At 59.4% G+C, this 57,671-nt stretch carries 48 protein-coding genes, 1 pseudogene and 1 riboswitch (1 of these 50 running past the window's edge); of the genes and pseudogenes, 20 read left to right on the top strand and 29 right to left on the bottom strand.

The window, feature by feature from the left end; genetic code table 11:
• Positions 1–811: the 3' portion of an acetylglutamate kinase gene (argB, locus tag AC22G6_RS07740; protein WP_108950741.1), read on the top strand. 92 nt of this gene lie to the left of the window's left edge; 811 of the gene's 903 nt are visible here — the last part of the coding sequence; the start codon falls outside the window, past its left edge; the stop codon is at positions 809–811.
• A gap of 61 nt (positions 812–872) precedes the next feature.
• Positions 873–2,024: a right-handed parallel beta-helix repeat-containing protein gene (locus tag AC22G6_RS07735; RefSeq protein WP_487366309.1), complete on the top strand. Its 1,152-nt coding sequence runs from the start codon at positions 873–875 to the stop codon at positions 2,022–2,024.
• A gap of 95 nt (positions 2,025–2,119) precedes the next feature.
• On the opposite strand, the gene AC22G6_RS07730 is transcribed toward AC22G6_RS07735, so the two are convergent.
• A complete protein-coding gene (locus tag AC22G6_RS07730) occupies positions 2,120–2,872 on the bottom strand; it encodes a tetratricopeptide repeat protein (RefSeq protein ID WP_487366308.1) in 753 nt (250 codons plus the stop codon).
• A 67-nt stretch (positions 2,873–2,939) separates the two neighbouring features.
• Here AC22G6_RS07730 and AC22G6_RS07725 point away from each other — a divergent pair, with 67 nt between their 5' ends.
• The 3 genes from AC22G6_RS07725 to AC22G6_RS07715 are packed head-to-tail and all read left to right on the top strand — an operon-like array spanning position 2,940 to position 7,068.
• A complete protein-coding gene (locus AC22G6_RS07725) occupies positions 2,940–4,334 on the top strand; it encodes a phenylacetate--CoA ligase family protein (RefSeq protein ID WP_487366307.1) in 1,395 nt (464 codons plus the stop codon).
• Positions 4,331–5,317, top strand: a complete 987-nt coding sequence (locus tag AC22G6_RS07720) for a polysaccharide deacetylase family protein (protein WP_487366306.1) — start codon at positions 4,331–4,333, stop codon at positions 5,315–5,317. Before AC22G6_RS07725 ends, AC22G6_RS07720 begins: the two co-directional genes overlap by 4 nt.
• A gap of 8 nt (positions 5,318–5,325) precedes the next feature.
• Complete coding sequence (locus AC22G6_RS07715; protein WP_487366305.1) at positions 5,326–7,068, top strand: hypothetical protein; 1,743 nt, start codon at positions 5,326–5,328, stop codon at positions 7,066–7,068.
• Positions 7,069–7,097: 29 nt separating this feature from the next.
• On the opposite strand, the gene AC22G6_RS07710 is transcribed toward AC22G6_RS07715, so the two are convergent.
• From AC22G6_RS07710 to AC22G6_RS07685, 6 genes are all read right to left on the bottom strand, one after another.
• Positions 7,098–8,060 carry a glycosyltransferase family A protein gene (locus AC22G6_RS07710; RefSeq protein WP_487366304.1) on the bottom strand — a complete coding sequence of 321 codons (963 nt, stop codon included), beginning with the start codon at positions 8,058–8,060 and terminating at the stop codon, positions 7,098–7,100.
• Positions 8,061–8,093: 33 nt separating this feature from the next.
• Positions 8,094–9,140, bottom strand: coding sequence for a hypothetical protein (locus AC22G6_RS07705; RefSeq protein ID WP_487366303.1), 1,047 nt, complete (start codon positions 9,138–9,140; stop codon positions 8,094–8,096).
• A gap of 84 nt (positions 9,141–9,224) precedes the next feature.
• Entirely contained in the window at positions 9,225–10,169 is a 945-nt protein-coding gene (locus tag AC22G6_RS07700; protein WP_487366302.1) for a glycosyltransferase family 2 protein, read from the bottom strand.
• Positions 10,166–11,089 (bottom strand): hydrolase 1, exosortase A system-associated, encoded by a 924-nt coding sequence (locus AC22G6_RS07695; protein WP_487366301.1) that lies wholly within the window; start codon positions 11,087–11,089, stop codon positions 10,166–10,168. The genes AC22G6_RS07700 and AC22G6_RS07695 overlap by 4 nt, the downstream gene beginning before the upstream one ends.
• Positions 11,089–11,922 (bottom strand): hydrolase 2, exosortase A system-associated, encoded by an 834-nt coding sequence (locus AC22G6_RS07690; protein ID WP_487366300.1) that lies wholly within the window; start codon positions 11,920–11,922, stop codon positions 11,089–11,091. Before AC22G6_RS07690 ends, AC22G6_RS07695 begins: the two co-directional genes overlap by 1 nt.
• A gap of 7 nt (positions 11,923–11,929) precedes the next feature.
• A complete protein-coding gene (locus tag AC22G6_RS07685; RefSeq protein WP_487366299.1) occupies positions 11,930–12,109 on the bottom strand; it encodes an acyl carrier protein in 180 nt (59 codons plus the stop codon).
• A gap of 181 nt (positions 12,110–12,290) precedes the next feature.
• Here AC22G6_RS07685 and AC22G6_RS07680 point away from each other — a divergent pair, with 181 nt between their 5' ends.
• The 7 genes from AC22G6_RS07680 to AC22G6_RS07650 all read left to right on the top strand — a co-directional run bounded on the left by AC22G6_RS07680 (position 12,291) and on the right by AC22G6_RS07650 (position 21,673).
• A complete protein-coding gene (locus tag AC22G6_RS07680; RefSeq protein WP_487366298.1) occupies positions 12,291–13,460 on the top strand; it encodes a carboxylate--amine ligase in 1,170 nt (389 codons plus the stop codon).
• 104 nt (positions 13,461–13,564) lie between these two features.
• Complete coding sequence (locus AC22G6_RS07675) at positions 13,565–15,148, top strand: acyl-CoA ligase (AMP-forming), exosortase A system-associated (RefSeq protein WP_487366297.1); 1,584 nt, start codon at positions 13,565–13,567, stop codon at positions 15,146–15,148.
• An 11-nt stretch (positions 15,149–15,159) separates the two neighbouring features.
• Positions 15,160–16,404 (top strand): pyridoxal-dependent decarboxylase, exosortase A system-associated, encoded by a 1,245-nt coding sequence (locus AC22G6_RS07670; protein WP_487366296.1) that lies wholly within the window; start codon positions 15,160–15,162, stop codon positions 16,402–16,404.
• Between the two features lie 32 nt (positions 16,405–16,436).
• Positions 16,437–17,894, top strand: a complete 1,458-nt coding sequence (locus tag AC22G6_RS07665; protein ID WP_487366295.1) for an oligosaccharide flippase family protein — start codon at positions 16,437–16,439, stop codon at positions 17,892–17,894.
• Between the two features lie 16 nt (positions 17,895–17,910).
• Complete coding sequence (locus tag AC22G6_RS07660; RefSeq protein WP_487366294.1) at positions 17,911–19,500, top strand: glycosyltransferase; 1,590 nt, start codon at positions 17,911–17,913, stop codon at positions 19,498–19,500.
• 27 nt (positions 19,501–19,527) lie between these two features.
• Complete coding sequence (locus tag AC22G6_RS07655) at positions 19,528–20,298, top strand: class I SAM-dependent methyltransferase (RefSeq protein WP_487366293.1); 771 nt, start codon at positions 19,528–19,530, stop codon at positions 20,296–20,298.
• An 85-nt stretch (positions 20,299–20,383) separates the two neighbouring features.
• Positions 20,384–21,673: a glycosyltransferase gene (locus AC22G6_RS07650; protein WP_487366292.1), complete on the top strand. Its 1,290-nt coding sequence runs from the start codon at positions 20,384–20,386 to the stop codon at positions 21,671–21,673.
• Here AC22G6_RS07650 and AC22G6_RS07645 read toward each other — a convergent pair.
• Both AC22G6_RS07645 and AC22G6_RS07640 read right to left on the bottom strand, forming a co-directional pair.
• Positions 21,643–22,938 (bottom strand): hypothetical protein, encoded by a 1,296-nt coding sequence (locus AC22G6_RS07645; protein WP_487366291.1) that lies wholly within the window; start codon positions 22,936–22,938, stop codon positions 21,643–21,645. The genes AC22G6_RS07650 and AC22G6_RS07645 overlap by 31 nt on opposite strands.
• The gene (locus AC22G6_RS07640) at positions 22,935–24,482 is read right to left on the bottom strand and encodes a polysaccharide lyase (RefSeq protein WP_487366290.1); all 1,548 of its coding nucleotides are present in this window, start codon (positions 24,480–24,482) and stop codon (positions 22,935–22,937) included. Before AC22G6_RS07640 ends, AC22G6_RS07645 begins: the two co-directional genes overlap by 4 nt.
• Positions 24,483–24,761: 279 nt before the next feature.
• On the opposite strand from AC22G6_RS07640, the gene AC22G6_RS07635 reads away from it, so the two are divergent.
• From AC22G6_RS07635 to AC22G6_RS07620, 4 genes are read left to right on the top strand one after another with little or no spacing between them, the layout of a single operon-like run.
• The gene (locus tag AC22G6_RS07635) at positions 24,762–26,522 is read left to right on the top strand and encodes an asparagine synthetase B family protein (RefSeq protein WP_487366289.1); all 1,761 of its coding nucleotides are present in this window, start codon (positions 24,762–24,764) and stop codon (positions 26,520–26,522) included.
• Complete coding sequence (locus AC22G6_RS07630) at positions 26,519–27,112, top strand: arsenate reductase/protein-tyrosine-phosphatase family protein (protein ID WP_487366288.1); 594 nt, start codon at positions 26,519–26,521, stop codon at positions 27,110–27,112. The genes AC22G6_RS07635 and AC22G6_RS07630 overlap by 4 nt, the downstream gene beginning before the upstream one ends.
• Positions 27,109–28,071, top strand: a complete 963-nt coding sequence (locus tag AC22G6_RS07625) for a polysaccharide deacetylase family protein (RefSeq protein ID WP_487366287.1) — start codon at positions 27,109–27,111, stop codon at positions 28,069–28,071. The genes AC22G6_RS07630 and AC22G6_RS07625 overlap by 4 nt, the downstream gene beginning before the upstream one ends.
• Positions 28,068–29,321 carry a carboxylate--amine ligase gene (locus tag AC22G6_RS07620; protein WP_487366286.1) on the top strand — a complete coding sequence of 418 codons (1,254 nt, stop codon included), beginning with the start codon at positions 28,068–28,070 and terminating at the stop codon, positions 29,319–29,321. Before AC22G6_RS07625 ends, AC22G6_RS07620 begins: the two co-directional genes overlap by 4 nt.
• Here the strand turns inward: AC22G6_RS07620 and AC22G6_RS07615 are convergent.
• From AC22G6_RS07615 to AC22G6_RS07530, 18 genes are all read right to left on the bottom strand, one after another.
• Positions 29,301–30,635 carry a putative O-glycosylation ligase, exosortase A system-associated gene (locus tag AC22G6_RS07615; protein ID WP_487366285.1) on the bottom strand — a complete coding sequence of 445 codons (1,335 nt, stop codon included), beginning with the start codon at positions 30,633–30,635 and terminating at the stop codon, positions 29,301–29,303. The genes AC22G6_RS07620 and AC22G6_RS07615 overlap by 21 nt on opposite strands.
• On the bottom strand, positions 30,628–31,788 hold the full coding sequence (locus tag AC22G6_RS07610; protein WP_487366284.1) for a glycosyltransferase family 4 protein: 1,161 nt from the start codon (positions 31,786–31,788) through the stop codon (positions 30,628–30,630). Before AC22G6_RS07610 ends, AC22G6_RS07615 begins: the two co-directional genes overlap by 8 nt.
• Complete coding sequence (locus tag AC22G6_RS07605; RefSeq protein WP_487366283.1) at positions 31,785–32,804, bottom strand: transglutaminase domain-containing protein; 1,020 nt, start codon at positions 32,802–32,804, stop codon at positions 31,785–31,787. Before AC22G6_RS07605 ends, AC22G6_RS07610 begins: the two co-directional genes overlap by 4 nt.
• Positions 32,801–34,117, bottom strand: a complete 1,317-nt coding sequence (locus AC22G6_RS07600; protein ID WP_487366282.1) for a nucleotide sugar dehydrogenase — start codon at positions 34,115–34,117, stop codon at positions 32,801–32,803. The genes AC22G6_RS07605 and AC22G6_RS07600 overlap by 4 nt, the downstream gene beginning before the upstream one ends.
• Positions 34,114–35,325, bottom strand: a complete 1,212-nt coding sequence (locus AC22G6_RS07595) for a TIGR03087 family PEP-CTERM/XrtA system glycosyltransferase (protein ID WP_487366281.1) — start codon at positions 35,323–35,325, stop codon at positions 34,114–34,116. Before AC22G6_RS07595 ends, AC22G6_RS07600 begins: the two co-directional genes overlap by 4 nt.
• The gene (gene asnB / locus AC22G6_RS07590) at positions 35,322–37,250 is read right to left on the bottom strand and encodes an asparagine synthase (glutamine-hydrolyzing) (protein WP_487366280.1); all 1,929 of its coding nucleotides are present in this window, start codon (positions 37,248–37,250) and stop codon (positions 35,322–35,324) included. The genes AC22G6_RS07595 and asnB overlap by 4 nt, the downstream gene beginning before the upstream one ends.
• 3 nt (positions 37,251–37,253) lie before the next feature.
• Positions 37,254–38,471 (bottom strand): TIGR04063 family PEP-CTERM/XrtA system glycosyltransferase, encoded by a 1,218-nt coding sequence (locus AC22G6_RS07585; protein ID WP_487366279.1) that lies wholly within the window; start codon positions 38,469–38,471, stop codon positions 37,254–37,256.
• Between the two features lie 3 nt (positions 38,472–38,474).
• Entirely contained in the window at positions 38,475–40,403 is a 1,929-nt protein-coding gene (locus AC22G6_RS07580) for an XrtA/PEP-CTERM system amidotransferase (RefSeq protein WP_487366278.1), read from the bottom strand.
• 15 nt (positions 40,404–40,418) lie between these two features.
• A complete protein-coding gene (locus tag AC22G6_RS07575; protein WP_487366277.1) occupies positions 40,419–41,588 on the bottom strand; it encodes a TIGR03088 family PEP-CTERM/XrtA system glycosyltransferase in 1,170 nt (389 codons plus the stop codon).
• On the bottom strand, positions 41,585–43,138 hold the full coding sequence (gene xrtA, locus AC22G6_RS07570; protein WP_487366276.1) for an exosortase A: 1,554 nt from the start codon (positions 43,136–43,138) through the stop codon (positions 41,585–41,587). Before xrtA ends, AC22G6_RS07575 begins: the two co-directional genes overlap by 4 nt.
• Before the next feature lie 16 nt (positions 43,139–43,154).
• The gene (locus AC22G6_RS07565; protein ID WP_487366275.1) at positions 43,155–44,204 is read right to left on the bottom strand and encodes a FemAB family XrtA/PEP-CTERM system-associated protein; all 1,050 of its coding nucleotides are present in this window, start codon (positions 44,202–44,204) and stop codon (positions 43,155–43,157) included.
• Positions 44,205–44,223: 19 nt separating this feature from the next.
• A complete protein-coding gene (locus tag AC22G6_RS07560; protein WP_487366274.1) occupies positions 44,224–45,087 on the bottom strand; it encodes an XrtA system polysaccharide deacetylase in 864 nt (287 codons plus the stop codon).
• Between the two features lie 12 nt (positions 45,088–45,099).
• Positions 45,100–46,269, bottom strand: coding sequence for a non-hydrolyzing UDP-N-acetylglucosamine 2-epimerase (gene wecB / locus AC22G6_RS07555; RefSeq protein WP_487366273.1), 1,170 nt, complete (start codon positions 46,267–46,269; stop codon positions 45,100–45,102).
• The gene (locus AC22G6_RS07550; RefSeq protein ID WP_487366272.1) at positions 46,262–47,338 is read right to left on the bottom strand and encodes an XrtA/PEP-CTERM system-associated ATPase; all 1,077 of its coding nucleotides are present in this window, start codon (positions 47,336–47,338) and stop codon (positions 46,262–46,264) included. The genes wecB and AC22G6_RS07550 overlap by 8 nt, the downstream gene beginning before the upstream one ends.
• A gap of 11 nt (positions 47,339–47,349) precedes the next feature.
• Entirely contained in the window at positions 47,350–48,903 is a 1,554-nt protein-coding gene (locus tag AC22G6_RS07545) for a TIGR03016 family PEP-CTERM system-associated outer membrane protein (RefSeq protein ID WP_487366271.1), read from the bottom strand.
• Complete coding sequence (locus AC22G6_RS07540) at positions 48,866–49,807, bottom strand: XrtA-associated tyrosine autokinase (RefSeq protein WP_487366270.1); 942 nt, start codon at positions 49,805–49,807, stop codon at positions 48,866–48,868. The genes AC22G6_RS07545 and AC22G6_RS07540 overlap by 38 nt, the downstream gene beginning before the upstream one ends.
• 12 nt (positions 49,808–49,819) lie before the next feature.
• Complete coding sequence (locus tag AC22G6_RS07535) at positions 49,820–51,364, bottom strand: XrtA system polysaccharide chain length determinant (RefSeq protein WP_487366269.1); 1,545 nt, start codon at positions 51,362–51,364, stop codon at positions 49,820–49,822.
• A 76-nt stretch (positions 51,365–51,440) separates the two neighbouring features.
• On the bottom strand, positions 51,441–52,070 hold the full coding sequence (locus tag AC22G6_RS07530) for an XrtA/PEP-CTERM system exopolysaccharide export protein (RefSeq protein ID WP_487366268.1): 630 nt from the start codon (positions 52,068–52,070) through the stop codon (positions 51,441–51,443).
• 333 nt (positions 52,071–52,403) lie between these two features.
• Between AC22G6_RS07530 and AC22G6_RS07525 the strand changes: the two genes are divergently transcribed.
• The gene (locus AC22G6_RS07525) at positions 52,404–53,051 is read left to right on the top strand and encodes an N-acyl amino acid synthase FeeM domain-containing protein (protein ID WP_108950711.1); all 648 of its coding nucleotides are present in this window, start codon (positions 52,404–52,406) and stop codon (positions 53,049–53,051) included.
• Between the two features lie 31 nt (positions 53,052–53,082).
• On the opposite strand, the gene AC22G6_RS07520 is transcribed toward AC22G6_RS07525, so the two are convergent.
• Both AC22G6_RS07520 and AC22G6_RS07515 read right to left on the bottom strand, forming a co-directional pair.
• Positions 53,083–54,396, bottom strand: coding sequence for a DUF1302 family protein (locus AC22G6_RS07520; RefSeq protein WP_487366267.1), 1,314 nt, complete (start codon positions 54,394–54,396; stop codon positions 53,083–53,085).
• Positions 54,397–54,405: 9 nt separating this feature from the next.
• On the bottom strand, positions 54,406–55,155 hold the full coding sequence (locus AC22G6_RS07515) for an ABC transporter ATP-binding protein (RefSeq protein WP_108950709.1): 750 nt from the start codon (positions 55,153–55,155) through the stop codon (positions 54,406–54,408).
• 43 nt (positions 55,156–55,198) lie between these two features.
• On the opposite strand from AC22G6_RS07515, the gene AC22G6_RS07510 reads away from it, so the two are divergent.
• The 3 genes and pseudogenes from AC22G6_RS07510 to AC22G6_RS07500 form a co-directional block, all read left to right on the top strand.
• Positions 55,199–55,990 carry an outer membrane lipoprotein-sorting protein gene (locus tag AC22G6_RS07510; protein WP_487366266.1) on the top strand — a complete coding sequence of 264 codons (792 nt, stop codon included), beginning with the start codon at positions 55,199–55,201 and terminating at the stop codon, positions 55,988–55,990.
• 172 nt (positions 55,991–56,162) lie between these two features.
• Positions 56,163–56,262, top strand: a riboswitch (TPP riboswitch).
• Complete coding sequence (gene thiD, locus AC22G6_RS07505; RefSeq protein ID WP_487366265.1) at positions 56,255–57,118, top strand: bifunctional hydroxymethylpyrimidine kinase/phosphomethylpyrimidine kinase; 864 nt, start codon at positions 56,255–56,257, stop codon at positions 57,116–57,118. It overlaps the preceding riboswitch by 8 nt.
• Positions 57,119–57,224: 106 nt before the next feature.
• Positions 57,225–57,671: pseudogene (locus tag AC22G6_RS07500) on the top strand (phosphomethylpyrimidine synthase ThiC); the annotation flags it as partial.

Raw genomic sequence — 57,671 nt, 5'->3', positions numbered from 1 at the left:
CAAGACGATCGTCATCAAATACGGCGGCAACGCCATGACCGACCCCAAGCTGAAGGACTGCTTCGCGCGCGATGTCGTCCTGCTCAAGCTCGTCGGCCTGAACCCGGTTGTGGTGCACGGCGGCGGCCCGCAGATCGAGAACCTGCTGGCCCGCGTCGGCAAGAAAGGCGAGTTCATCCAGGGCATGCGCGTCACCGATGCCGAAACCATGGAAGTGGTCGAGATGGTGCTCGGCGGTCAGGTCAACAAGGAAATCGTCAACCTGATCAACAAGCACGGCGGCAAGGCCGTCGGCCTCACGGGCAAGGACGCCAGCTTCATCCGCGCCAAGAAGCTGATGATGCAAAAGCTCGACGCCCCGCTCGGCGACCTCGTTGACGTCGGTCAGGTCGGCGAGATCACCAGCATCGACCCCAGCCTGATCTCCTTCCTCGACAAGGGCGACTTCATCCCGGTGATCGCCCCCATCGGCGTCGGCGAAGAAGGCGAAACCTACAACATCAACGCCGACGTCGTCGCCGGCAAGCTCGCCGAGATCCTGAAGGCCGAGAAACTGATGCTGCTCACCAACACCCCGGGTGTCCTCGACAAGGCCGGCAACCTGCTTACCGGCCTCACCCCGCGCCAGATCGACGACCTCGTCGCCGACGGCACCCTGTCAGGCGGCATGCTGCCCAAGATCGGATCGGCGCTGGACGCAGCCCGCAACGGCGTGAAGTCGGTGCACATCATCGACGGCCGGGTGGAACACTGCCTGCTGCTGGAAATTCTCACCGATCACGGGGTGGGGACGATGATAAAGAGCAAGTAATCACGATGACGGGGGCTACGGCCTCCGTTTTTTTGTCTGGAACAGCCTCACCACGCCCCTCATGCCCCTGCGCCGCGCGGCCCTCCTCCTCGCCCTGACGACAACTGGCGCAAGCGCGGCCGTCATTACGGTCGGCCCCGGTGAGTCGGTTGATACGATTGCTGCTGCGGCACGTCTTGCCCAGGACGGCGACACCGTCCTGATCAAGGGAGGCACCTACCGCGGCGATGTGGCCGTGTGGACGCAAAAGCAACTCGAAATCCGCGGCATTGACGGACGCCCCGTGCTGATCGCCGACGGCAAGAGCGCCGAAGGCAAGGCCATCTGGGTGTTCCGGAATGGCGACTACACGGTGGATAACATCGAGTTCCGCGGTACCCGGGTGGCCGACGGAAATGGGGCTGGGATTCGGTTTGAGCGCGGAAAACTGAAAGTCATCAACAGCGCATTCATCGACAACCAGACGGGCATTCTCACCGCGAACTTCGAGGACGCTGAACTCCGCATCGCGGACAGCCTTTTTGCGCAAGCCCCCAGGCAAGACCATTCGCTGCCGCATCTGCTCTACGCAGGAAGGATTGCTCGATTCGAAGTCAGCGGCAGCCGTTTCCATCAGGGCTACCGCGGACACCTCATCAAGACACGTGCCCGCCACAATGAAATTCGGTACAACCTGATCTACGACGGCCCTGCCGGTGAGGCCTCATACGAAATCGACATGCCCAACGGTGGCGTTTCTTTTGTCATCGGAAACGTCATTGGCCAAAGTGACAACACTCAAAACCCAGTGCTGGTTGCATACGGCGCGGAGGGTGACGCCTGGCCTGACAGCGCGCTCTACCTTTCGCACAACACTTTGCTCAGCGACAGGTTTTTCGGTGCGTGGTTCTTGCGTGTCTGGAAAGACAGACTTCCGGCGAACACGGAGATACGAGCGATCAACAACCTGACCGTCGGGTTCGGTGCATTCACGCTTGCTGCAAGCGGGGATTTCCACGGAAACGTGCCGGCGGTATCGCCCCTGCTTGGAGGGACGGACATACTGGACTTTACCCTCCCGGACGACTCCATCCTCCGCTACTTCGGCGCGCCGCCCGGCGAGGCCCGAAATGGCAGCCTCGCCCCAGAAGCCGAATTCAAGCTGCCCATCGGCAGTCAGAAACTTGCGCCGCCCGCAAACTGGGCGCCCGGTGCGTTTCAGAGTCCCCGCTAGACCAGGACTCATGTGAGCCCCAGTCTCTCGGGACCGTCTCTCGAGGTCTCAAGGCAGGCAGGGAAGTCAGCGCTGGCCTTTCAGAGGGCGCTTGTTCATTTCGGGTCGGGTGGTGCCACCGGGGTCGATGACGGCTCGCGCCAAGCCCCCGCCCTTTTGAGCATATTCCTGAGCCCCGGCAGCGGAAAACCCAAACGATAAGCCGTATGCGCGCTATCGAGAGCCTTGTCATACTCCTTCAGGCTGACGTAAGCCAATCCGAGGTTGTAGTACACATTTGCATTCGCACCAGCCTGTTTCAGCGCCGCCTCCAACTGCTCGACCGCCTCTTGAGACTGGCCGCGTTTCAGCAGATAGGTGCCAAACACGACTTTCACCATCGCATCATCGGGCGCGAAGACCATTGCGCGCTCAAACCAGCACTCAACGGTGTATTGCCCATCCGGAGGTGGATTGCTCTTGGTCTTCAAGGACCAGTTGCCCATGGTCATTAGCGCCTGGTGATGATTGGGCAAAACCCGCAGCGTGTATGCAATGTCTCCCGCCAGATTCTTGGTCGTATTGCCGCGGCGCATCATGCGCACGTTTGCGGTGAAGTGTCGGTTCTCGACGATCTTTCGCTGTTCAACTGACGCAGTCCGGTAATCCCAGGGGCCGGTGCTTGCATCGTACGGACTCCCACATATGCTTCCCTGCGCAAACGCAGCGGGAAGTGAGGTCACCAGAAACGCCAGCGTGAAGCAGTAACGCAAGGTTCGAACAGAATTCATCTGTGACAGGACTCGTTCGTTGAAAACATCAGGCGTACCGGGCACTTGTGCATACCCGCCGAAACCGAGGTCCATCATACAATAGTCCGATCTCAACGACTGTGCCGTCCGCCACCACAGGCATCCGGTTACGTGCAACCCGCTCATGAGCATCTACACGCAAATTGGCAGCAAGCTTCTGTTCCCACTGCATGAGCGCCTCAAGGGGCATGACACCGTAGAAATCCTCCGTAGGATCGAGCAAACACAGTGGTTCGATGCTCAACGCCTTGAAGAATTGCAGCTATCGGAGTTACGGCAGATGTTGGTGCAAGTCTCTGCATCCGTTCCGTTTTACCGAACGCTCCTCAACGACCTTCAACTCAGCCCTCAGGATTTTCGAACACTTGACACACTGGGCGCCCTGCCGATAACCGACAAAGCCGTGATTCGAGCGCATCAGGATGAGTGGACCGCTACTGATTCAGGCTCTCTCGTTCGGGCAAGCACCAGTGGCTCCTCAGGAGAACCGCTCGTTTTCAAGTTAGGGAGGCACCGCATCAGCTTCGACATTGCCGCAAAATGGCGGGCAACGCGCTGGTGGGGCGTGGACATCGGCGACCGCGAGATGGTCTTGTGGGGCTCGACCCTCGAAACGAGCACCCAGGATCGCGTTCGAGATATTCGCGACAGGCTATTGCGTTCGAGGCTGCTTCCTGCGCGCGACCTGAATCCGGAGCGCATCGATCGCATATTGTCGGAGATGCGTGCGTTCCGTCCGCGCATGCTGTTTGGTTACCCTTCAGCGTTGGCTCGAATTGCCTTCAGGGCCAGGGAGCGTCGCATCATCATGAGCGACATTGGCATTCAGGTTGCATTCTGCACCTCTGAAGTCCTGAGGCCCGAATGGCGGAAGATCATCGCAGACGTGTTCGGTTGTGGTGTTGCAAACGAGTATGGCGCACGCGACGCGGGCTTTCTCGCCCGGGAGTGCCCCAACGGAGGACTTCACGTAACCGCGGAAGAGGTCATCGTCGAAATCGTTGATGAATCGGGAAAGCGTTTGCCGGCGGGCACCGAAGGCGACATCGTCGTCACCAACCTCGCCGGCCCTGAGTTCCCGTTCATCCGCTACCGGACGGGAGACCGCGGGACCTTGTCCGACAAGCCATGCCCCTGCGGCAGAGGGTTGCCGTTAATTCAGGCAATAGGTGGGCGCGCCAACGACGGTCTGATCGCCACCGACGGCAGCTGGGTCCATGGCAGCGCCATAAACCACGCACTCCGGGAGATTGACGGACTCCGGGCATATCGCATCATTCAGGAATCGCAGACACTGGTCGTCGTTCTTTTGGCCGTCACCGAGCCGATTCCTGACGCTACAGTGGCAAAGCTGGTTGCCCATGTCCGGGCCTTGCTGGGCTCATCGGTACATGTGGAGTTGCGCCGTGTTGATGAGATTCCACCCGAAGCCAACGGTAAATTCCGCCATATCATCTGCAGAATCAGTGCCGCTGCCTCAGATGCATTGATCAACACCCATTCTCAGGAGCGTGCATGACGTCATTCGCCTACAAGCTCCCAGGACTCCGGACCGCGCTGTCGCTGGCCTCACCTGCTGGCCCGCGTGCAAAGCTGTCCATACTCATCTATCACCGAGTACTGGCAGAGCCTGACCCCTTGCGCACTGGCGACCCGGATGCGAACACCTTCGGCTGGCATATGGATCTTCTGGCACGCCACTTCAACGTGCTGCCGTTACGCGAGGCAGCACTGCGCCTGAAGGCGGGAACACTGCCTGCCCGCGCCGCATGCATTACCTTCGATGACGGCTACGCCGACAATTACACGACCGCATTGCCCATTCTGAAGAAGGCAGGCATTCCGGCAACGTTCTTCATCGCGACCCGTTACCTGGATGGGGGAAGAATGTTCAACGACACGCTCATCGAGTTGGCCAAGGGACTCCCCACCGGGTCAATCGATCTATCCTCTGCCGGCCTTGGGCTCCTCTCCATCAATACGACAAGCGACCGTCAGGCTCTGGTTGGAAAGCTGCTCGGCCATTTCAAGTACCAGCCTCCCGAGCAGCGACTCATGGCGGCAGAAAGCCTCGCCTCGCGCTTCGACATTCAGCTGCCTGACAATCTGATGATGAGCCGTACGCAGCTAAAGGCTCTACATGCAGGTGGTATGGAAATCGGCGCTCACACCCATACCCATCCGATCCTGGCAAGGCAGTCGCCACGCGATGCAAACCAGGACATCCGCGTGGGCAAGGAGGAGCTTGAGAGTCTGCTAGATACGCCGATTCGCGTATTTGCCTATCCTAACGGCAGGCCGGTAAAGGATTATGGCGATGAGCATGTTGCCATGATCCGCGAAAGTGGTTTCGACACTGCCGTATCGACTCGCCCCGCCGCAGCGGATCGGTTCAGCGACATCTACCAGTTGCCGCGATTCACTCCGTGGGACAAGACGCCAACGCGCTTCGCGCTGCGCCTGCTGCGTGCACTCGTTCAATCGCACAGCGCTGGCGGATAGATCTGGCGATGACAACAGAACTGGAAGCGCTGCTGAGAGGGCTTAACTGTGCCCTCCACGACAATATTCGTGCAGATACCGGGCTCTTTGACACAGAGGAGCAAGGGCCCAGCCCCTCCGATCACTATGGCCACACCGCTGCCACGCTCGCGCTAGCAACGGGCTCGCATGAGCAGTGGGTTAGGGGAAGGCAATCACTCCGCGCCTGGCTCGATACCGATGCGCACAGGATAGGTCACCTTCCGTTCAACAGATTGATGCTATTGCTCACCCGGTCAGTGCTGTCGAGCAACGACGCCGATGCTGCCGGCAAACTCATGCTTGAAGAAGGGCTTCGTCGATGCACACTGCGTCGAACCTACCCGTCGAACAACTGGAGCCTCCTTGCGCAAACCTGCCGTCTGATCGAGGCAGAGCCGGCAAGGCGCGAGGCGGAGGCGGACCGACTGTGTGCACTCTTCGAACGCTGGACAACGGCCAAAGGCGCTTTCATCGACTTTCCGTCCAGGCCGCGCGAGAGTTTCTCGACCCCCCTGGCCTATCATCACAAAGCGCTCTTTCTCGCCGCGCTCTCCTGCTGGTTCCACGATGACACCAGACTCGCCGGCCACGCGCGTCGGCTGCTGAACTGGCTGGTCCATTGCTGGGACTCGGCCGGCTACGCGGGAGGCTTTGGGCGCAGCACCCATTCGCTGTTCGGCGATGGCTGCCTGATCGCCGCGCTTGTATTGATGGGCGTTGAACACGGCGACGGTGATGAACCTGTCCGTGCGCTTTGCAACCGACTGGATGCTCAGCGCCGTAGCGACGGATTCCTGTGGCTCAACCCTGCCGGACACGAATCGGGCACTGCCAGTTGGGACAGTTACATGCACCTGTCCGTCTATAACGCTTGGGCGGCCGCGGTCGCAGGCACCGCAATTCATCTTCGCAAGACTCGTCCGATTCCTGCGTCACTCGAAAATACGCGCTGGACGGCGTCACAACACGGCCTCTTTCATGATGAGGAGGCCGGGCTGGCCTGTCTGCGCACCGCAGAGGGGCACAACGTGCTGATCTCGACCAGAGGACAGCCACCGCAGTCATTCAGCCGCACCGAGGCGGACTTCCGGTATGCAGGCGGAACAATCGTTCATTTGCGGATCTCCGACGGCCCCCCGTTGATCCCACCGCCCGTGAGGGTGGCACGAAGCGAGCTTATGGAACACCCCTCAGTTGCCGGATGGACGCCGGTGTTTCGCACCAGTGGTGAGACACTGGTGCTCGATCAATTTTCATCGGTTTCGATCGGGCAAGAGGGCAGTTCGCTGGAGGTCAAGCTGAAGGGGACAGCAAGGGCGCTATTTCGCCGGACACCGAATACGCTCCTGGAGCGCTTGGTCGCCACAGTCGATTGGAGGTTGCTCGGAGGGCTTCTCGGGCGGCGTGCCGCACTGACACGCTCACCTTCCGTTCGTGTGAGCGGTGCGCTGACGCTGACACTCACTCCGGAAATTGACGGCGCATCCATCACCCGACTCACCGTACTCGACCCCCAGATCCCGACTGAACGCCTGAACCCATCCGGCCACAGCCGGATGCTCGCGGGGGAACAACTGGACACGCCCCCATTCGAGGATGGCAACACCTGCATTCGCCTTCGCTCCAGCCTTCCTGGCGGGGTCGGCTGCACGCTACAAGGGCATGACGCGCGGCCAGGCGCCGCTCCGCAGCGCCTTGATGAATGCCTGAGGGTCTCAATCCCCCGATAAATTCACACCGAGGATGAGCCCGTCGCGATTCACACCGCCGGGCGACGCTTCGCGCCAACCATCGTTTTGAGGGCTTGTGGCAGCCCCCGCACCAACATGGGATCGGCGGCACACACGCTGAAGAAATCGGTGAGCGGAAAATCACCGCGCCTCGCATTCGCCAGGACGCTGCGCCAAAGCTCGACCCTCGCCTTGACGATAGACCGTTCCAGCGTTTCCTTGGCAACCGGAAACGCTCGCACCAATTGCCGCATCAGCAGGCGGGATCGCAAGAAATAGATGGATCGCATCGTTGCCGACCGCCCTCCCCATCCACCCTCGGTAAAGATATTCACTCCGTCGCCCAGAACAACATCAACCCTGCTCGATACGAAAGTGCGAGGCGATTTCGCGGCGAGCATCGTTCTGAACAATCCATCCTCGCCCGCCGTGCGAAGCTTCGGGTCAAAGCGTGTCTCACCAATCAGATCATTCGCGACCACGAACGTACTTGAGGTGGAGATCGGGCCCGCCACCGTAAAATCGATCAATGGCTCGGTCAGCTCGTGAGCCCAGGGAGCAAGCTCGAGTTTCCTCAACGGCAACCCGTCTCCAAAAAAATGGGCGAGATACCTGAAGCCAGACCCTTCCACCTCCGTTTCGGCGGTGTAATAGTCATAGCCGTTCTCAAGTGCGAGCAACGCGGAGCTCAGATGATACGGCTCCCACCGGTCATCCGAATCCAGAAAAGCCACGTGTTTTACATGCGCCAACGCGTCGATGCCGCGGTTTCGCGCAACCCCCGGCCCGGCGTTGTTCTGCCTAATGACCTCGACACGGAAATTCGAAGGAAAGCTGACCTCTGCCAACTCGTGTTCGGCAGAGACGGGCGATGCGTCATCCACAATCACAACATGGACCGGAACACCGACATCCTGTATTGCCACGGATTTCAAGGTCTCTGTCAGCACACCACTTCGGCGCTGAAAGAACGGGATCACTACACCAAACATGGGCAGGCTTGTCCAAACACAAAATGGGAAGGGCTAACGTTCAACTGGATCGAAGGCGCTTCGGTGCCGATAGACACGATTGCCCTTCTCCGACTGCCAGAACAACACCCCCAGGTCGTCAATGACAACCGGGGTATAGAATCCGTAAGCGCCAAACGGCCAATCTGAAGCGCTCCACTCACGCGCGAGGCGCCACTCATCCCGATCGGGGTTAAACTCGTATATCTGACGCTGATCCCTCAATACAAACAGGTAGTTGCCTGACAGCGGATCATAGGACAGGGACGTATTCTTGATGGAGACATCGATCGGCGCATCCTTGAACGTCCGGACCGTTCCATCCGAACCAAGGAGTTCCAGTTTTCGCAGCGAGTAGTTCCCCCCTGCGAACAGCATATCCCCCCGCTTGCGATTGTAGCGTCCGACCGAGTGATAGCCATCAACGGCGGAGTCTCCCATCGACTTCAGAACGCCTTCGCGAAAGCCCACCCGATTATGCCCACGGGTAATCGCAATAAGCATATCCAACCCCTCATGCCACTCCATTGAGATCGCCCCGCCCAACGCAATCCCCGGAATTGCTTCCCACCGGGCCTCGTCAATCCAGTATCGACTGAGAATCCGATCGGGTGATAGCCAGTAGTAATGCCCGCGCTTCCAGTCAAGCGCGGTTCGACCGTAGACATGCCCGAACTTTTCGAATTTTGGAGGAGGCTCGCCCGCCCAACCCAGTTCCTGCCACGCGTTCATTAACACGTCGTAGGAAATGAAGCGCTTGTACTTGCGCATACCGATGAAGAACGTGCGCTTCCGTCTCGGATCCCAATGCGCAGAGTCGGTCCAGCCGTCGATGGCAAGCATGCGACCATCGTCATTCTTGACACGAAACAGGCTTGACAGGTTCGTCATGCCCGCAGGCAAGCCGGTCTCGATCTCGACGAACACTCCCGGTTCGATCGTGGCCGCGACCTTTGCCAACTGCGAGTCACTGAGGTCGCGTACCTCGTCGGCCCACGCACAACCAAGACCGAGATACAGCGCAAGCGTCAGGACCAGAGCCAGTTGTCTGCACACAATCATCGGGCGCCTCCGCTCCTGCCAGACATTTTTTCGGAACTACTGCAAACAGCTTATGCACCGTGACTATGGACGCATGTGGGCCATTCACTCGAACATGGCTCGGACACCCGTCACCGCGGCGTAGGCCCACGACTTGAGGTGCAAGGGCTTTTCCTTCAGCGCCAGTCTGAACTCTGAGAATGCCGTGCCCGCGTTTCCACGCTGATAGAAGAGATATCCGCACATGAAGTGAATCTTGTGGACTCGATCCTGAAACTCGCGCTCGGATATCCGCTCACCGTTCGGACTTGCCAGGCCCCATGCGTCCTTCGCCTGGCGGACAATTCGCGCCGCATAGTTGTAGTCGATGCCCCGCGCCGTTGCGCTGCCAGGGTGCTGCCGATACAGCGCATAGGCTCGTGAGAGGCGATGGACTTCTGTCTCACGCGATGCGCGCAGAAAGTACTCGTAGTCCTGACCAAGACGGTAGCTTTCATCGTAGAAACCTACCTTGTCGATCAACGACCGCCTCATCATGACGACCGTCGTCCATACGAAATTGCGCAACAACAGCTTATGGTAGATCCACCCCGACAAATCAGCGTCAATCGCGTCGACCGCGAGATCGCCCTGCGCCGGAATCACGGTCAAAGGATCGGGGAATACACCATTCTCGTCACAGACCCATTGCGAAAAACCCGTGCAGCTCATCCCGACCTCCGGATGAGCATGGAAATAATCCACCTGGGCGGTGAGCTTGCCTGGCAGCCAGATATCATCAGCATCGAGAAACGCGATGAACTCGCCGTGGGCCTCGCGAATGCCCGCATTGCGTGCAGTTGCCGCACCGCCGTTAGCCTTGCGGATCAATGTCGCCTGGGGATAGCGATTGGCCACGACGTCGGCCGTATCGTCCTTCGAGCCATCGTCAACAACGATCACTTCGATCTGCGGATAATCCTGCCTTAACACACTGTCGATCGCTTCCGCGATGTGTGGTCCGACGTTGTAGGCCGGGATAATCACGCTCACAAGACCGCTGATACTCATGCAAACCTCTTCAGTTTCTCTTCCCTCACGTCGGGCGCTTGCACTGATGCAGGCCAATCGTTCTGGGCAAGACGGGCACGCAGCCAGTCGAGCGTTACTTGCTCGACGCGCTGTTTCCAGCCGCGCGTGGAAAACGTGTGATCAGCGTCGGCAATCTCGACAAACCCTGGCCCGGAGACCAGAGCTGAGCGCCAGTCCGGGTGTGAGCGGCAAAAGTCGGCAAACTCCCTGGCCGTCAGATCATTCCCGCTCAGCACAACGAGCACTTTCCCCTGCATGCATTTCCACCCTGAGCCCATCCTTTCGATGAACGACGTCGGAGATGCGGGGCTTGAAGTACCACTTGCCTCGCCACTGGCACGCAGACGCTTTCCCAGTGCGGCGACGAGCCCCCATGCCGACTGCCAGACCTTGACGTCACCACGGGCCAGTTTTCTCCAGAAGGCGGGGGACAGCAGTCGCCCCTTGTAGTAATGGTTCAGTCTGGCCGCTGCAAGCGACGCATCGGTTCGAACCCAGGGGTTCAAGGCAACAATCCCGGCCACTCGCGAATCGTGCACCGCATACATGAGCGCCGCGGACGCACCATCGCAGAGGCCCCACAGTGCAACGCCATCCAGTTCGGGGCAGGCGCTCATGAGTGCATCAATGGCGGCACCGATGTCGTGTTCGACCGCTTCGAAATTGCGCGCCCCGGCCGCACTGTCTCCCATGCCGCGATAATCGAAGCGCAGGCAGGCGAAGCCACCTGCGGCCATGGCACGCGCCAGCAGGACAAACTGACGGTGACTGCCTACACGATACTGCGGTCCGCCCACGACGATGACGACGCCAAGCCGCTCCGGCCGTTCCGGCATATTCAGCACGCCAATGAGCGGCTCGGACTCGCAGGTAAATACCAGGGGAACTTCCCTCGACATCACACCCTCCCCATCGTGAGTGCCGCCAGAACCCGTCGCGAACGGTCGATCAGATCCTGCGCAACCTCAATTTCCTGCGACTGCCAGAACGAAGGCCCGACCACCGCATGATGACGTGCGCCAATGCCAGCCCCGGCCCACTGTCGTTCAAGGCGCTCGAAAGCCGGAGACGGTGCCACCTCGCCGGCCGGACTGAGCTGGAACCAGTGCACGCCAAGTGGGACCGCAGCAGCGGTCAAACTGGACGCTTCCATGCCACGCGCGAGGTCAGGTGCGATCGCATAGCCGGCAATCTCGACCGTTTCCCCCGCCGCCAACCGTTGCTGTGGCGGCAACTCGTCACCCGGCCCAGACTTGCCGACAACCTGGGCCATTCTCCACATGCGCAGAAACTGTTGCAGGTGCTGTTTGCCACTGGCAACCGGTTGCCACAGCAACAACCCGCATTCAAGCTGGAAGCGATCCGCAGCCTCCGCCGCCAGCACAGCCCCCAGCCTCAGCCCCCACAGCCACACCGGACCATTCGTCTGCGCCGATGCCCATTCATGCGCATACCGCACGTCCTCGAGCCAGCCGTCCCATCCCGCGTCGGCAAAGTCGCCTTCACTGTCGCCGCACCCCCCGAAATCGATCTGCAGCACCATCCAGCCATCCTGCGCCCATGCATCGGCCTGCAAGGCGACCATGTGTCGCGACTTGTTCATCTCTTCGGCAAATGCGGGCACGTGGATGATCGCGCCGTGACACGCAGAGCCTTCCGACGGCTTGCGCGCGACACAGAAGCGGAAACCTGCCGGCGTCTGAAGGTGGAAGGCTTCAATGGATACTGTCACCGGCGACTCAGGAAACCTTTGTGCGGACCGCGTCAACCAGTGAGCCGACCGTGGCGAAGGTCTGACCGTCGATCTCGTCGTCATCAAAGATCACGTCGAAACGCTCTTCGATCGCGCCAATCAATCCAACCACGGCCATGGAGTCGAGCTCGGGCAAGGCACCGAGCAGCGGTGTTTCCGCTGTCATGCCAGCCGCCCTTCCCTGCAGACTCAGAATATCGTCAAGAATGGCCAAAACCTCAGCATGTATCTTCAACACTATCTCCCTGAACCGGCGACCTTTCCCGCCAGCGCTAATCTGTGAATTATATGCAAGTACGCCAACCGCTCTCGTGACAAAATACGGCGAACGCACTTACGGATCCAGCATGTCCAGCACAACCGACCGACCTTACGCAGTTGTCGTGGGCCTGTGCGCCCATGGACTTGGTATCGCACGCACACTCACGCGGGCAGGCATCCGAGTCCTGGCACTTGAAGCCAATCCAGCGCTGCCCGGGGTACGAACCCGCTGTGCCGAGGTGCGCATTGTGCCCGACATAAACGGAGAAGGCCTCATTGAAGCCCTCCTGCTCCAGGCCGCTCCGTGTGGAGAATCGCAAAAACCGGTTCTTTTTTTGACCAACGACCGCATGGTAGAGATAGTCGGACAGCACTTCGAGGCGATTTCATCGCGTTTCCGTTTGAGTTGGGCTCACGCAGCCAAAAGCCTTGTACCGCTGCTGGGTAAAGACAGAATCGAGTCCCGCTGCCTTGAGACCGGGATGCTTTATCCGAAAACTGTCCTGCTAACTGCTTTCGACGACGCAGCACAGCAGTTATGCACTTTGCAATTTCCCGTAATCGCCAAGCCGACGCGCCCAGTCTCCGCCTTCAAGACTCAGGTTGCAGCGTCCATGGACGATTTTGAGGCCGCGCGTGCACGCATGGAACAAAGCATGCCGCTTGTCGTGCAGGAGTTCATCCCCGGGGACGATACCCATATCCGGTTTGGCGCACTGTACCTCGACGCTGGGCGAGTGCTGGCACGGTTTGAAGGGCGCAAACTGCGCTCCCGCCCGATGGGTCACACAACGATTGCAATACCTGAATCAAATGACGAGATACATGCCCTGGCACTGCAGTTCTTTGAAGGGCTGAATCTGTCTGGCCCGGTATCGCTCGAACTCAAGCAAGCCCCCGACGGACGGCAATGGGTGATCGAGCCAACCGTAGGGCGCACCGATTTCTGGGCAGAACTGTGCGTGGCCAATGGCGTCAATCTGCCGTTGATAGAGTATTGCTCGACGACGGGTTCCGCCATTCCCCCCATCTCCCCGTGCTCACGCAACCTGTGGGTAAACGGAGAACGCGACCCCGGCGCCATCCCGTGGCTGGTGTGGAATGCCCCTGGTCATCTGCTTGGCCACCACTTGAACGGCGTATATTTCGACCTCGCTGACCCCGGCCCATTCTGTGTCGCGCTGACCCGTTTTCTCTCCGCCATCCCCCTTCGTGCGGTGCGCAAGGCAACCCGCCTCGTAACAGGCAATGCCTGAATCCGGAATCCCCATCACCGAGAACAGTGCCGCACAAGCAACATGCACCTTCGGTTAGACTCAGCCGACCCATTTCGGATGCCTGCACGGATTCCAAACGCAGAATGAATGCCACTCACCTACTGCACCACCTGATTTTTGCCTCGGCCGAGCGCAGACCGGAAGCAGCCGCGCTCAGCCATGCAGACGAAACGCTCAGCTACTCAGCGCTGGCGGGGACCGTCTCTTCCGTTGCAGCCGGCCTGATACAGCTCGGACTGGATCGCGCCGAACGCGTCGGGGTCTATCTGGAAAAGAGAACCGAAACCGTCGCAGCGTTCTTCGGGACAAGCGCGGCAGGCGGGGTATTTGTTCCCGTCAATCCGATCCTCAAGGCCGAGCAGGTTGGTTACATCCTTCAGGACTGTAACGTACGCGTACTGATCACCAGCGCCGAGCGCTTTGCCGGACTAAGGGAAACGATCGGCACCTGTCATGACCTCCGTCATGTCGTACTCACTGGCGCCCCAGACGAACTTCCCGCCCTGTCGGGCGCAACGGTACACCGCTGGAGCGATCTGGTTGCATCGCCGGCCACGCAAGGCCATCGCGTCATCGACACAGACATGGCAGCCATCCTGTACACGTCGGGCAGCACAGGCCGCCCGAAAGGCGTGGTGCTGTCTCATCGCAACATGGTGGCCGGCGCCAAGAGCGTGGCACAGTATCTGGAGAACGGCCCTGACGACACGCTCCTGGCCGCCCTCCCGCTCTCATTCGACGCGGGCTTCTCGCAACTCACCACAGCCCTCCATGCCGGCGCACGGGTTGTGCTTCTCAACTACCTGATGCCGCGCGACGTCATCCGAGCACTGGAGAAGGAGAGTGTTACCGGCCTCACTGCGGTGCCCCCGCTCTGGATTCAGTTGTCTCAGTTACGGTGGCCCGAATCGATCACCAAGCACCTGCGCTATATCGCGAACACCGGAGGGCGCATGCCGCTGGATACGCTCAACAAGCTGCGCACCTCATTGCCCGATACCAAGCCATACCTGATGTATGGCCTGACCGAAGCCTTTCGCGCAACCTACCTCCCGCCTGAAGAGATCGAACGCAGGCCGGACTCCATCGGCAAGGCCATTCCAAATGCCGAGATTCTCGTCCTGCGCGAGGATGGGACGGAATGTGCCGCCAATGAGCCGGGCGAACTGGTACAACGCGGTGCCCTCGTTGGAATGGGATACTGGAACGATCCTGAGAAAACGGCCGAGCGGTACAAACCGTTGCCCGCGGGTGCCGGCGGACGAGAGGCAGGCCTGGTCGTTCCCGAACTGGCCGTGTTTTCCGGCGACAATGTACGGCGGGATGAGGAGGGCTTTCTCTACTTCATAGGACGTCGCGACGAAATGATGAAGACCTCCGGCTACCGCGTAAGCCCGACCGAGGTCGAAGAGATTCTTTATGCGACGCAGATGGTCGGTGAATGTGCAGCTTTTGGCGTGGCACATGAGACCCTCGGCCAGGCAATCGTCGTCGTCGTCACGCCGCCACCGGGCGGAGACATAGATGTTGCCGCCCTGCAAACGGAATGCAGAAAACGCATGCCCGCTTACATGGTCCCCAGCAGAATCGAAGTTCATGCGGGTCCTCTGCCACGCAACCCAAACGGCAAGATCGATCGCAAATCGCTAAGCACCGCTACTCAGTGACCGAAAGCACAATGACCACCCCAGTCCGTCCTACGCCTTGCCACGCGCCCATGGACCAGTTCGCAGCCATCAACGGCGAACTGGTCATCGGCGGCGTTCCGATCACGAGGCTCGCTGCACGTATAGGTCAAACCCCTTTCTACGCAGTCGATCGGCAGTTGCTCACGCAGCGGGTTGCCGAACTGCGTGAGGTATTGCCCTCGCAGGTGAAGCTGCACTATGCGATGAAGGCAAACCCGATGCCCGCACTCGTTTCCCACATGGCCGGTCTGGTCGACGGAATTGACGTCGCATCTGCCGGCGAACTCAAGGTCGCACTCGACGCTGGAGCAGTTGCGCACGAAGTGAGCTTTGCCGGGCCGGGAAAAAAGGACACGGAGTTGGCGCAAGCGGTAGCGGCTGGCATTCTCGTAAACGTCGAATCGTTCCGTGAAATCGCCCCTCTTGCATCCGCATCGAAGGCACTTGGACTTCCTGCGCGCGTTGCGGTCCGCGTGAACCCCGACTTCGAACTCAAGTCCTCGGGCATGAAGATGGGCGGGGGGCCAAAGCAGTTCGGCGTCGATGCCGAGCAGGTGCCGGAACTGCTCGCAGAGATTGGTCGTGCCGGCCTCGCATTCGAGGGCTTCCATCTTTTTGCAGGCTCTCAGAACCTGAAGGCCGAGGCGATCATCGAGGCTCAGCAGAAGAGCTTCGCGCTCGCCCTCCGGCTTGCCGAGCACGCGCCCTCTCCGGTCAAATTCTTGAACCTCGGGGGCGGTTTTGGCATCCCCTACTTTCCAGGAGAGCAGCGTCTGAACCTGGAGCCGATTGGCGCCAATCTCGGGGCCATTGTCGCCGAAGCAGCAGACAAACTCCCACAGGCGGAGATCGTCATCGAGCTCGGCCGCTACCTCGTAGGCGAGGCGGGTGTCTATGTCTGCAGCGTCATCGACAAGAAGGTGTCTCGCGGCCAGACCTTCCTTGTAACCGACGGTGGCTTGCACCATCACCTCTCGGCCAGCGGAAACTTCGGCCAGGTCATCCGCAAGAACTATCCGGTGGCGATTGGAAACCGCATGAACGACGCGCCGGCAGCGCCTTGTTCGGTCGTCGGACCATTGTGTACACCGCTCGATCTCCTGGCCGACCGCATGGCCTTGCCCGATGCCGGGCCTGGCGACCTGGTTGTCGTCTATCAGTCCGGCGCCTATGGCGCAAGCGCGAGCCCTGCAGCATTCCTCGGACACCCCTCTGTCGTCGAGACGCTCGTCTAAGCCCCTCCCTTTCAACCCTTTCGGTCCCCCTAATGAGTGTCCGCAAAGCGCTAGGACTCAGCGCAATCTCGCAACTCGTCAACTTCGTGCTCGGCTTCGCCAGCGTGGTGATCGTGTCACGCCTGCTGACACCAGCCGAGATCGGCGTGTTCTCCGTCGCAGTCTCGGTGCTTGGCTTCGCCCACGTGTTCAGGGAGTTCGGCGTCGGGCAGTATCTGGTCCAGGCAAAGGTTGTGGGACGCGAACAATTGCGTGCTGCATTTTCCCTGACGCTGTTCTTTTCCTGGTCGATCGCCGCAGTCCTGTACCTCGGACGCATCCCGCTCGCGGCCTTCTACAACCATGAGGGCATTGCTGAGGTGCTGGCGCTGCTGTCACTCAACTTCGTGCTTCTCCCCTTCGGGACGCCTTTGCTCTCACTACTGCAAAGGGAGCTGAAGTTCGGAACGCTCGCCGTTGTCAGTATCTGCAATTCGGTAGCGAGCACAACAACAACCATCGTGGCTGCACTTGCCGGTGAAAGCTACCTGAGCATGGCATGGGGGGCGATCGCAGGCCACATCACCAATATCGTCCTGCTGAACTTCATCCGCCGCGGCGAGATCTTCATGTTCCCGACCTTCAAGGGTTTACGCGAGATCGTCAAGTTCGGTTCAGTGTCCAGCCTGGTCTCATTTCTGTCCGAGATCGGCGCAAGCGCTCCCGATCTGATCCTCGGACGGACACTGGGCTTTTCGGCAGTCGCCTATTACAGCCGAGCCGCGGGTTTGCGCAAAATGGTCCTCGGGCAACTCGCAACCCTTGTAAACAAGGTCTATTTCCCCTCCTTCGCAAAGAACGTCCGCTCAGGTCAGAATCCGGCTGAGCTGTACAGCCGCGCGATGAACTACCTGCTCGCTGTTACCGTGCCGACGATGGGGCTACTTGCCTTGCTCGCCGAACCGCTCATCATCTTTTTGTTCGGGCCCCAGTGGGAACGCGCTGCTCCTCTGGCAACCCTGCTGTGCGTCTTCTCGATCATCAGCGCGCCCTATTCAATGGCCAACCTCTCGCTGGTTGCATCCGGAAACATCAACCGTGTTCTCTATGTTCAGATCGCGATTCAAGGCCTGCGCGTGGCGATTCTCGCAACGTCCATATGGTTTTCGTTGGAAATAGTGGTGCCTCTTCTGGGCCTGGTGGCCATTGCCGAGGCGGTGTTCTATCAGAACGCATTGCACAAGGCATTCCAACTGACATTCATGACCCTTATGTCAAAAACGCGAACCTGCTTTGTACTCTTGCCGTTCGCCCTGATAGGCCCGGCCGTCGCAATGTATTTCCTCTACCGCCCGGACGCCGATGCACTTCACCTGCTTATCACTCTGGCAGCCTCGGGCACACTTGCCCTGGGTGGATGGCTTATCGGTGTGTGGACGATGCGCCACCCCCTTCAAACCGAAGTTCTGACAGTGTTAAAGCGACTCCGCCTGGGTAAATCACACGGCTAGATGCTGCCCCTGGCAGATGTCCGGGGACCTCTTCCTCATGCCTCGCCGCGACGTCGGTGCGATCCCGCCGTGCAAAGGGCCTCCTGTAGCCGCAGTTTTCCGAAACTTCATAAGCCTGCAAACACACTGCATCATGATAGATTCGGGGTTCCCCCGCAGGTCACGCAGCCATTCATCGATATTCGGTCACCATGAGCTGCGGGCCGCAAGGAAAATTGCAGACGGCAAGAACCACCACTCTGCAGCACCGGGAATACAGATGCCGACGATACCCTCACCCTCGACTCACTACGTCAGGACTGCGCTCGACACCATTACGGGCTACACGCGTTACGTGAAGTGTATTCTTCGCGATCTTGGAATGCGGAACGCAGCCAGACCAGCAAACACACGCCACCTTCTTCTTCTCGCATGGTTCTTTCCACCAACCATATCAGGGGGCGTTTATCGACCGCTGTCCTTCGCCCGGAGAGCCGCTGAACTTGGCTGGCAGGTCACGGTGATCGCAGGCCCCGCGCCTCAGCAGGCTTCGTCGGCTGGCGAGCACCTACTCCGCGGACTTCCTTCGTCGGTTCGCGTGTTACGCATTTCAGAAAGCGAGCTGAAGCCAAGTTACCGGCTCTTTCCACAAATTGATGGCGGCTTTGGAAATGTCATCGAAACGCTTGAACAAACCGACACATCAGATATTAAGCCGCCATCGGTTATTCTCGCCTCGGGCCCTCCGTTCCATAATTTCGTCGCCGGCTGGCATCTGTCACGTCGCTTTAACGCCCCGCTCGTCCTCGACTACCGGGACGAATGGACGCAATGCCCTTTTGAGTTCGTCCGCCTGGGCACTGCCGACTCACGCTGGGAGCTTAAATGCCTTGAGCACGCTGCAAGCATTGTGTTCACCACACGATCTTTCATGCGGCAAGCCCAGATCGCGTTTCCGAGCACTGACCAGAAGAAGTTCATCCATATTCCAAACGGCTTTGAGCCCGGCGATCTCCCGCCCGAAACGGAGGTCTCGTCGCCTGCCACCCCGTCGAACACTCTTCAACTCGCATTTCTTGGTGCGCTGGGTCCGCACACGCCCGCTGATGGCTTCCTGAATACGGTAAAAGAGTTGCTTGAGTCTGAGCCGGACTGGCGCACACGGCTACGCATTCAATTTGTCGGGCAACGGCACCGCAGTGTCGAACCCGCATTAAGCGACAGCAGCCTTGAGGATATCATCGGTCTCCGGGACCAGGTATCCAAACCCTCTGCCATTAGAATCATGCATGAGTCCGGCGCGCTCATTGCATTTAACCCACCTGCCCTTGAGCGTTACATTCCGGGGAAGCTGTTCGACTATATTGCTTCAGGCCGACCCATCCTCGTCTACGGAGAAGGGGGGGAGGTCGCCTCCATTGTAAAAGAGCTTGATGCCGGCATAGTCGTCCCCGAGAATGACGTTACGCGCCTCCACGACGCGCTGATGCAATTGGTTGCGAAAGGTGCCGCAGATACCGATGGCAAACGAGAGCATTGGCTTCGCCATCATGAAAGAGCGGACCTCGCGGATCAACTTCTACAGCACATCGAGACGTTGCTCCCGGACGAATCCACTCAAAAGTAATCTGGACTCACATAGGGATTGCCGAGCATGAGCGAATGGATACTTGGCGCTTTACTTGTCGGGCTCGCAGTTCAGGCACTCACGCTATACAAAGTAAGAAAAATTCATTTGGCGTCTTACCGGCTTGAACGCGCCCTTCGTCAAACCGAAAGTGAAGCACGCACGCTGTATCAGCAACTCCAGGCCTACGATGGGCTAATGCGCCTGATCCACCCTATCGTCCCCTTACCTACGTTGCGGCACTGGGCTGCTTCCCCGGACTTCCTGTTGGAGCTAGCACGTCACGTGCGTCATGAACGCCCGGGAGCGATTCTGGAGTGTAGTTCCGGTTCATCGACACTCGTGCTTGCTCGAAGTTGCGAATTGAACGGCGCAGGGCATGTGTTCAGCCTCGAACACAATGAACACTACGCCACCAAGACGCGGCAGATGCTTGCAGAACAAAACTTGACCGCATGGGCTACCATCATCCACGCTCCACTCGTCTTTGTATCTGGACATGATCAGCCTTGGTATGACCCGAATTGCATTCCAAGCGACCGGCAAGCGTTGGACATGGTTGTAATCGACGGTCCGCCTGCTGACACCTCGCCCCTTGCGAGACACCCCGCACTTTCCATGCTGGACAGCCACATATCCGTCGGCGCGAGCGTTTTTCTTGACGACGCCGATCGTAAGGGTGAGCAGGAGATCCTTCGCCGCTGGGAGTCCGAGTTCCCGGAGTACGAGCAGACCCCGCTCTATCTCGAAAAAGGTGGCTCGCGCATGGAGAAGAAAGCAGCGACTCAACCAAGGTAATCCAGGCCAGCACGCAAGCGCATGGGTCATACGCCCACCACTATCCATTCACGCACACAACATGTCCCTTCGCAGGTTGGACACAATGAACGATCGCGACAAGACCGAGATCAAGACAGTCGTCTATTTTTCCCCTACATTGCCACTGCCCAACGGCGCTGGCATTCAGAAGAGGGCGTGGTCACATCTCGAAGCACTATCGGCAACCGCAGAAGTCGATCTCGTTCTGATGCTGACGAGTGGACAGATCTCCAGAGGGGACGACACGAGTGCAGCCGCCACACTATGCAGGAGCGTACGCGTCTTGCGCCTCGAGCCCACGTTTCGAACACGCAACATCAGGGTGCCGGGGCTGACCGCAGCCCTGCGCTTCTCATCCCTTGGTGCACCTTCATCGAAAATCGCGCCTTCCAGCGTACTCGATGACTTCCGCAACGATATTCGCCACCATCAGTACGACCTGGCGTTCTTCTTCCGCCTTCGCACATTCGAACTGATCAGCGCGGCTGTGGGTGGCGTACGCAAGGTGGCGCACAAGCTGTTCCTCGATCTCGACGACGTCGAATCAGTCGCATTGAAACGCGAGTTTGACACTCGCTCGCATCAGTTCGGATTTGAGGAAAAGGTACTCGCCAGAATTCAGCAATTCGAAATTTCGCTTGCGGAAAAAAAGGCATTGAAACAGGTGGACGGCATTGGCATCTGCTCCGACAAAGATGCCGAGACCCTTCGGAAGCAGGGCACTTCCGCCACGCTGGTGGTTGTTCCGAACTCCCTGCCCAATTTAAGGCAACTGCCACCCCGCGCCGCATCCGGGAGCACCCACATTCTGTTTCTCGGAACAATGACCTACCAACCGAATGACGATGGGGCGATCTATTTCTGCAACGGGATTCTCCCCCACATCAAGGCTCAGGCTCAGCAGCCGATCACGACGGAGATTGTCGGGCGCGGACCATCTCCGAAGGTTAAAGCACTTGCCGCAGATGACACGATTACCGTCACCGGCGAGGTCGACAGGGTCGAACCCTGCTACGAACGAGCCGATATTGTCGTGGTGCCCATTCGTTTTGGCGGCGGCACGCGCATCAAGATTCTGGAAGCGCTGGCGCTTGGCAGGCCGGTCGTTTCAACGTCAATTGGTGCAGAGGGCCTTGATTTGGTCGATGGCCGTGACATTCTTATTGCGGACGACGAAGAATCCTTCGCTGCAGCCTGTTTGCGGCTGATTGCGGACCCTGACCTGAGGCGCAACATGATTGCCTCGGGGCGCGAGCAATTCAGCGGAAGCTATGAAGCAGGCCGCGTCCAGAAAAACATGAACGCGGCCCTTCAGAAGTTAGGTCAGCCACATTCGCCACACTGCTCTGGCTGAAGTCCGCCCGGATGAGGAGCAGTCTCATGCGCCATAGCCGCAGTACGGGCGGGCCCCACGAATTCGCGCTCGAATGCCTTTACCCGAGCCCACTTCCGCGACCGCACCGAACTCACCCTGCCGCACCTCAACAACACGTTACGAATGGTGTCGACTGCCCCGAATATATCGGCTACGAAGTACTGACCCAGTGCATCTGACTGTTCGGACCTGTCATACCCCGGCGCCAAAATGGCAGACACAGCCTCGTCGAGGCCTTCGGTGTCTGAAAACACCTCCGAGGCGTCACGGTACAAGCGATCCGTCACCTCGGATTGACAGACAAACTGACTGCTGCGGTAGAGCGCCGCAGGCCGACGCAGTCTGGCGAACTCGACACGGATCGAACTGTGATCGCACACCATAAGATCGGCGGCCGCCATGAGTTCAAACGGAACGCCGGTCTCGACGACACGCAGATTTGGAAACGTCGACTCAATTGCCTTGAGATCACGAAGCAGCCCCTTTCCGTCGAATCCATCCGAATCGCCCAAGGTCCAGAGTTTGGGGTGCGCAGTCACGATCACGTTGATTGGATCCGAACGCCCACACAATGCCTTGACCCCCTCTGCACCCAGATCCCGCAAGAAAGACATGCGCGTCCAATGAGAGGAAACAAGAAGCGTCTTGTGCTGCGGAGACAGGCCAAGCTGGCTGACGTAATCATTCTTTCTGCAGCTTTTCTCGACCAGTTCCGCAAGCTTCGGGGCGCCGCAGACAAAAAAAGCCTTGGACGGACAATCGAGCAGATCCCGTCGGACCTTTGACAACCAGTCCAGATCACCGAATCCGGCCAACAGCGCAATTCCGATCGAGTGATCCGCAAACATCTTGAAATTCCAGACCTCGTCCGACTTATGCAAATTCGCGATGCAACTGCCGTGACTTAGTATGACGCCTACAAAATCCCAGAAAAACCAGTCTCGAATAATGTCCGTTGTAAAAACATAATGCCAAGGCATCTTCGTGGCACGCTCATCCGGCAGTCGATACCGTTCAAAAATGGCGCCGAGTTCATGATCGGAGAACACAATCTCAACGCCGCTTTCGGCGCATACACCAACCCGAAACCTGCGGTCCACAGCTAACAGTTCAAGCAGCGCTTTCTGATTGGCAAACCCTATTTCGTTACTTACGTAAAAAAGAACCCTGATCGGCCCGACATTCTCCAGAAACGCCCTAACCCCCCATCTGACCATTGCCTTTACAGTGCGGACCGGCATCATTGCCCCCTCTCAAATGGGCCGATATATTCCTTCGCAATCACGACGTTATCAATATACAGGGCAAGGTCGGTGTCGGTAGGTGTGGTTCCGCCGTGGTACACATTCATCCAGAGCGTCTCAATCTTGAGGTCCGGTACATCCCGATAGCGCAGGTCGGTCCTTTCAAACGCGAGCTTTCCATCCACCCACGCACGGAGCACGCCATCGTTCTTTCCGGGCGTGTTCAAGCGCACGTACTGCTCAATGCTGTACCAACGATTCTTCGCTAGCATGCCTGTCGGCCCTTCGTTCCACCCCCACGTACTTCCGTATTTATTTGGCATTCCTGCATGATAGACATATGACCCGATTGCCCGGCGATCTCGCAGAGGGGAGTTGCTATCGTGCCAGCGGAAAAAAGTGCCTCGCGCAGACCAGCCATTCACCCCATTTGCGGTTCTGCCTCCCCAGCCGCCGCGATTGTATGTGCCCGCAAAGCCTGGCAGCTTGCCCCCAGAGCGGGTCGGATTCCAGCTCTCGCCAAATCGAAGACAGTACCGAAAGTACATTTCCTCAGGCTCGCCCTCGGGCCTGCTATCGAAGCGGTATGTCGCATTCAGGCCAAGAACCTTCCCCTTGAAAACGGACACTTTCAGTGCCCGTCCATCCAGACGCTCAAACCTGTTCGCGGCATCGTGGTCGATGATCTCGGTCGTACTCTTGTCGCTGACAGTTGCCCAGCGGGAGGCCCAATCCGATGACTCGAATGAGTCGGAGAAGAGCACCGCATGATCAGCGTTGATTCCCCTATCCTCAGGATACTTGGCCGAAAGCCCGCTGATGGATTCGGCTCGCCCCGTCTGCTGCAATATTGGGCGGAACACACCGATCGACGTAGTCCTGAAATACTGCTTGTCCGTTGTGAGCAGTAACTCCGCTTTGACAACGCGCCTTTTCTCATCGCGGTCAAAGGGAAACGCCATCACTGCATTGACGTCGCTTGCGACCTGAAAGGTTTTGCTGCCACCGATACTTTTGGACGTCGAACATGGGAGGTGTGCGTCGGCGCTCGCCGCCATGCGGGATCGACTGCCGTCGCCCCACTCGACAACCAACGATGGGCGGGCGGAAGGGTCAGCACTTTCGCGGCTGTTGAAATTAACCTTTCCTGCAGGCTTTCCAGGCGCCGCCATGATAAAGATTGCGCCTGCAGGGGCGGCCCCGCTTTGCCACTCCCGCACCAATCCAGTCAGATCCCAGGTAAGCACCTGCCGAACGCGAGTAACTGGCACATCCTCCATCGCATACGCACTGGCGCCATAGGGGGTCCCTGTCGAGTCAGCCCAGTCGCCACCCGGCTGTTGCCACGCCATGTTTGCAGCGGTTGCAAAATGCCGGCATGTGACGCCATCCCGTCCGTCAGAGAGTGGAATTGCCGCTTCCGCATGCGATGCGGACAGAAGGGCAAGGAGTATGAGGACAAGCGAATACATCTTGCTCGACACTAGCGAGCAATCTTCCGGAAGGTACCCTTTCACCACCATGTTCCTGAACACGCTTGTCATTAAAAAACCATCAAAAGAAGGGCGCCGCTGCAGGTCAACACTATCTCGCTTGGCGATTCTAGCGCCCTGTCGCTCCCTGTCATTGTTCTGTCATGGTAGCAGCGGAGATCGCCGCATCGGACGCCTTTCTGACTCTCCTTGCCAAATGTGTCACCGGTTGGTGACAACTTTGATGCGGTATCATGCGGACTGCCTCATCCATCAAGTCAGCAGCATCAATCAGACGAGGAATCAGGTTTGCTTGCCAGAGTAACAGGCGCGGTTTCGCGCAGTGGATCCATGCCTGACGCAGGCATTTCAAGCGTGCGCGACGATGCGCTCTCCTTCAATGGCGGATTTTGCACTCACGATGCCAATGTCTTGATCCACCGTGAAAACAACACGATTTGCCTCGCTTGGGGCAATCCCCGATTCGGGTTGAACGCATGCGACCAGCGTGCTGGACGTGATGGCAGCGCTGCGGCTTGGCTCGACGCGTTCCGGGAACATGGCACATCCGCTGCAAGCACCGTAACGGGGCGATTCGCGGTGGTGATCCTCAACGGTGCCGACAAGACCGTGTGGCTCGCTGTTGATCGTTTCAACACGTATCCATTGTGTCACTCAAGCACCAGCGACCACTTTGCCTTTGCAAGCCGAGCTGACGAGGTCCCCTGTTCAAACAAGGCGGTGAGCCCACAGGCGATTTTCGACTACCTCTACTGCCACATGATTCCGGCTCCGCAGACGGTGTTTGCCAACATTTTCCGTCTGGAGCCGGGGCACCAGTTGCTGTGGGAGAGCGGTCAGGTCCGCATTGAGCGCTACTGGACCCCTTCCTTTGCGCCGGACAACACTCTCGATCTCGAGACAAGCAAACGCCGTTTCCTGGAAATCGTGGAGGCATCCGTAGCAATGGAAGCGGCAGACGGGCACGTCGGCGCCTTTCTTTCTGGCGGAACTGACAGCTCCACGGTTTCAGGAATGCTGTGCAAGGCACTGGGTAGACCTGCACCAACGTATTCGATCGGGTTCGATGCAGCCGGCTACGATGAAATGGAGTATGCACGCATCGCAGCAAAACACTTTGGCACGGACCACCACGAATACTACGTCACCCCTGGAGACCTTCTGAAAGGCATCCCTGAGGTCGCAGTTCACTACGATCAGCCGTTCGGCAACTCGTCCGCGGTACCCGCCTGGTTGTGTGCGACCAACGCCCGGAACGACGGACTCACTCGCATTCTTGCTGGCGATGGAGGCGACGAGTTGTTCGGCGGCAATTCACGCTACGCCAAGCAGCGCATCTTCGGCGTTTACGATTCAGTCCCGGGGTTGCTGCGTTCGTCAATGCTCGAACCGCTGCTTGCATTGCCCGGCATCGATCGCGTCCCGGTCGTCAGGAAGGCAGCAAGCTATGTCAGCCAGGCACGTGTACCCATGCCCGACCGAATGGGCATGTACAACCTGCTGCTGCGACTCGGCCTGGAGCAGGTTCTGACTGCCGACTTTCTGGCCCTCGTCAGCCCGGACGGTCCGCTGGAGCGTCAGCGCAGCGTATGGTCGCAGACTGACGGACAATCCCTGGTCAACAGAATGCTTGCGTTCGACTGGCGTTTCACGCTGGCCGACAACGATCTTCCGAAAGTGATCGGCACGACCGATCTGGCCGGCATCGACGTCGGCTTCCCGCTGCTCTCAGACGAGTTGCTTGAGTTTTCGCTCACCTTGCCCTCGAACTGGAAACTGAAAGGACTGACGCTACGCTGGTTCTTCAAGGAAGCACTCAAAGGCTTTCTCCCCGACGAGATTATTGCAAAGAAAAAGCACGGCTTCGGCTTGCCTTTTGGTGTTTGGACCTCGCAGCACGCCGAGCTTAAATCCATGGCAAGGGATTCGCTTGAATCGCTGAAACGGCGCGGCATCATTCAGGCGAACTTCATTGATGACCTCCTGAACAAGCATCTTCCCGCGCATCCAGGGTATTACGGCGAAATGGTATGGGTCATGCAAATACTTGAACTATGGCTACGGAAACATTCGCCGGAATTCAGCCTGTGAAATCCCCATATCGCCGTCTGATCTCCCTGATAGAAACCAATCACGGCACCCACCGTGGCTTCGTTCGCTATTTGCTGGGGCAGATTGAGGGGATATTTGGGGACCGCCAGCGCTTCCGCACTTTGAATCCGGCAAGGATAGAACGCCTGGTGTTCGTCTGTCTCGGCAATATCAATCGCAGCGCGTTTGCCCACGCAGTCGCAAATCGCCATCCGGTCGAGTGCATTTCGATTGGACTCTCGACGACAACGGGCGCACCAGCGACCGTCAATGCACGAGCCGTGTCCCGCGAGTTCGACATATCGCTCGACTCGCATACCGCGACCAATATTTCAGACTATGAGCGACGTGACGGCGACTTGTTACTGGTAATGGAGCTTCGCCACGCACACAGACTTGTAGATCGCGGAGTGCCTGCAGATCAGATCGCCCTTCTCGGGCACTGGGCGCGACCGATTCGTTATCACATCCACGACCCCGACACGTTGTCTGTCGACTATTTCCGCAGCTGCTTTGCCACAATCCTGCCCGCGGTGACCCTTCTGCTGGCGGAGCTGAAGCAAGGCAACAGTCCGAGTATCCGGCAATGAACGTCTATCTGACATTCGATATCGAAGTCTGGTGCAATGGGTGGGACGCTCTGGATGATCGTTTTCCGTCTGCTTTTGAACGCTATGTCTACGGTCGATCAACCGCCGGTGAATACGCGTTGCCGAAGACGCTCGAGATCATGAACAGGCACGGTCTGCTGGGCGTGTTCTTCGTCGAACCGCTGTTTGCTGCGCGATTCGGAGTTGAGCACCTCGCGAAGATCACGCACATGATCCAGGACGCGGGGCAAGAGGTTCAGCTGCACTTGCATCCTGAATGGACCGACGAGATCTGCCCCCCGGTGTTTCCGGACAAGCCTTACAAACGGCAGCACCTTATTCACTATTCGCGCGAAGAACAGACGGATTTGCTGCATCGGGGCCTGACCTTACTGAGCGAAGCCGGGGTTTCCAATGTAACGGCGTTCCGCTCGGGCAGTTTCGCTGCCAATGCCGACACAATGGCAGCGGCAAGCGCCTGCGGCTTGAGTACCGATGCCAGTCTGAACATGTGCTATGACGTTTCAGGGGCGGACTTGCGCGAGGAAGGGAACTTCTATTTCCCCCGCATGCGCGGCGCCCTGCAGTTGCTGCCGATGACAATTTTCCGTGATGGAACGGGACGGTTACGACATGCACAGGTTGGCGCGTGCAGCGTCCGCGAGTTCGAAGAGGCGCTTGAAGACTCCGCCCGGCGTCAGCACCCCTGCTTCACCATCCTGTCGCACAATTTTGAGATGTTGCGCGCAGGCACGTCCTTGCCCGACCGGATTGTAGCTGCGCGCTTCGAAGCCCTTTGTCGCTTTCTCGGCCAGAACCGGCTGATCTATCCAACCTGCGGCTTACGCTCACCGAGTTCTCTGGCGTGCATTCCGCAAGATACGTCCTTGGCACAGGTAAGTAAGCTCGCAACAATGCGCCGTTTTGCCGGACAGGCGGCGCGACGCCTGATCGCATGAATACAGCCCTCGAAGAAACGGCCCTCGGCGTTAGACCCAATCGTCCACCGTGCTTTGTACTCGGCATCGAAACCCAGATTGGCGTCGGCGTAGTTCGGGAACTTGGACGCGCCGGCGTACGCGTGATCGGGCTGGCCAACCGCAAGCATTCGATTGGTCTGTCATCACGATATCTTGAGCGCGGCATTGTCGCTGGCCCCGCGCGGGACGATTCGCTTGTCAGTCGAATACGGGAGTTGGGAGAGGAGTACGGTGGCGCAGTTCTGCTTGCCATTTCGGAAACCGATCTTGCCTGGCTCATTTCGAACAGGAGTGAGTTCGGGCAAGTGAAGGTCGTCGCGCCGGAAGCCGAAACCTTCCGCCGCGTTCTCGACAAGGCCCGAACACTGGAACTGGCAGAAAAAGCGGGCATACGGACGCCCAGGACACACGCGCCCAAATCCATCGATGAGTGGCGGAGCGCCTGTGCCGCAATTCGCTACCCGGTTGTCGTGAAATGGGCAGATCCAATGCTTGCGATGCCGCAGCTGCGCGCGCACAAGCTTCCGCTTCTGAAGCTTGAGTTCGCGGCAAATGCCTCGGAGTTGCAAGAGATCGGGAACCGCTTCGCGCCGGCAGGAATCTGGCCGCTCATTCAGGAATACTGCCCCGGCCGTGGTCTTGGACAGTTTTTCTTCATGCACAAGGGCGAAGCGGTACGCCGCTTCCAGCACCTGCGCATCGCCGAATGGCCTCCGGAGGGAGGCTTTTCCAGCGTCTGCGATGCAGTACCATTAACGCAGCATCAGGACCTCCAGGAGCGCTCCATCGCGCTGCTCAATGCAATCGGCTGGGAAGGCTGTGCGATGGTCGAGTATCGCCTGGACGATAGGAGCGGCGAGGCGGCCCTGATGGAGGTAAACGGCCGATTCTGGGGTAGCTTCCCACTGGCGGTGCAGGCAGGGGCCGGCTTTGCCACGCTGAGCTACTACCTTCAGGGGCTGGATGAACCGCTACCACCACTTCAACCGTTGCAGAACGGACTGCGCTGCCGCATGGTTGCAACTGAAGTGAAGCGACTCGTCCGCATCTTGCTTCAGCGCAAGCAAATCCGGGATCCGTTCTACGAGGTCCGGCCAGCCCACGAACTATGGCGTTTCGTGAGCGACTTCTTCCGCAGGAACACCTGCTACTATCTTTACGATCGACGGGACCCTGGCCCGTTATTGGCGGACCTGCGAAACTACCTGCTACGCCCGTTCAGGCGTTGAACCAGACCGCAGGCGCAACTGATCCCCGAAAAAGAGCGGAATACCGAAAATTCGCTTCTGCGGCTGGAATGCGGGTTCCTTCTCCCATCCTCGTATCTTCACCCATGCACATGCTGCGGTAGTCAAGGCCATCAGGTTATACGGCAGGTCGAAATAGGAGAGACTCAAGAACGCGCCCCCAACCGCATAGCCAACCAGCGCGACCTGGATCATCGACCCGAGCTGGACACACCATTCGGTTTCCGCCTGCTTCCGGCCATGCTTGCGGAGCCACCCTGCACTCAGCCAGGTCGAAATCCAGAGGCAGAGGAAGATGAACAGTCCAACGAAGCCGTGCTCTCCCAACATGTGAAAATAGATGCTGTGAGCGGACACGATGTGCGTTGGGTTCGGCGCATAAATGCTATAGACGAAGGGATTGTAGATACTGAAGCCGCCCCCGAAGAAGTTGGCTTTTGCAATATTGATAGCCATCATCCACGCATTGATACGCCCCTGTGCCGAGTTGTCCTCATGAGTCTGGATCGTATCCATCCGCGCCCACCACTCTGGTGGCATGAATGAAAGTGCTGCCGCACCGGCCACGACCATGATCAACCCGGTTGCGAACTTGTTCTTCCCGCGCCACCACAGCACCATGAGCATCGCCGAAACGGCCAGCAAGGCGCCGCGCGAATGGGAGCCCAGAATCGAGACCCCGCAAAGCACCATGGCTACGGTCATTGCGTGCTTGTGCCACGCTTTCACCAGCGTTGTTTGCAAAAAGCGCAACAAGGGGACTGTCATGATCAGTGCGACCGCCAGGGCATTGTTCTCTTCGATGTACGACCCTGAAGGACCATAGACTCTCGACCCGCCCCCGGTAAGCAGCGTGAATATGCCACCTTTGATCCCGTAGAACGCAACGGAGAACGCAAGCACCCACGCAAAGATCAGCATCTCACGCTTGGTACGTACCAGCATCAGCGTAACCAGCACCATGAAGTCAATCTTGAAGATCTTCTCAAGCTGTCTGAGGCTCGATGCACTATCGAACGCAAATGCGGTGGTCACACACATCCATGCAATGAGAATCAGCAGCCACGTCACGGGCGTGCCAATAAAGGGGCTGCGCTTCTCCTTGGTCATGAACAGACCCACAAGCGCGCACACGCCAATGTACATCGCGACGGGCGCGTTATACATGTAGCCCCAGGTCAGGCGGTGCGGATTCATGATGCTGATCCAGGTCCACAGCATCGCACCCACAAACGGGTGCCTCAGTGCAACCAGGCCGCCGGGCACCACGATCAGCATCAACACAAGATCACGCATTGCTGCTCTTCCCCACGATGGTCAGGTCCTCACTGTTCGCCACGACGCTCCGATAGACCTCAAACCAGCGCTCTCGTACGGCGGGCCATGCGTAATCCATGGAGGCGCGAAGACCGTTCTCCCGCAAGGCACCAACCAGTCCAGGCTCCGTCAATACCCGGACCGCGGCCTCCCCCATGGCGTCTGCATCACCTACGGGAACAAGCAAGGCCGACAGACCATCTTCGACCATGTCCGGGATCCCCCCGGCGGCCGTTGTGACCACGGGCACGCCACTGGCGAACGATTCGAGAATCGAAATGGGCATGTTATCGACGGTACTCGGATTCAGCATGCAATCCGCTGAAGCATACAGACCCGGGATGTCCGCGTTGTCGATACGCCCCGAGAAATGCACGCTGCCATCCAACCCGAGAGCCAAGGTGAGTGCCTTCAGGCGCTCAAGTTCCGGGCCACTGCCAGCCACCGTCAACCGGGCCTTCGGGAATATCGACCTGACCTTGGAAAATGCGTTGATCGCGGTAGGGATGTCGTAAATCGGCTCAAGGTTGCGGGTGACAATCAGATGCGGCGCATCGCCGAAAGAACGCGACGAGGCATGACGGAAGCGAGACAGATCCACAATATTGGGAACAATTCTGGCCGCAATTCCAAACCGGTCAAACACCCGCTGCAGGAATGCCGACGGCGTAACGCACGCATCTGCCTGTCGAAGCGTTCCGCGGACAAACGCAGGCGCGCGAGAAAAGAACGCGTCTGCGTTCCCTCCCCGGTAATTGACGATCACCTTCGTTCCACGGATGCGGCAGATCCAGACGGCGGGCGCGGCAAAAAGGTGCCATGCCCACCCGGAGTTTGCGAGGATATGCATGACCTCAACTCGTCCAGCCGCCCGCCACAGGCGTGAGACGTAGGGTATCAGCCTGCACCCGGCGCGCAACAGAGGGACCTTGCCAACCCATTGTGGACGGTAGGGCGCATTGTTACGAACCAGTTCGACATCGACGCCCTCGAGGCGCAGCAACCGGACAAGCTGTTCGCACTGGTTTGCCATGCCGCCAGAGGGAGGAGGCAGCGGGCCCACAATGCACAGCGCAGGAACTTTGGCTGAATGCGCTGTGCTCGGTGTTACATCCGGGTTCGACGAGTTCACGACTGCATATCCGCTTCCCTGCGACGCAGGATCAACCAGCATATCAACAACGCCGCACTGGTCGAGCCGAGCGCCATCACTGCAATCAAGCGCACCCTGAGCCAGCTGATTGCCTCGCGTTGAGGCAGGTTTTCACTTGTAGCGAGAATGTGAATGCGGGGGTAGACACCCACGGCCACGCCGCCAAGCTGCTCAAGAGCGCGATGTGTGTTACCAAGCGCGCTTACCACGGGATCCTGATCGTATTCGAAAACATTGTTGCCCCACCACATGTACCACTCAGGCAAACCCCGTCGGTAGTACTCCAGCGCCTTGTCCTCCCGCACAAACCCTGGGCTCGAAGCGGAGTCAACCGGCAGGAGTTGCAAATCAGAGGCGTCTGCCTCCAGACGACGTCTAAACTCGATCGCCGACAGAGGCCGGCCCGTCCCATCGATCACGAAGAAGTTATTGAACACATCAATCATGATCCATCGCGCCGCTTTGCGATCCCAAATCTCGTTGAAGATGTGCCCGTGCCCCCCAAAACCATCGAAAGAAAAGGCCCAGGGGCGGGAAAACAGCCCGGCCGCATTGGCAAGCCCGGTAAAGCTGTCCGCGAAATCACCGCAATACCCTTCACCGCGCTCCGTAATGCGCCGATAGGTTTGCTCGAGGTTCGACTGGATTGGTCGTCCAGTGCGCTTCCCATCGAAGAGCAGGTGTCGCCCAATCTTCAGCGCTGTCGCCCAGTCGTCGCCTTCTACTTTCAGGTCACCCGCCGCCACGGCATTTGCATAGAGCGGCGACGGCGCGCCGCGCTCAAGCGCAAAACCTTCCGGAACGGTTTTTGGGGTCCAATCGTACGCAGCCGCCTCATCCTGAAGCAACAATGCGTTCCGCATGCGCACCATTTCGGCCGAGTCTCTTAAATAGGGAGCGAGCGATCCGGCAACCACCAGCGTGATCAGCGCACTCACCCAGAAGAGTCTCAGGCATGTGCGTGCTGCCCGCGTCTGCCCGATGCCGGACTTCACCAGCAGAGCCCCTCCACCTGTGCCCGCAGCCCCTTCATCTCTGGGAGCTTGACGAGGTCGATGATGCGTTGCTCAGCACGCGAATGCGTGGCGATTGCATCGAAGATCGCGGGATTCGAGACGCCCACGATCAGCATTTCGGATTCTGCGATGATTGCATCGAGATCCGGCTTGAGCAGGTCGCCGATATGCGGGAGCTGGGTTTCGATAAAACGGCGATTGGCGCCGAGGAGACGGGAAAGCTGAACGTCGGGATCGTAGATGGACAGCTGCACACCCTTGCCGATGAGTTGCTCTGCGAGCGTAACCAGAGGGCTTTCGCGCAGATCGTCGGTGCCGGTCTTGAACGACAAGCCGAGCATGCCGACCTTGCGGCAACCAGACTCAAGCACTTTGGCGATGGCACGGTCGATGTGCTGGCGGTTGGACTGCAGGATGCCGTTAAGCATGGGCAGTTCGACGTCGTGCGTCTTGGCCAGATAACTGGTTGCACGCAGATCCTTGGGCAGGCAGGAACCGCCAAAGGCGAACCCCGGCTTGAGGTAGGCCGGCGAAATGTTGAGCTGGGTGTCCTGACAGACCAGATCCATGACCTCGAACGCATCGACGCCGAGGGCCTCGCACAGACGCGCGGTTTCGTTCGCGAACGTGATCTTGAGGGCGTGGAAGTTGTTACAGCAGTACTTCATCATCTCGGCTGCGCGAACCGAGGTTTGCAGGAACTTGCACGGCAGATGGCCGAAAAGTTCGCGCAGGCGGTCGGCCGGATAAGGATGATTTGCGCCCACAACGGTAAATGGCGGCTTGTCGTAGTCGCGAATCGACGAGCCTTCGCGCAGGAACTCGGGCTGGAAGCACAGGTGGAAGCCCTCGCCATCGCGCTTGCCGGACTCGGCCTCGATGATGGGCTTGAGCACGTCTTCAACTGTGCCGGGCACCAGGGTGGAGCGAAACACCAGGACATGCGGAGCGGTCTTGTCGGCAATCGCAAGGCCAAGATCCTTTGCCAGACGAAGTACCGCGCCCTGATCCTGGCTCCCATTGGTGGCAGAAGGCGTACCGACACAAATCAACGAAATGTCGCTGTCGAGCACGGCCTGACGAACATCGGTCGTCACACTGACTCGGCCACTTGCGGCAACGCTGAGCATGAGATCGACCATGCCCTCTTCAACAACCGGAGTGGTGCCCGCCTTGATGAGCGCCAGCTTGGCGGCATCGATATCAACGCCAATGACCTGATGCCCATCACGCGCGAGACAGGCGAGCGACACTGCACCAACATAGCCCAAACCGAAAATACTGATCTTCATTGACTGGTTTCCTTGTTGCCGCGAAATTCGGTCAGGCAGCGCTCGATGATGCCGTCAAGGCGCTCCATCGACCGCGGCCATGCGTGGTGCGAAAGCATGCGCTCACGCCCCGCCCGGGACAGCCGCTCGCGCTCGGCAGGCTGTTCAACCAGGCGAAGAATGGCTTCAGCGTACTGCATCGGCGTGTCAGCGACGAGGAAATGCTCCTCACCCTGGGCATCAACTCCGCCAGCTGCAATGCTGCTCGAAACCACCGGCACGCCCATCGCCATTGCTTCGAGAATCTTGTTCTGGGTGCCGCGCGCGATATTGAGCGGCGCGACCATCGCTGCGGAGCGCAGGATGTAGGGACGCACGTCAGGCACGGATCCGGTCACGGTGACACCGGGCAACTCACCCAGCTTGATGACTGCGGGGATGGGGTCCGCCCCCACGATCAGCAGCTTCATTTCGGGCCGTTTGGCACGAAGCAGCGGCCAGATCTGTTCGCAGAAGCGGAACATGGCCTCCTGATTCGGGTAGTAGTCCATGCGCCCGATGAAGCTGATGGTGTCCGGGTCATAGCCCTCACCATCGGGCTTGAAGAAGTCGGCATCCACACCGTTGGGGAACCAGTCGGTCGAAACGCCAGTGGAGTAGGACTCGAGCGTTTCCCACTCGGCGCGCGTGGTGGCGGTGCAGAGATTGAAGAGACGGGCCAGGCGCTTTTCCTCGCGCTCCATCTTGCTGCCTTCGAGCCAGTAGCCGGCCTTGAGCGGAAACGGCTTGTAATTGACGTACTCAAGCCATTTCTGCGAATCCATGTCGCCAAAATCAAGAATCTTGGGAATGTCGTGCACGTGACTGACGTACTGCGCCACGGATGAACAATGCACGAAAATCAGGTCGAATTTCTCGGAGGCGAGCAGGGCATTGACCTTGGCCGCAAGGTCGGGCGAATAGAAATAGCCCATCGACGAGGGCTCCATCGTCGGCAATCGCGCCACCATGCGCAGCATCTGGATCGGGTTCGACACCACCCCCATTTCGAATCGCTCGCAGTGCGGTGCGATCCCCCTGCCCTCTTCCGCTTCAGCCTCGGAACGCGCCAGCGAGCACACCGTTACCTGATGATTCTGCGACAGATGCCGGATCATGTTGAAGGGGCGGATCTTTCCACCGCGCTTGGGCGGAAACGGAAAGCGGTGACAGACGTAGAGAATTTTCATGCGAGGTGGCTTTTGAGCTCTGCCGTGACGTCATCAACCGAATGACCATCAAGGTAGAGACGACTCCAGATTTCCAGGTTCATCAGGGCAAGCAGCGCGTCGGTGCCGTCGATACGCGCGGACTCATGATCGGCCATGAGGCGGGACACCACCGCAGGATCGAACAAGTCACGGTCTCTCACGACATCGGTCGCGAGCAGCCTGCGCAGCACTGGGGCAAGCTCACGCTTGAGCCAGGCGCCCATCGGCGTGCCGAAGCCCCGCTTCTTGCGATCGAGAATGTCCGGCGGCAGCACATCGGAGAGCGCATCCTTCATCAGGTGCTTGAGACGGCCGTTCTTTACCTTCAGGGACTCGGGGATGGCTGCAGCCAACTCAACCAGCTCGCGATCGAGCAGCGGCACTCGGCATTCGAGCGATACAGCCATGCTCATCTTGTCTGTAAGCATCAACAGATCGTCAGGCAACTGGGTTTCGGCGTCGACTGCAAACATCCGGTTGAGTGCATCCTCGTCACCTGCAGCAGCGAACGCAGCAGCGAGTGCATCGCTGGACCCGTTGCGACCGCCGGTCAGCGCCGACACAGTCTCGTGGTCGAGCACCTGCAGGTAGTGACGGTAGCGCTCATCCGGCGAAAGCTCGGCCGAAGCGAGAAAGCCCCGGGCCAGACGCAAGGTATTCAGCACTTTCGAATGACGGTCACTGGGCATGAGCTCGGCTGCACGCGACATCAGCCTTCGCGACCAGCGCGGCAAGCGTTCCAGTTTGCGCACATAGTGACCACCAAGATAGCGCCGGTAGCCGCCGAACAGTTCGTCGCCGCCAACCCCCGAAAGAATCACCTTGACGTCCTGACGGGCAAACTCAGACACCAGAAAGGTGGTGATGAACGCGGAATCGGAGACCGGCTCATCCATGTGCCACAGCAGCTTTGGCAGCAAACCGACCACATCCGGCTTTACGACGATCTCGCGGTGTTCGGTACCGAAGAGCCTTGCCACCTGACGGGCATAGGGCAGCTCGTTGTAGAGCTGCTCAGCCTCACCGCCCTCGAAGCCAATCGCATAAGTGCGGATCGGGTGCGAGGAATGCTTGGCCATATAGGCAACCACCGCGCTGGAATCGACGCCGCCCGACAGAAACGCGCCGATTGGCACATCGCTGACCATCTGCCGGTGTACCGCTGACTCCATTCCGCTTCGGATGCGATCCACCCACTCGGCCTCGGAGACGCTGCGATCGATCGTCGCGGGCAGGCGCCAGTAACGCCACTCACGCACCTCACCGTTCTCCACGGCCAGCAAGGTGGCCGGCGGCAGCTTGCGGATGCCGCTGAACATCGAGTGCGGCGCAGGCACGTAACCCAGGTGCAGGTAATCGCCGAGCACATCGCGATTGAGTTCGGTACGCATGCCCGGCAACTGCAAAAGGGCTTTGGCCTCGGTGGCAAAACCCAGCACGGTCGCAGACTGATGAACGTAAAGCGGCTTAACGCCAAGATGGTCGCGCCCGATCAGCAAGCGCTTGCGACGGGCATCCCACAGCGCGAAGTTGAACATGCCATCGAGCCGATGAACGAAGTCGTCCCCCATCTCGTCATAGAGATGCAGCAACACTTCGCTATCCGACCCGGTCTTGAACCGATAGCCGCGGTCCTGCAGTTCGGCACGGAGCTCGCGGAAATTGTAGATCTCGCCATTGCACACGACCCATAGCGTGTCATCCGCATTGGAGATCGGTTGGTGCCCGCCAGCAAGATCGATGATGGACAGGCGTCGCATGGCAATGCCACAGCGCCCATTTCGGTCGATATGCTGTCCCTCGTCATCGGGGCCACGATGGCGGGTCACGTCCCCCATGGCCGTGAGCTGGGCAGGATCGACGCGCTCACCGTCAAAACGATAGAAACCGTGAATGCCGCACATGGCCTATTTCACCTCGGCAAGTACAGACTCGCGGCCACGCGTTGCCAACGCCTTGCGGTAAACCTCGCGATACCGCGCCACACTGTTGGCCCAGGTCCGCTCGCGTTCGACAAAGGCGCGCGCCTGCGCACGAACAGCGGGCCACACATCCCGATGATCGAGCAAGTGCGCAATCGACTCCGCCAACGCCTCGACGCTGCCGGCCTTGAACAGAAAGCCGGTTTCACCGTGCTTCACCAGCTCACGATGACCACCGACGTCTGAGGCGACGAACATCCGCCCCTGCGCCATCGCCTCCAGCGGCTTGAGCGGCGTTACCAGCTCCGTGAGCCGAATCGGCAGGCGTGGATACGCGAGAACGTCGATGAGCTCGTAGTATTTCTGCACGCGGTTATGCGGCACCCGTCCGGTGAAGATGACGCGATCGGCCACGCCTTCACGCGCTGCCTGCTCGCGCAGGGCCTGCTCCTGTACACCACCACCGACCAGCAACAAGCGGATGTCCGGATATCGCTCAACCAGGCTGGCAAGCGCGGAAACCAGCAGATCAAGCCCTTCGTAGCCGTAAAACGAGCCCGCAAAACCGAGTACGGTTTTCCCTTCAAGCCCGAGTTCGGCGCGCAGAGATGGATCTGCTTCAGCGCCAAACTGGAAGGCGTCGGCATCGACGGCATTGGGGATGACAGTGATAGCTTCCGGCGCCAGCCCTCGGGCCATGATGTCGCCACGCAAGCCCTCGCAGATGGTGGTGACATGGCTGGCGCGGCGCAGCGCGAAACTCTCCAGCGCCCGCGAGACGCGATAGCGCAGGCTACCCTCGGTCGTTGTCCCATGGTCCACCGCTGCGTCTTCCCACGAAGCGCGCATCTCGTACACAACTGGCACTTGGCGCTGCCGCCCGACCCAAAGGCTGGGCAGGGCATTGAGCACCGGAGAATGGGCGTGAATGAGGTCCGGGCGAAGCGTGCCCACGAGTTCATCGATACGCGCTGCGGTAAGTCGCATCTGGGCCACGAGTCCGGCGCCTTCGGGCGCCGCTGTTCTGTAAAACCGCAGCCCGTCTGCCTCTTCCTCAGCAGCTGTGGTTTGCCCCTGCTTCGGCGTCGTGAGATGAAACGTCTCCCAGCCAAGCGCATGCTGTTCGCGCAGAATGGCGGCCGTGCGAAACGTATAGCCGCTGTGTAAAGGCAGGGAATGATCGAGGATATGGAGAATTCGCATCAATCAGGCTGTCTCCACGGCCACGGACGACGGCGCCGCAGACTTGCGCGAATTTCGCAGAAACGCTTCGAACATCAACAGCGCCCACAAAGGCGCGCTGTAGTCACGTACGCCTGACTGATGTGCGTCAACCAGCTGCTGCAGATAGTCCTTATTGAAGATTCCCGTCGATGCGAGCGTCTCGCCAAGAACAGCCTCACGTACGCGCTGCTTGAGAGGACCACGAAACCAGCGTGCAAGCGGAACAGCAAATCCCATTTTAGGGCGATACAGCACGTCATCGGGGAGCAAGGGCTCCATCGCCTTCTTGAAAACGTACTTCCCCTCTTTTCCCTTGATCTTGAGCCCGGATGGCAGCGACCCCAGCCACTCGACAAGCTTATGGTCCATCAAGGGTTCGCGCACCTCCAGAGAATGCGCCATGCTGGCGCGGTCGACCTTGGTATTGATGTCCCCGACGAGATAGGTCTTGGTGTCAATGTACTGTATGAGCGCAAGCGGATCGTCCGTTTGCGCGGCATCGGCGTGGCGACGGAAGACGTTAATGGCGTTGTAGCCGCCAAGCTGGCGGCGGAAATCGGCAGAGAAAAGGCTGCTACGCATGTCTCCACGCAGGATGGAGACCGAATGAAAGTACGCTTGAACCGAATCTCGCGCTAAGGACTGAAACGTTGTTTTTGCTCGAAAGACCCGTGGAGCCCAGTCTGCCTTGGGATACATTCGCCCAAGCAAACCGAATAGCGGCTTTCTGACACCATGCGGCATCGCTCCCCGCATTTTCTCTTCCATGATGTGCATGCGATAGCGACGGTAGCCACCCATGCTCTCATCACCGCCATCGCCGGAAAGCGCCACAGTGACGTGCTTGCGCGCAAGCTGACATACCCGATAGGTTGGAATTGCGGAACTGTCTGCATAGGGCTCGTCATACAGCGCGGCCAGGGTGTCAATCAGATCGAAGTCGTCCGACTTCACTGTTTCGACGTGATGATTGGTCTGATATCGGTCCGCAACCATTTTCGCGAAGGCGGACTCGTTGAAAGCCGGGTCGTCGAAGGCAATGGAACAGGTATTGACGGGCTCACTCGACAAACCAGCCATGGTCGCGACAACCGCACTGGAGTCGACACCACCCGACAGGAAGGCACCCAGAGGCACCTCCGAGATCATGCGCAGGCGCACGGACTCGCGCAAGCGCTCGGCGAGTTCCGCGCTCGCATCCTCAAGAGACAAAGGATTGTCGAGCGAGAAATGCACATCCCAGTACGTCCTGGGAGCAGGAACCGGCTGACCGCGTCTAATGCACAGGCTTTCGGCAGGTTGCAACTTGCGTGCGCCCTTGAAGATGGTCCGTGGTTCGGCCACATAGCCCAAGGCAAAATACTCCTCGACGGCAAGCGGGTCGATAGTTCGATCAAGGCCCGGGTGCTGCATCAGCACCTTCAACTCCGACCCGAACACCAGCGTGCCATCGTCAAGGATCGCATAGTGCAGAGGCTTTACGCCAAGGCGATCACGTGCCATGAAAAAACACTGCTGATTGCGGTCCCACAGACCGAAGGCAAACATGCCGCGAAAACGCTGCACGCAGTCCTCTCCCCACGCCTCCCAGGCATGAACGATGACTTCAGTGTCGCTTCGGGTGTGGAACACATGCCCTAACGCTTCCAGTTCGGGCACAAGCTCCTGGAAGTTATAGATCTCGCCGTTGAATACGACCGCGACCGATCCATCTTCATTGAACAAGGGCTGTTGCCCGGAAGCAAGATCGATGATCGACAGACGACGATGACCGAGCGCTACGCCCGGCTCAAGGTAGACGTCCCCCTCGTCCGGACCACGGTGAAACTGTATGTCGTTCAGCCGCAGCATGAGGTCGCGATCAAAATCGCGCTTACCGTTGATGTCGAACAGACCGGCAATACCGCACATCGTTATGATCCTGTGTCAGGCGGCCGCGCGCCGAGCGCCTGCCGCATCAAGCTGTGACCGATAGAGCGACGCGTATCGCTCTACCATGCCATCCAGACTGAACTCGGCCTCGACCCGCCGCCGCCCTGCAAGACCGTGGGTATGCCTGAGACCAGCGTCGGTAGCATACCTCGCGATCACGTCGGACATCCGCTCGGGGTTCATCGGTGGGACCAGAGCCCCCGTTTCACCCGGCAACACCAGTTCCGCGTTGCCGCCAACGTCGGTTGCAATCACAGGCAGGCCGGTGGCCATGGCTTCAAGTATCGTGTTGGAGATTCCTTCCGCACGCGAAGGTAGCACAAACAAATCAAGACCCCGCATGACATTCGGCACATCACGCCGAGTTCCGGCCAACCAGACCCGCGCCCCTAACCCTGCCCGTACGATCTCGGCCTCGACATCCGGACGCAGCGGCCCATCGCCCGCAATACTCAGACGCAAGTTCGCACCAGCATTGCCAAGCACTGACAGACTCAGTGCGAAGGCGCGCACGAGGGTAATTTGATCCTTCACCGCCTGCAGTCGGCCTACCGTACCAACAACGATGAGATCAGAAGCATTGAAAGGAGAGCCCTCAAGCAGGCCACGATGGCTCGGCGCGGCATGAAATCGTGCTGAATCCACGCCATTGCATATCCTTGTCAATTGGCCCTCGGGAACGTTCACCCCATGGACCAGGTAGTCGGCAAGATGGCCTGAGAGGGCAACGTAATGGCTGACGAAAGGCCGGTACAGCCGCCTCAAGAAGCGATATTTCGCACGCGTACCACCTGGGTCGGAAACGTCCCAACCATGCTCCCCGTGTATGCGAACCGGCACCCCGGCCGCACGTGCAGGCACAGCAGCTTCGAGTGCTGCAAGGTTTCTGGTATGCACGACTGCTGGCTTGTAGTCGGAAAACAGCCGATAGAGTCTGGGATACAGCTTGAACCCATGACCAGGCCCCTTCTCAAGCGAGACGAACTCGACGTCGTCGCGCACGATACGCTCCGAAAACTCCGGGACGCAATGCGTAAGTGCCACCACCATATGGCGAAAGCGCGAAGCATCCATGCGGTTGATCAGATTGACGATTCCGTTCTCAAGTCCACCGACGTCAAACCGATAAACGACATGCATGACGAGTGGGCGGTTGAGGCTCATCGCCTTTCCTCGACATCTCTCAGCATGGCTTCAACCGCAGCCATATAGTCGCTGACGAAGGCTTCGGCGGTCACCTTGCCCGTAGCCGTTCGCTCATCCGTCGGCACGACAAGAACGAGTACTGCGGAGTCGTCCTTTAATCCGGCGATGCGGTTCAGCGCGAGCAGCCCTTTTGCAACGAAGTCATTGGTCACCACTCGTCCGTTGATGAAGTACCAACTCCACAAGTTGAGCCGTCGCTCACCCCGACGCAAGGTTGCCCTCGCGACGGTTCCAATCGACAAACGGTCTTCACCGCTGCTTGTGCGTATCCATCCGGACCCCTGGCGACCTTCGAGACTGTTACCGTGCATGACCAACTCCGCACCCTTGTGCTGCTCGGCGTAGTAAGCGATGTAGAGCCCCAAGGCTTCGCCATTCACATTCTGGTAACGCTGAAAGACTTCGCCACGGTGCCCATTGAACGAGGGCCGGTAAGGAAATTCATCGTCTTCAAGAACAGTCCAGCCAGGTTTCGCCTGCGGTGCTGTCAGCGCGACAGAAAAACTGTCTACAGGCAACTGTAGTTGGGAGAGGGCCATCGGGAAAGCCGGTATCGTCAGCGCAATCGCGGTCAACGCAACCCAGCCTCGCTTCCCGGCAGCCCCAGCACCGCTGCTGTGCGCTGCCTCGGGTACTTGAGCCGGAACTTCATGCCATCGACTCCCTATCCAGAACATGAGACCGATGACGATCCCGAAGAAAACCCAGCCGTAGACAATATGAATGAAACCTTCGACGAACTCCGGGCCAAAATGATAGCCCACCATCACGGTGATGTAGGCACGCACCCAGTTCGCAACGATTGGCACCAGCAGCGCAACGAGCATGAACAACATGCGGCGCTTGAGACTCACATAGTTGAGATACGCATAGAGCGAGCCAACCATTAGGGATGCAACCAGATATCGAAGTCCGCTGCAGGCTTCCACAACCGACCAGCGACCATTCGGCACGACAAAGAAAAGGTTTTCCTGGTAGACGGGAATGCCGGTCATTCGCAGCGCCTGAACAGTGAAGTCCGCAGTGTGGCGCATCAGAATCGGCAGGAGGAACTCCCCTATCGGCACCCCGAAAAAGAGAAAAAGCAAAGGAAAAGCAAGAATCCTCCCAATGCGCAATCCAAGTACGCCGACAAAACTCGACGCCAGGATCAGCGCGAGGGAAAAATGCGATGGCGCCGAAGCACTGCCCAACTCTGAAAGAAGCCAAGCCAGGCCCGCACCCACAATCAAAAGAAGCACTAAGGCCGATGGTTCATGGCGTTCCAGGCTCAATCGCTCGCGCTTGCTCCACACCAGCCACGCAAAAATCGGAAGGACCACCAAGCCGTGCGCAAACGTATCGGACCGCCACCAGATGCCTGCCATCTCGGCAGCCGTATCCCAGTACCAGCCAGTCACCCAGACAAAGACGCCAAGCAGAAGAATGACAATCTTCAAAAAATTCCTTTCCGGCCCGTCTAGCACATTGACCTCTGCCAACGTACCTGGCATCACATCTCTTTGCATTGGCATCCTCTTGCAATCACCCAAGATTGCGCACGATATGCGGCCCGATCGCGTTCGCCACGCCGACCGGCAAGCGCCGCCACATGGCAATGAAGAGCCTGTATTTCGGATTCATCGGGTTGTTCTGCGGCACGCTGTCGCGCTTGTACAGACGGTACTCGTAAGAAAGCTGCTGCGGCTCGAAACCCCAGTTCTTCTTGAAACTGTACGGCCCTGTTCCGACCTTGCTGCGGCCGTAGTCAAAGACTTTGCACCCGCGCTCGCAGGCCCGCCGCATCAGCTCCCAGTACTTGAAATCATTGGCGGCGACGTCGCGCGCGGCGAGGTCGTCTCCCGCGTAGTAGGGCAAGACTTCATCGCGAAAGTAGAAGCTGAGCACGCTCGACAGCACCTTGCCGGCTTCATCCGTCACGGTCAGAACCTCACAGTCATCGCCAAAAGTGTCCTTCAGGCACTGAAAGAAGCGCTTGGGCAGTGCCGGCGTACCGTGCCTTAGCACGTTGTCGGCATAGACAGCGAAAAAGCGCTCAACGTCGGTGTCAACATGGCTGACCAGACCGTTCTTGATGCCCTTGCGCACCATCGCCCGCTGTTTGCGCGGAATGGCCTGCATGTTGTCCTCGACCTCAGGCAGGATGGCCTTGCGGAAGGTGACGTACAACTCCTGATGCGGCCACTCGGGGTGTCTCGGGCTCAGATTCCGGTACTCGAGATGCTGCACACCAAGCTTGCGAGCCAAGGCATCCGCCTCAGCCTCGAGCGCGGCGAGCGCCTCCGCCTCAGAATCCGCACTTGCAGCTACGCCACCATAGACGCAAAAAGGGAGCGAGGTGAGTGCATGGCCGAAGAGTCGGCTCTTGACCTCTGCAAGCGGCAACACCCCCACGATTTCTCCGGCGCGCTCCGCATAGAGAAAAAAGCTGCGGTGCCTGAAGATCTGCTCGGTAATCTGCTGCCACGCTGACAGATGGAAGAACGTCGCCTGCGGACAGGCCCGCACGAAGGCGTCCCAGCGCGGCGCATCTTCCGGGGCAAGCGTTTTGACGGTGATGGCTAGCCTGTCCACAATAATCACTCCCGACGACTCAGGCGGCATTGCGGAAAACCTCGTCCGCCCGTCCCCAGTTGAAGTCGCCCAGCAGTCGCTTGAGACGGTTTTCGGTTCGTGCAAGGTTCACGTAGTGTCGGAACCGCGTTTTCGCTGACGCTTCGGCCACCCGCGGCTGATCCGGGTCAACTTCCCACGGATGGAAGTAAAAGATCGCAGGGCGCTTGTCATCACGGTTGACGCGCGCAATCTGCCAGCGCGACACCGCGTAGGGCAGAAGACGGAAATAGCCACCACCGCCGGCGGGCCAGTTGCGACCGAGTAAGCGCATCGTGGTCACCGGGATTTCCATCAGGCCCGACTCAAGGAGATACGGAAAGCGCGGTGCATCCGGAATGCCATAGTGATCGTGCTTGACCGGGTACACGCTCGAACTGTACACATAGCCAGCCTCAGCGATCGTGTCATGCGCCCACAGGTTCTGCAGTCCGATCGAAAAACTGGGGGCACGGTAACCTGTGACCTTCTGCCCGGCGATGTCTTCCAGCACGGCCTTGGCAAGCGCGATGTCCGCAAGAAAGGCCTTGGGCGTCATTGCACTGGCGCGCTCATGGCTGTAACCATGACTCGCGACCTCATGCCCGCTCGCGGCAATACGGCGCACAAGCTGAGGGTAGCGCTCTGCGACCCAGCCCAGGGTGAAGAAGGTCGCCTTTGCGCCGCGCTGATCGAGCAGGTCAAGAATCAGATCGACGTTTCGCTCTACGCGGCAGGGCACTGCGTCCCAGATCTTGCGCGGAAAATGTGGCGCCAGCGCCGAGACCTGAAAGTAGTCCTCAACGTCGATGGTCAGGGCGTTGACAATGGCCTTTTCAGAAGCGGTGTGTGAATTCTCGCTCATACGCCCCCTTGCTCAGACCGCGGCGGGCTGAGCCGCCTCGTGCTGTTCCAGCCAGGACGACAGATGACTCGCGATTCGCTCGGCAGTCTGTCCGTCCCAATGCTCCGGTACCCGGCCAGCCTTCCCGCCGCCCTTCAGAATGGCCTCAGCCGCCATGATGAGGGCTTGCGGATCAATCCCGACCAGTGTGTTCGTGCCCTGCTCGACCGTGATCGGGCGCTCAGTGTTCTCACGTATCGTCAGGCAGGGGACGCCCAGCGCGGTGGTCTCTTCCTGAATGCCGCCGGAGTCGGTCAGCACCATGCGCGCGCCGGACATCAAACCAAGCATTTCGAGATAGCCTTGCGGCGGCAGGATCAGGAAACCCGGCGTATCGAGCAGGCCAAGCATGCCGAAGCGCTCAAGATTGGTGCGCGTACGCGGATGCAATGCGAACACCAGCGGCAGTTGTTCACTGATCTGACGCAGCGCGCCGATAATCGGGCCAAGCGTATCGGCCTGATCGACGTTGGACGGGCGATGTAGCGTCACCACGCCGTAGCCATCTTCGATGCGTGCCGGGTCAAGCCCTGCAGCAGCGAGCAGATCGGCAGCAAGAATCGCCTTGGGCAGACTGGCACGCAAGCTGTCGATCATGACATTGCCCACAAACACCGCCCGCTCCTCCGGGATGCCTTCGCGCACAAGATTGGCGTGTGCGCTGCGTTCGGTGGTGTACAGCAGATCCGAGATCTGATCGGTGAGGATACGGTTGATCTCCTCCGGCATCCGCCGGTCGTTGGAGCGCAGGCCCGATTCGACGTGAATCACCGGAATGTGACGTTTCGCCGCAACCAGCGCACAGGCAAGGGTCGAGTTGACGTCGCCCACCACCAGCACGGCACGCGCACCGTACTGGTCGATGATCGGTTCGAACCGCTTCATCACCTCGGCGGTTTGAACGGCATGAGTCCCTGAACCCACTGCCAGATTGACATCCGGATCGGGCAGCTCAAGGTCAGTGAACAAACGATCCTTCATCGCGGGATCGTAGTGCTGTCCGGTGTGCACCAGCAGCGTACGAAGCACGGGTGAGTGCGCTGCGAAGGCACGGATGATGGGCGCCACTTTCATGTAGTTCGGACGCGCACCCACCACGCAGATCACCGGCGCATCCGCCCCTGCAGACATTTGACTACTCATGTTCCTTGCCTCCCGCAGGCGGATCGCGACGGACCGCATGCAGCAATTGATTGAGAACGCCGAGCGTTGCAGCCACAGACTGCTCCAGGCCGACAAGTCTCGCCTCGAGACGCTGAATATCGGCGTTGCTACTGAGGCTCGCGGCATGCGCGAGCAATTCGTCGCTCACCTGCAGACGATCCACTGCCAGGTTTCCCACGCAACGTTCGCTGACACCCTCATGCCCGGCGGCAACCGGAGCGGGGCGATTCGGGGCGGCGAACTCCAGCTTCAGCTCTTCAATGACCTCACGGACGTCTTCCTCGCCGATACTGTGTCGCTCGGCCAGAAATGCGCCCAGCAACAGGCGGTCGCACAAGGTATTGATGCGTCTCGGAATGCCGCCCGTGTAGCCGTAAATGACATTGAAGGCATCGGTTTCGAAGACCGGGTCGTCCGTCCAGCCAACATGACGTAGCCGGTGCTCGATATACGAACGGGTTTCTTCCGAATCGAGAGGACCAAGGTGGTACGACGCGATTACGCGCTGGCGCAACTGCTGCATCTCGGCGCTTTGCATGATGTCGCGAAACTCAGGCTGCCCGACCAGGAAACTCTGCAGGAGTGCATGGTCCTCCAGCTGGAAATTGGACAGCATGCGCAACTCTTCCACCGCCGACGGCGTGAGGTTTTGCGCCTCGTCGACAATCAGCAGTGCGCGCTTCCCCGCAGCAGTGGTCTGCACCAGGAAGGTCTCTAACGCGAGCAGCAAACCGGCCTTGTCAAGCGTGCGATTTGGAAGACCGAACGCAGTGGCAACCATGCGCAGAATTTCGCTGGCATCAATCTGCGTGCTGACAAGATTGGCGGCGACGACCTTCTCTGGATCAAGATGCTCAAGCAGACTGCGCACGATGGTGGTCTTGCCCGCGCCGATCTCGCCGGTGATCACGATAAAGCCTTCGCTCTGGTGCATCCCGTACTCGAGATACGCCATCGCGCGGCGGTGTCCGCGACTGCCGAAAAAGAAGGCCGGATCGGGATTGAGCTGGAAGGGCTTGCTGCGAAACTTGAAGTAGGACTCGTACATCGATAGGCCGGTCAGAAGGTCATGCCGAGGTTGGCCGTCAACGCATTCTCGGTGAAATCGCTCGACGCTGAACTTGCATCCGAGCGCTGGTAGCGGTACGTCAGTCCGGCATTGGTTCGGGGGCCCAGTTTGGTCGTAAGCCCAACAGTCGCTATCAGCCGCTTGGTATCCAGTCCGGTGCCCGACGCACCCTCTGAACGCGAATGCGTGACCGCAGTATTGAGCGACGAAATGCCAGAGAGCTTGTGATTGAACGACACCGTAAGCGACGTCGTCTTGATGGTATCGGACAGGGCAAAGTCGTCATCTGAAGACAAACCCGTAATCGAACTCAGGCTTGAGCGATCGGACTGCTGGGCTGAGACGGTAAGCGAATTGCGGAGACCAAGCAAAGAAAAGGCAGCACGCCAGGTTTTCGATACGAAGTGGGCGTTTGTGACGATGTCACCGGTCCCGCCGGTCGCAGGATAGCCCAACAGAATGCGTACGAACGCCTCGCGTTGCAAATCGTCCGGGATCGCCGCCACCAGTGTTGCGTCATTGAAAAACGCAAGGAACTGAGGGTCCTGATAGATCCCGCCGCCCAGCGTCTGCAGTGAAGACGAAATATCCTTCACATAGCTCAGATCCCAGGTCGAGCGCTGTGCGCGATGCTTCAGGCTGAAATTGTACCCCCGCCCGAAAACACGCTCCTCGGTCGTTCCGGAGATGGCCGTGCGCTCAGTCGGATTCCAATCGAAGCCGGCACCATAAATGCTGCCTTTCTCATCCTCGGTGCTGGCGTAATCGTTCTTCTCGTATCCACCAATGGCGCGCAGGCGCAACTGTGGCGTCAGATTGATGAAAAGCGTTGCGCGACCAACCTCCTCGGTCACGTCGCGACTGGCCGACGCGTCATACTCGGATTCACTGCGGCTGTAACTCAGCCCCCAACCGAACAGCCTGACTGCCGCCGGGTCACTCGCCTGTGCAGTGAGTTCATTCAACCGCTGACCACCAACCGCCGACCCGCCGGAATCCAGCCAACTGGCCTTGTAACGTAAAGAACCTCTCGCAGTATCCCCAAGGCGAAACTCGAGTCTGGGGCCGATCGACCAGGTACGCGTTTCGTTGTTTTCGTCGACGCTCAGGTCGTCACTGCTGCTACGCCCTGAAAACGCAGAGAGATTGTTGCGACTGATGTTCGCATTCAGGTCGACGAAAAACAGATTCTCAACCGCCTCGATCTGGCCACTGCCCTGCAAGGCAAGGTAGGACGTGTTTCGACTGCTGTCATTCGCGTAGCCCACATTCCGAAGTTGCGCATTAAGAAGGCCATTGAATCGACCACTCTTGCGCGAAACGGTAATGCCGGGGGAGATCTCTGCGATCCAGTCGGATTCCTTGTCACTGGAAGCGCCGACGTTGTCGGTCCAGGTCAGCCGACTCTGCACGCTTGGCGTCACGGAGACCGTCTGCGCATATGCGCTTGACGCACCGATTGCCCCCAAGGCAAGCACCAGCAGGCGCAAAGCACCTGCCGGACGATCAGGCCGCTTCAGAACGGGGTTCTGCACCATAGCCATACCCATATCCATAGTAGGAACCCGCGGCATTTTCACGGGACTTGTTCAGCACCATCAATTTGACCGGACAGTTCTCGATCGTCGCCAGCGCCTGCTTGACCGTGGCGTGCGTGGTGCGCCCGGCTTCGACCACGATTACGACCTGCCCCATATGCGTTGCCAGCACGCGAGCCTCGGTGGTGACCAGCAAGGGCGGCGAATCGAACACGATAATCCGGTCTGCATAGCGATTCGCAATCTGCTCAAGCAGACGGTTCATCGACTCCGAAGCCAGCATCTCGGTCGCCCGGGGGTGAGGCATCCCGGCGGGCAGAATCGAAAGTTTCTCGATGTTGGTCCTGAGCAGAACATCGCCAAGATCGGAAACCTCGCCCGAGAGAACGTCCATCAAACCTCTTTCGGGCGGCAGACCAAGGCGGTTGAGCACCGAGGGGCGGGACACGTCGGCATCCACCAGCAACACCGTGTAATCGAGCTCCATTGCCATGGAAACTGCAAGGTTGATGGCGGTGAAAGACTTTCCCTCCCCCGGCATCGCACTTGTCACCATGATCAGACTGCCATTCTCGATCTCGGCAGGCCCACTGACTGTGGCGTTGCGCAGAAGCGGCCGCTTGATGAGGCGAAACTCCTCGGCGATCGCTGCGCGCGGCACATCCGGAGTCACCATCCCCATTGCCCCAAGGCGCTGGAGGTCAATACGAACCTCACGGGAGACACTCGGATTGGGCATCGGCACGGGATCTGCGAGGGGAACCGAAGACGAAGTCCGGCCGGCATCGAGCACTGGATCATGCGCCACCTCGTTCACGACCCGTTCTTCCTTCGGGGCGACTTGTTCCTCCACCCCGCTGGCCTGCTTGAGTGCATCGAGACGCTGTACTGCTTTTTCGATAAGGCTCATCAGCTCTTCCGCTTATCCCTGAATGATGTTCAGAACCACAGTGGCAATACCGATAGCACCGACGAATCCAGCAAGCCCGCCGCCAAACGCGAACAGACCACGCAGCCTCGCACGACGGCGCTCGGGCGTCGAAAGCATGGATACCGTGCCCAGCACCGGCAAGCCAGTCACCTCGCGCAGGCCGCGGCCATCGACAAACGAGGGCCTGAGCTGGCTGAGCAAAAAGGTCAGCGCGAGCCCGATTGCCAAGCCCGCAGCACCCGCCACCGGCATCAGCAACAAACGATTCGGTGCAGAAGGCTTGACCGGCAAGCTGGGCGGGTCAATCAGGCGAAACTCGGCAATACCCGACTGATTGTCCATTTCCACCGCGATATTGGCGGACTCACGCCGCGCCACAAGGCTATCGTAGTTCGTCTTATGAACTGCGTAGTCCCGATTCAGCTGTGTCATCTCGGCTTCGAGTTCAGGCAGCATCTTGGCCGAGCTCTCCAGCTGTGCAAGGCGGGACTCGTACTCGCTAACGCGCGCCCGCATCGACGCCACTCGTGACTCGGACTCTGCCAGCGAAAGCTTCATCTGCTGGAAGACCGGATTCGAGTTGAGCGCCCCGAACTGCCCCGGTCCGGCCTTGCGACGGGCCTCGACCTCTTCGAGCTTTTGCTGCTCAAGCTGTTCGATGACCCGACGCGCGCCAATCACATCTGGATGCTTGTCGGTATAGCGCTGCATCATGTCATCGAGGTTGCGCTTGAGCGCGTCAATCCGGCCATCGATCTCAGGAATTGATACGTTCGAGGCATTCGGTGTCTGCGGCAACAATACCGGCTCCTCACCAACCAGTTGGCGCTGCATGGCATCACGGGAGTTCTCTGCCTCGCGTAATTCCAGCTTCGCCTGGGCAAGCTGACCATTCAACTGAGCGATCTGGGTGACATAGTCGCGAGCGCCATCACCGAGCAGCGCCATGTTCTTGAGGCGGAACTCCTTGAGGCGGTTCTCTGCATCGACGAGTTTCTGCTCGTAATTCCTGATCTGTTCCTCGATGAAGCGGCGAGCCGTATCGGAGTCCTGACGCTTCCCCCCCAGACCGGACTCGACAAAAAGGGAGACCAGCGCCTGAACAATACGCTGCGCCCGCGCTGCCTCGACATCCGCATAAGCCAAGGTAAACAGGTTGTCACGCCCGGTACCCCTGATCTGCAAGCCCTTGGACAGCGTCGTGATCAAGGCCTCGCGCTGCGCAGCATTCTTCACCCCGAGATCAAGATCAGCCATGGTGATCAGCTTCTCGACGTTGGGCCGACTGATCAATGTCCGACTCAGAATCGCAATCTGCTGATCGACATTGGGCTGCACCGCGAGGCCCGACATCAAGGGACGCAGAATGGATTGGGTGTCGACGAACACGCGAGCAGATGACTCGTATTTATCGGGCATCGTGTAAATCACAACACCACCGACGGCACCGACAATCCAGGCCATCGCCAGTCCCCACCATCGGAAACGCCACATGTCGCGCAGGTAACCGATAAGCTGTCTTACGAGTTCTTCCATGTGTCAGTCTTGGTCACGCCCATGCACTGCCTCCCGACGCAGGAAGACAGGCGAGGCTAGTTGAAGGGAAAAGTGATCAGAACCAGCTTTGCGGAATAATCAGCACATCGCCGGGACGCATCTCCACGTTGGCCGAAACATCACCGCGCTTGATCAAGTCCTTGATCCGCACGCTGTACTGCTTGTTGCCTTCGCCGGTGCGCAGGATCGTCGCCCCATTGCCGTCAGCATATTCCGTGATACCCCCAACGGCGATCATGACGTCGAGCAGGGTCATCTTCTGCTGGTAGGGCAGGATCTGCGGCTTGCCCGCTTCGCCCACTACACGAATCTGTTCGCTGTACGGACCAACGAAACCGGTAACGATGACGGTCACGACCGGTTCGCGAATGAACTTGGACAACTCTTTCTCGATATCCCGAGCGAGCGTCGTTGAGTCCTTGCCCAGCGCAGGAAGATCCTCGACCAGCGGCGTCGTGATCTTGCCATCCGGGCGCACCGGCACCGACATCGACAACTCCGGATTGCGCCACACCACGATGTTCACGGAATCCCCTGCCCCGATTACATAATTGTAATCGGCATCCGCAGCGGCCATCGGCGCAGGCGGAAACGAGGATGCGCAACCACCCAGCAGGCCGGCAAGCAGCGACAGACCCAGGAAACGACGGAACCCCGCCCACACGTTCGAAGCTTGTTTACTCATGGTCACCCTACCCCTATTTCTGAACGACGCCTATGATACGCCCTGAGATTTACCCACATGCTACGAAGATACGTCAGTCCGCCCGAAGGAACAATTACACAATCGCTTACAGCCAGCGATCTTAAGGACCGATAAAGTCGCTCGCATTTGCAGAAACACATCCACTCCAAATCTCTCCCCTTGCAGGGAAGCGCCACGAATTCAAGCATGAACGCTCGTTGCAGACTGCCCTCGGAAGCAAAAACTCGTGATTCGGTGCGCACTCCCTCCGGGCACGCAACGAAACTTGAGCGCTTGCCACACCCGGATGATGACACAAGCGTGGAGTTCGCCATGATCCGCGACGGATATCATATCCGTTGCGCAAACGGCTTCACCGGGCTTCAGCACCACATCTCTGCGCTGATCGAACGCATGTACTCGACGCGCGGCCTGCAGATCTACCATCCGGAACTCGCGCAGACCGAGCACCAGACCACGATCGTGGCCTGTCGCGGCGACCATCTCTTTGCCACGCTAACGGTTGGTATCGATTCCGAGAATGGCCTGATGGCCGATACGCTCTACCGCCCCGAGATCGATGCTGCGCGCGCTCGCGGCGGCAGGGTCTGCGAGGTCACCCGGATGGCGATGGACCCGGAGCACAACTCCGCCGACGTCATGGCCGACCTGTTCCAGCTGGTCTATCTATTGACCCGCCGAATCTATCGGATGACCGACCTTTTCATCGAGGTTCATCCACGCCATGCAGGCTTTTACCGCCGAATGCTGGGTTATCGGGTGGTCGGGGAAGAACGGGTCTGCCCCCGGGTTGGCGCACCCGCAGTGCTGATGCACATGTCCCAGCAGGAAGTCGACGAACTCATCGCACAGCATGCGGGGAAGGAGACTAGCTCGACCCGCAGTCTGTACCGGCTGTTTGCACCGCCGGCTGAAATGCTCGCGCTGCAGCGACAACTGACTGCCCAGTTGCTGCGCTGATCTCGCCGCAAAGGCGCGAGATCAGCCTCGATCAGAACCAGCGTCGAACCTCGAAATACACCCTGTCGCTGTCATTGAATCGGCCAAACAAGGCGGTGGGCCGTCCTTCGAAGTGATCGACCCCAATCAATGCGCGCCACTCGGGCGCGAACTTCCACGTCAGTTTGGGGCGCAGCATGTAATCGTTTCGAATCAGGCTCGATGCGGCCAGAAACTCGACCTCGAAATCCCTCCCGATCGTCCGCACCACCTGCAGGGTTACGCCAGGCTCTTCGCGCTCGACATACATCCCCTCCGCGTGATCAAAATGAACCCGTGCGAAGTACTGGGCATTCACACGCCACTCACTGCCAAACGGCACGTCAACGCCGACCGCATAGTCCAGCGTAGGAGACGACTTCAGTCCATAGGTCGCAGCAGGGTCAAGCGTATTGAAGCGCCGACCACGGGTATAAACCGCCTCACCCTTGAGCACGAACTGCCCCATGTCCTTGCTGAACGTGCCGCCGGTCTGGTGGATGCGGTCATGCCGCAGTTCGTAGATCGGTGTCACCGAGGTGCGATACAGCGTCGGCTCCACGTTCAGGCTGTCGTAGTAGAAGGCAGAGAGGTCCCAGCCGTCGATCAGACGCGAAGCCCGTAAACCCCAGTTGCCGTTGCGCGCGTCGTGCGCAGGCGTCTTCTCCGTCACATGCGTGCCGGACGGCAAGAAGGGATAGGGATAGAAATCCGCGCCCGGCTTACCGACCTTGTCATAGCTCGCAACCGGCACCCAAAGAAACTCAAAATGGGTCTCGCCGCCGAAATACTCCGCACGCGCCGCCCACTGCGGGATCCGTATCGATTCAAATTCGGGCAGCAGGAACTCACGCATGTCCCGGGCCGAAACCACATCGGCAAAGAAGAAGCCGACCATTTCCCCCCAGATGATCTGCTGCCGGCCAAGACGGAACTCCCAGTCACCCACTGGCACATCGAGATAGGCCTCACGCAGGGTCGCATCGGATCGCTGGTCTCGCCTGACCGCGCCAGAGTAGTAGTTGCGCTCCAGGTCGGGAGCACCGTCTGCATCGACCCGCCCGGAAACCTTCCAGCGCAATCCGTTTCCGAGGTTTCCACTTGCGGCCAGTTCCATGCGGGCACGCAGCTTCGACCAGTGTCCCTCGTCCGGCAAGGTATAAGCGCCGCCGAACTCGGCATAGCCACCCAGACGGATGCCGCTGCCCTCACTCTCGTTTGGCGCTCCGACATCGAGCAAAGCGTCGAGATCCAGATCATCCGCAGCCATCACTACCGGGCTGCCGGCGCACGCTGCTGCAAGCAGCATTCCTTTCAACAATCGCATTCCAGGCTCCTAGACTTCGGGATCTTCTTCGCCCTGCGGGCGCTTGTCCTGCACGAATACCCACCGCCCCTCGGCACGCATGCCGAGCGCAACGATCTGGCCATCCGCGATCCGGACGAGGCGGTCGGCCATGTTCATGACCTTGCGGTCGTGAGTGGAAAACACAAAGGTCGTACCGTGCTTGCGGTTGATGTCCTTCATCAGCTTCAGAATGCTCGCCCCGGTCTTGCTGTCGAGGTTGGCCGTTGGCTCGTCGGCCAGGACCATCTTCGAGTGCGTAGCCAGCGCACGCGCAATCGCCACCCGCTGCCGCTGTCCGCCAGAGAGCTGATTCGGACGATGCCCCGCGTACTTGGTGAGGCCGACCATGGCCAGATAGTGCTTCACCCGTTCCTGCCGCTCCGCCTTGCTGAGTTCAGGAAGCTGCAACAGCGGATACTCGACATTTTCTTCTGCGGACAGCACCGGCAACAGGTTGAAGGTCTGAAAAATGAACCCAAGGGTGCGCGCGCGAACGTCAGCCAGTTGATCTGGCGTCTGGCCGGAGACATCCTGGCCGTTTATGATGACCTTCCCGCTGCTTGGCGTATCGATGCAACCAATGATGTTGAGCAGGGTCGACTTGCCACTGCCCGACGGACCGGCGATGGCAAGAAAGACACCCGGCTCGATGGCCAGCGAGATGTCGGTCAGGGCCTGAACATCCTGCTCGCCGAGGCGATAGTGCTTGCTTACGTTTTCGACACGAACGAGCGGCATGGCAGGGCCACACAGTTATGAAAACGCCAAAAGGATACCACTCATGACCGATCACTTCCGATCCCGCCGGAAATTCCTCGGCATGTTCGCCAGCGGCCTGATTGCGCCTGCGATCGCCCCCTCGGCATGGGCTGCCGAAGACGCGGCCGAGGCCCCTGTGGATGAGGCTGCGGTGCGCATCGTGACCAAGGCGGACGAGATCCGCTTCCCGCGCGACAGTTTCCAGACCGAAATCGAGGTACAGAACTTCAGCGACGGGCAACCGGGCGAGACGCGCAAGTTCCGCATCCTCTCGCGGGGTAACGAGAACACCATCGTACTCACCCTCGAACCCGTATCGGAACGTGGTCAGGCCTTGCTCATGCGTGGCCGCGACCTGTGGATCTTCATGCCCAGCGTGTCTCAGCCCGTGCGGCTCTCGCTCGCGCAGCGCCTGACTGGGCAGGTTGCCAACGGCGATCTGGCGCGCGCGAACTTTGCCGGCGATTACACGCCGGTCCTGGTCAGCACGGAAGTGCTCGACGGCATCAACGCCCATGTCCTCGACCTCACCGCAGTCGATCGCGGCGTCACCTATGCCAAGGTCAAGTACTGGGTCAGCGAAAAGGACGGACGCCCGCTGAAGGCCGAGTTCTTCGCGCTCTCCGGCCGTCTGCTCAAGTCCTGCCGCTACGAGGAGTTCCGCGAACTCGCCGGCCGCGTTCGCCCAACCCGCCTGGTCATGGAAGATGCCCTCAAGAAAGGCGAAGTATCGGTCTTGAGCTATTCGAACATGGTTCTGCAGGACCTGCCCGAGCGCCTGTTCACCCGCGAGTACCTGCGTCGTCTGGGCTGAGCGCCAGAACTGGCGGGCTGCAACCGGCCACTGGTGACCGCCTCCCCCCCGACGCCGCGGAGATACCCGTTACAGGCGCATCCCCGGCCGGTGCAGCCACATGGCTGGCTTGCGCCTGCCTCTCGGCCCATAGCCCATCCCTTGTCACGCCAGCCTCCATCCAGTATCGTCCGTCTGCCGTTGGGGGTGCCCGCACATCCGGTGCGTGCTGAGAGAAACCCTTCGAACCTGACCCGGCTTGTACCGGCGTAGGGAAACGCAAGCATGAAATCATCACCTGTCCGCTCGAGCTCCGTTCCGAATGTCGTTTCCATCGCTGGCGTCGATCCGTCAGGCGGTGCGGGCGTGTTCGCCGACCTCAAGACATTTTCGGCGCTTGGCGCCTACGGCTGCGGCGTCGTCGCCGCGCTCACTGCACAGAACACCCAGGCCGTAACCGGCGTGCATGTGCCGCCCATCGACTTTCTGCGTCTGCAGATCGACACCCTGTTCAGTGATGTCAGCCTGCACGCCACCAAGATCGGCATGCTGGGCAGCGCTGAAGTCACTGCAACGGTTGCCGACCGTCTTGGCCACTGGCAGGCAGCCAACGTGGTGCTGGACCCGGTCATGGTCGCCAAGAGCGGCGATTCGCTGCTAGCCAAGAGCGCGATCAACATGATGCGCGATGCGCTCTTTCCACAAGCCTTCATGATCACGCCCAATCTGCCCGAAGCCGGCGTGCTGCTTGAGCAGCGTGCGCCCGAATCGGTCAAGGAAATGTACCGCGCTGCCGAGCGCCTGCGCGAACTGCTGCCCTTGTCGAGCGAACGCTGGGTGATGCTCAAGGGCGGCCACCTGCCAGGCAACGATCTGGTCGACTTGCTGTTCGATGGCGACCAGATGATTGAACTGCCTGCCCCACGCATTGAAACAAAGAACACCCACGGCACCGGCTGCACGCTGTCATCGGCAGTCGCCGCCCTGCTGCCACGTCACACCGGCGGTTTCAGGCCGGTGGAGGCCGCGGTGCGACAGGCACGGCAATGGCTGATCGGCGCCATCGCCCATTCAGGCGAGCTCGCAGTCGGCCATGGTCACGGCCCGGTACATCATTTCCACGCCATGTGGCCCAGGCCCGGCGCTTAATGCAGCGGCAACCGGCAAGGACGCCGGCCCGCCACACACATACAACAACCTGCCGGACACGTACTGACTCACCGGCCAACGAACCCGCCCCATCAGGAGACAAGCAATGAACGCCAGCGAAAAATTCATCGCCTCGAGCGCCCACGTCGACGAAGCCGCCATCGCGCCGCTGCCAAACTCGCGCAAGGTCTACATCGCCGGCACCCGTGCCGACATTCAGGTGCCGATGCGCGAAATCAGCCAGAGCGACACGCCGGCTTCGTTTGGCGCAGAGCCGAACCCGCCGATCTACGTCTACGACTGCTCCGGCCCCTACTCCGACCCGGCTGCGAAAATCGACATCCGCTCCGGTCTGCCCGCCCTGCGCGCCGGCTGGATCGAAGAGCGTGGCGACACCGAGGTGCTGACCGACCTGTCGTCCGAGTTCGGCCGCATCCGCGCCGCCGACGCCAAGCTCGACGAACTGCGCTTCCCCGGCCTGCACCGCAAGCCGCGTCGCGCCAAGCCCGGTGCCAACGTGTCGCAGATGCACTACGCCCGCCGCGGCATCATT

The organism is Parazoarcus sp. PS-13 R2A, assembly GCF_057621855.1.
Note: the sequence above shows the minus strand (reverse complement) of the source record. Positions and strands in the feature narration are given on the sequence as shown.

Excerpts from the sequence above, each read along its gene's own strand:
- AC22G6_RS07655 (WP_487366293.1), top strand. The coding sequence starts at position 19,528 with ATGAGCGAATGGATACTTGGCGCTTTACTTGTCGGGCTCGCAGTTCAG.
- AC22G6_RS07510 (WP_487366266.1), top strand. The coding sequence starts at position 55,199 with ATGACCGATCACTTCCGATCCCGCCGGAAATTCCTCGGCATGTTCGCC.
- AC22G6_RS07560 (WP_487366274.1), bottom strand. The coding sequence starts at position 45,087 with ATGAGCGAGAATTCACACACCGCTTCTGAAAAGGCCATTGTCAACGCC.
- AC22G6_RS07545 (WP_487366271.1), bottom strand. The coding sequence starts at position 48,903 with ATGGCTATGGTGCAGAACCCCGTTCTGAAGCGGCCTGATCGTCCGGCA.
- AC22G6_RS07650 (WP_487366292.1), top strand. The coding sequence starts at position 20,384 with ATGAACGATCGCGACAAGACCGAGATCAAGACAGTCGTCTATTTTTCC.
- AC22G6_RS07645 (WP_487366291.1), bottom strand. The coding sequence starts at position 22,938 with ATGATGCCGGTCCGCACTGTAAAGGCAATGGTCAGATGGGGGGTTAGG.
- AC22G6_RS07515 (WP_108950709.1), bottom strand. The coding sequence starts at position 55,155 with ATGCCGCTCGTTCGTGTCGAAAACGTAAGCAAGCACTATCGCCTCGGC.
- AC22G6_RS07680 (WP_487366298.1), top strand. The coding sequence starts at position 12,291 with ATGTCCAGCACAACCGACCGACCTTACGCAGTTGTCGTGGGCCTGTGC.
- AC22G6_RS07685 (WP_487366299.1), bottom strand. The coding sequence starts at position 12,109 with ATGACAGCGGAAACACCGCTGCTCGGTGCCTTGCCCGAGCTCGACTCC.
- AC22G6_RS07535 (WP_487366269.1), bottom strand. The coding sequence starts at position 51,364 with ATGGAAGAACTCGTAAGACAGCTTATCGGTTACCTGCGCGACATGTGG.
- AC22G6_RS07600 (WP_487366282.1), bottom strand. The coding sequence starts at position 34,117 with ATGAAGATCAGTATTTTCGGTTTGGGCTATGTTGGTGCAGTGTCGCTC.
- AC22G6_RS07595 (WP_487366281.1), bottom strand. The coding sequence starts at position 35,325 with ATGAAAATTCTCTACGTCTGTCACCGCTTTCCGTTTCCGCCCAAGCGC.
- AC22G6_RS07640 (WP_487366290.1), bottom strand. The coding sequence starts at position 24,482 with ATGACAAGCGTGTTCAGGAACATGGTGGTGAAAGGGTACCTTCCGGAA.
- AC22G6_RS07520 (WP_487366267.1), bottom strand. The coding sequence starts at position 54,396 with ATGCGATTGTTGAAAGGAATGCTGCTTGCAGCAGCGTGCGCCGGCAGC.
- AC22G6_RS07530 (WP_487366268.1), bottom strand. The coding sequence starts at position 52,070 with ATGAGTAAACAAGCTTCGAACGTGTGGGCGGGGTTCCGTCGTTTCCTG.
- AC22G6_RS07700 (WP_487366302.1), bottom strand. The coding sequence starts at position 10,169 with ATGAGTATCAGCGGTCTTGTGAGCGTGATTATCCCGGCCTACAACGTC.
- AC22G6_RS07625 (WP_487366287.1), top strand. The coding sequence starts at position 27,109 with ATGAACGTCTATCTGACATTCGATATCGAAGTCTGGTGCAATGGGTGG.
- AC22G6_RS07615 (WP_487366285.1), bottom strand. The coding sequence starts at position 30,635 with ATGCGTGATCTTGTGTTGATGCTGATCGTGGTGCCCGGCGGCCTGGTT.
- AC22G6_RS07635 (WP_487366289.1), top strand. The coding sequence starts at position 24,762 with ATGCCTGACGCAGGCATTTCAAGCGTGCGCGACGATGCGCTCTCCTTC.
- AC22G6_RS07730 (WP_487366308.1), bottom strand. The coding sequence starts at position 2,872 with ATGATGGACCTCGGTTTCGGCGGGTATGCACAAGTGCCCGGTACGCCT.
- thiD (WP_487366265.1), top strand. The coding sequence starts at position 56,255 with ATGAAATCATCACCTGTCCGCTCGAGCTCCGTTCCGAATGTCGTTTCC.
- AC22G6_RS07675 (WP_487366297.1), top strand. The coding sequence starts at position 13,565 with ATGAATGCCACTCACCTACTGCACCACCTGATTTTTGCCTCGGCCGAG.
- AC22G6_RS07705 (WP_487366303.1), bottom strand. The coding sequence starts at position 9,140 with ATGATTGTGTGCAGACAACTGGCTCTGGTCCTGACGCTTGCGCTGTAT.
- asnB (WP_487366280.1), bottom strand. The coding sequence starts at position 37,250 with ATGTGCGGCATTCACGGTTTCTATCGTTTTGACGGTGAGCGCGTCGAT.
- AC22G6_RS07710 (WP_487366304.1), bottom strand. The coding sequence starts at position 8,060 with ATGTTTGGTGTAGTGATCCCGTTCTTTCAGCGCCGAAGTGGTGTGCTG.
- AC22G6_RS07540 (WP_487366270.1), bottom strand. The coding sequence starts at position 49,807 with ATGAGCCTTATCGAAAAAGCAGTACAGCGTCTCGATGCACTCAAGCAG.
- AC22G6_RS07725 (WP_487366307.1), top strand. The coding sequence starts at position 2,940 with ATGAGCATCTACACGCAAATTGGCAGCAAGCTTCTGTTCCCACTGCAT.
- AC22G6_RS07620 (WP_487366286.1), top strand. The coding sequence starts at position 28,068 with ATGAATACAGCCCTCGAAGAAACGGCCCTCGGCGTTAGACCCAATCGT.
- AC22G6_RS07525 (WP_108950711.1), top strand. The coding sequence starts at position 52,404 with ATGATCCGCGACGGATATCATATCCGTTGCGCAAACGGCTTCACCGGG.
- AC22G6_RS07715 (WP_487366305.1), top strand. The coding sequence starts at position 5,326 with ATGACAACAGAACTGGAAGCGCTGCTGAGAGGGCTTAACTGTGCCCTC.
- xrtA (WP_487366276.1), bottom strand. The coding sequence starts at position 43,138 with ATGCAAAGAGATGTGATGCCAGGTACGTTGGCAGAGGTCAATGTGCTA.
- AC22G6_RS07585 (WP_487366279.1), bottom strand. The coding sequence starts at position 38,471 with ATGCGAATTCTCCATATCCTCGATCATTCCCTGCCTTTACACAGCGGC.
- AC22G6_RS07550 (WP_487366272.1), bottom strand. The coding sequence starts at position 47,338 with ATGTACGAGTCCTACTTCAAGTTTCGCAGCAAGCCCTTCCAGCTCAAT.
- wecB (WP_487366273.1), bottom strand. The coding sequence starts at position 46,269 with ATGAGTAGTCAAATGTCTGCAGGGGCGGATGCGCCGGTGATCTGCGTG.
- AC22G6_RS07580 (WP_487366278.1), bottom strand. The coding sequence starts at position 40,403 with ATGTGCGGTATTGCCGGTCTGTTCGACATCAACGGTAAGCGCGATTTT.
- AC22G6_RS07575 (WP_487366277.1), bottom strand. The coding sequence starts at position 41,588 with ATGAGCCTCAACCGCCCACTCGTCATGCATGTCGTTTATCGGTTTGAC.
- AC22G6_RS07720 (WP_487366306.1), top strand. The coding sequence starts at position 4,331 with ATGACGTCATTCGCCTACAAGCTCCCAGGACTCCGGACCGCGCTGTCG.
- AC22G6_RS07665 (WP_487366295.1), top strand. The coding sequence starts at position 16,437 with ATGAGTGTCCGCAAAGCGCTAGGACTCAGCGCAATCTCGCAACTCGTC.
- AC22G6_RS07735 (WP_487366309.1), top strand. The coding sequence starts at position 873 with ATGCCCCTGCGCCGCGCGGCCCTCCTCCTCGCCCTGACGACAACTGGC.
- AC22G6_RS07660 (WP_487366294.1), top strand. The coding sequence starts at position 17,911 with ATGTCCGGGGACCTCTTCCTCATGCCTCGCCGCGACGTCGGTGCGATC.
- AC22G6_RS07695 (WP_487366301.1), bottom strand. The coding sequence starts at position 11,089 with ATGTCGAGGGAAGTTCCCCTGGTATTTACCTGCGAGTCCGAGCCGCTC.
- AC22G6_RS07670 (WP_487366296.1), top strand. The coding sequence starts at position 15,160 with ATGACCACCCCAGTCCGTCCTACGCCTTGCCACGCGCCCATGGACCAG.